Raw genomic sequence first — 46818 nt, forward strand, 5'->3', positions numbered from 1 at the left:
CCAGCGGGCAGTTGGAGCCTGGACACTGCGGTCGAGGCGGGCCGCTGGATCATCTACATGGGCAAGTACCCCGACGCCCGCGCCCTGGAGCGCAAGCGGGCCGAGCTGCGTGGGCGCGGCGTGGTGTTCGAGGCGGTCGCCAACCCTGCGCTCGAGCCTGGGTTGTCGCTGGGCGGCTTTCCTAGCCAGGACGCGGCCAACGCCCAACTCGAGGCCCTGGCAGCCCGCGGCGTGCGCACTGCCCGTGTGGTTCTGGAGCGGCCCGAGCTGCGCGGCCTGGCGCTGCGACTGCCGGCTGTCGACGACGCCCTGCGCCCACGCTTGGCCGAGTTGCAGCCTCTGCTCAGTGGCCAAGCGCTGCGACCCTGCCGCTGAGTTTTCATTCTTGGGTGCGCGCTGCACCTGCCGTCTGTCGAATTCGCAGTTGCTCTGACAGGTGCCGCGTCGGCCCGGCGTATGCCCGAGCTCGGCCGCTTCAGGTCCCCGGCCTGTCCTTCAGCTGGAAGCGCAGGCTGATGCGTGTCCCCTGCAACGGCCCCACTGCATGCGCCGTCTCCACCTGGATTTCTGCATGGTGCTGGCGCGCGATTTCGCGCACGATGGACAAGCCCAGGCCCGAGCCATCGACGTTGGTGCCCAGGGCCCGGTAAAAGGGCTGGAAGACCAATTCCCGTTCGCCAGGCGGGATGCCAGGGCCGGTGTCCTCGACCTGCAGCACCAGCACCTGGCCGAAGGGGTCGGCCAGCACCCGCGCGGTGACGATGCCCGGCTGCTGCGCGCTGGAGGGCGTGTAGTTCAGTGCGTTGTCGACCAGGTTGCTCACCGCCTCCTTGATCAGGGTGCGGTTCCCCTGAAGCACAACACCCGCGGTCTGGGGCGTGGCGCCGTCGTAGCCCAGGTCCAGGCCCTTGTCCATGGCCCGTGGCAGCGCGTCGCGCACCACCTCCATCGTGATCTCGGCCAGATTGCAGTCCTGCAGCAACACCGGCCGGCCGCTACCCTCCGCTCTGGCCAGCGACAACAACTGGTTCACCGTGTGGGTGGCGCGGATACTGGCGCGGCCGATCTGTTTGAGGGACTGCTTGAGTTCTTCGGCGTCATTGCCCTCCCGCTGTGCCAGATCGGCCTGCATGCGCAGGCCAGCCAGCGGGGTCTTGAGCTGGTGGGCCGCATCCGCCAAGAAACGTTTCTGGGCGGCGATGGATTCCTTGAGCCGGGTCAGCAGGTCGTTCACTGAGGACACCAGGGGCGCCACCTCCATCGGCACGGCGCGATCGTCCAGCGGCGAGAGGTCGTCGGGCCGGCGCGCCCGAATGCGCTCTTCAAGCCGCGACAGCGGCTGGATTCCGCGCACCAGCGCCAGCCAGACCAGCAATACCGCCAGCGGCAGGATGACGAATTGCGGCAGCATCACCCCCTTGATGATCTCGGTAGCCAGCACCGAGCGCTTCTCCCGGGTTTCGGCCACCTGCACCCGCACCAGGGCAGGCCGTGGGAGTCCGTTCTCGAGCTGCACCCAGGTGTAGGCCACCCGAACCTCCAAACCGCGCATCTCGTCGTCGCGCAGGAGGACCTCTGCGGTCATGGGTGTCTCGCCCTTGGGCGGTGGCGGCATGTCGCGGTCGCCGCTCAGCAGCTCGCCGCTGGCGGCCATCACCTGGTAATAAACTTGGTCGGCATCGTCCGCGCGCAAGATCTCGCGCGCCGGCCCGGGCAGGTTGAAGCTGGGCCTACCTTGCTGCACCGTCACCAGCTGGGACAGCGCCTGTACGTTGTACTCAAGCGCCCGGTCGAAGGGCTTGCCGGCGATGCTCTGCGCCACCAGCCAGGTCAGGGCCAGGCTCACCGGCCACAGCAGTAGCAGCGGCGTGAGCATCCAGTCCAGAATTTCGCCGAACAGCGAGCGCTGCTCGCCCTGGAAGATACGCATGGGAAAGGTGCTGTCTCAGCGGGGTCTGATGGGCCTCAGCCCGGGATCTTCTCGAGGCAATAGCCCAGACCGCGCACCGTGGCGATGCGGATCGGCCCTTTTTCGATCTTTTTGCGCAGGCGGTGGATGTAGACCTCGATCGCGTTGTTCGAGACCTCCTCGCCCCATTCGCACAGGCGCTCAACGAGCTGGTCTTTGCTCACCAGCCTGCCGGCGCGCTGCAGCAGCACCTCCAGCAGTCCCAGCTCACGGGCCGAGAGTTCGACCATGCGGCCGTCGATGGTGGCCACCCGACCGGCTTGGTCGTAGACCAGCGGGCCGTGCTTGATCGTGCTGGTGGCACCCCCCATGCCGCGTCGGGTCAGTGCGCGCACCCGCGCCTCCAATTCCTGCAGGGAAAAGGGCTTGGCCATGTAGTCGTCGGCGCCCAAGTCCAGGCCTTTCACGCGCTCGTCCACGCTGTCGGCGGCGGTGAGGATGAGGACCGGGAGGGCGGAGCCCCGGGCACGTAGCTGGCGCAGCACCTCGAGGCCGTGCATACGCGGCAGGCCGAGGTCGAGAATGAGAAGGTCGAACTCGTTGTTCGTCATCAGCGCGGCGTCGGCTTCGGTGCCGCTGGCCACATGGTCCACCGCCGCCCCTGAGGCTCGCAGGCTTCGCAGCAGGCCGTCGGCCAAGACCTGGTCATCTTCGGCAATGAGGATGCGCATCTCCGTCTCCTTCCGCTCGAGTCGCCCGCTGCTGATTCGCGGCGCTGTTGTGTGGGTTGATTCTAGAGCGCGACCCTGCCCCGCCCGCCTCCTGTTGTGTCGACGGGTATCGCCCGCGGATCGACGCTGCGCAGCGTTCAGGCGGCCGGTCCTGCGTAGGCCTCCAGCCCCATCGCCACCACGGTCGCGATGTCCTGGCCCACCTCGCTTCGGAACTCGGCCTCGGCCTGGGCCACCGCCTTGCGAAAGGCCGCCAGCCAGGCCAGGCCGGTGGGCGTGAAGCACACCAGGCGCGCGCGGCCATCGCGCGGGTCGGCCACCCGGGTGACCAGGTCCCAGGCTTCGCATTGCGACACCAGGTCGGCCATCGCCTGTTTGCTCATTCCCGCGGCCTGAGCCAGCTCGGTGAGGCGCGAGCCTTTGAGTGAGAGGTGCCGGGTGATGTGAACATGCGCCGCACCCACCTGGGCGCGCGCCGCCAGGTTGGACAAGGCCAGAGGCACGTCGAGGTCGTGTGCCATCAGGTAGAGCACCCGATCGTCAAAGCGGCGCATCGCGTGGCCCAGCAGGCGGCCAAGATGGTCGAGGCGCCAGCCCTCGTCGGCCGGGCCCGACCGCTGGCCCTCAGAGACGGGCGGTTGTGCAGGGCCCGAGTCGGTTCTAGGCCCGGTGCGGCCTGGTGGGGGCGGGGTTTTTGGCATCCCCGGATACTAGCTTTTTAGTCAGGCAAACTGATCAAAAAAAGGCTTCCAATCCAGATACAACTCGCTAAAGTACTGATCACGCATCCAGCCTGTAGTTCGAGACAGCCTCTCCCCGGCGCTCGACACAGATGGCCACCAGACCAGTAACCGATTGATCCACAAGGAGATTCTCATGGACGTTCAAGTCAAGGGCAGCAAGATCGGCAGCGCCGACAGCGAAAAATCCAAGGCCCTGCAGGCGGCTCTGGCCCAGATCGAGAAGCAGTTCGGCAAGGGCACCATCATGCGCCTGGGCGAGGGCGAGAAGATCGAGGACATCCAGGTCGTCTCCACCGGCTCGCTGGGCCTGGACATCGCCTTGGGCGTGGGCGGCCTGCCCCGCGGCCGCGTGATCGAGATCTACGGCCCCGAGTCCTCGGGCAAGACCACCCTGACCCTGCAGGTCATCGCTGAAATGCAAAAACAGGCCGGCACCTGCGCCTTTGTCGATGCCGAGCACGCGCTGGACGTGCAGTACGCGCAAAAGCTAGGCGTGAACCTGCCCGACCTGCTGATCTCCCAACCCGACACCGGCGAGCAAGCGCTCGAAATCGTCGACAGCCTGGTTCGCTCCGGCGCGGTCGACCTGATCGTGGTCGACTCGGTGGCCGCACTCACCCCCAAGGCTGAAATCGAGGGCGAAATGGGCGACTCCCTGCCCGGCCTGCAGGCCCGCCTCATGAGTCAGGCCCTGCGCAAGTTGACCGCCACCATCAAGAAGACCAACTGCATGGTCATCTTCATCAACCAGATCCGCATGAAGATCGGCGTGATGTTCGGCAGCCCTGAAACCACCACCGGCGGCAACGCGCTCAAGTTCTACGCCTCGGTTCGCCTGGACATCCGCCGCACCGGCACCATCAAGAAGGGCGAAGAGGCGATTGGCAACGAGACCAAGGTCAAGGTGGTCAAGAACAAGGTGGCACCTCCGTTCAAGACGGCTGAATTCGACATCCTCTTCGGCGAGGGCATCTCACGCGAGGGCGAGGTGATCGACATGGGCGTCAACGCCCGCATCATCGACAAGTCGGGCGCCTGGTATGCCTACAGCGGCGAAAAGATCGGCCAGGGCCGCGACAACGCCCGCGAATTTTTGCGTGAGAACCCCGAGCTTTCCCGCGAGATCGAAAACAAGATTCGCGAGTCGCTCGACATCGCCCTGCTGCCCGCCGCCCTCGAAGGCGAAGACGCCAAGTAATCTCCTGTGCCCGGCCCGTGCTGATGCCAATCGGCGGGGTCGGGTTTTTTCATCTCTCACGCGCCATGTCCGCAGGCTCTCGCTCCTTCGGCGCCAGGCCGCCCCAAGACGGGCCGCCCGGCGAGGCGGCGCTGCTGCACCCCGGCGATGCACGGCCCGCGCGCAAGCCGGGCTTCACGCTGTCCCTCAAGGGCCGGGCCTTGCGCCTGCTGTCCAACCGCGAGCATTCGCGCAAGGAACTCGAGCGCAAGCTCGCGCCGCATGAAGAGACGCCGGGCGAGCTGCAACAGGCGCTCGACGAGCTGCAGGCCAAGGGCTTCATCAGCGACGAACGCGCCGCCGAGTCGGTCATTCACCGCCGCGCGGCGCGCCTGGGCATGGGCCGGCTCAAGCAGGAGCTGCAGGCCAAGGGCCTAGATGCCAGCTTGGTCTCGCAGGCGATGGAGACGCTCAAGGGGACGGAGGTCGAGCGTGCGCGCGAGGTCTGGTCCCGACGTTTCGGTGGCGAGGTCCCACGCGACGCCGCCGAGCGCGCCCGGCATTCACGCTTCCTCGCGGCCCGAGGCTTTGGCGGCGAAGTGATCCATCAAGTGCTGTCGAAGGTTCGTGAGCGAGACTAGGGCACCTTGCGAACGCAAGGTTATGGACGCTAACTTTCTCCAGTCCCTCCACCCCAGCCAAATGAAACGTATCCGTCGCTCCTCGCTGCACTCCATCGCCTACCTCCATTTCGAGGCGGTCGCACAGCACAAATCCATTCGAAAGGCAGCTACCGAGTTGTGCGTCGTGCCCTCGGCAGTGAGTCACCAGATCACCGCCTTGGAAGAAGAACTCGGACTGCCCTTGTTCCAGCGGCTTCCTCGCGGGCTCGCCCTCACCAGCGCCGGCGAGACGCTGCTGCACCATGTCCGCCGAGCAGCAACCGAGATCGAGCGTGGCCGTAGCTTCGTGCAAAGCCTTCAGGGCCAGCAAAGCGGAAAGGCGTCTCTTGCCACAGTCGAGGGCATCGGGCTTGGTCCCGTGGCAGGCGTGCTGTCTACCCTTTGGTCGCAATGGCCCGGTATCCGGCTCAACATGCACATCAGCAGTTCGGTCGCAGCCTTCGATGCCGTCGATCGCGGAGAGTTCGATCTCGGCTTGGCCTACGCAACGCAGGAGTCACCGCGAGTCAAGGAACTGGCCAGCGCAGACCTTGCCATTGGTGCCATTTTTCGCAGCGATCACCCGCTGGCCAAGCGAAAGAGCCTCCGCCTGCGAGAGCTGGCAGACACTGGGTTGCCTCTGCTGCTGCCTGGGCGCTCTATTGCGATTCGCGCCATGCTGGAGCATGCCCTGGGACGTGATGACTTGCGGCTCATGCCGCGCCTAGAGACAAACTCCGTCACGGTTATCAGCCGGCTGGCCCGCGAAGGTCTTGGGGTGGCCGTCAAGACGCGTATCGGAGTCGAAAGCGAGATCAGCCAGGGCGGGCTTGTTTTCGTACCTGTCCGGGAACTCGGTGGAACCGTGCAGCGGCTCGTGCTTTTTACCCGCCAAGACAGCCTGCTCCCTCCGGCAAGCCTGGCGCTCGCCGGGATACTGAAGACGCTGGTAGAAGGACTGGCGGCCTGAGAAAAGACCCCAGTTGCGATCTAAAAAAGAGAACTGTGCGTGCGATACGTTCCGTTCGACGCGCGGCTGCGCACTGCGTAGACTGAATTGAGTCAGTTTCCGGATCGATCGCTTGGCATGTCGGCCCTAGACCATCAATACATGGGGGTGCATCTGAATGCGCCCCTGGAAGATCACGTTCATATCTGGACGCTCGGCACGGGCAGCCCGTCGTTGTCGGTGCACAGGCACGGAATTTCCACGCTGATCCGGGCAAACGGGCGTTGGCTTCTCTTTGACACGGGTCGCGCGACACTGCAGCGGATGTTCGAATGCGGAATTGCGGTACCCGAGGTCCGCGATGTCTTCTTTACCCACCTGCACTCAGACCATATTTGCGGCCTGTCCGACTTTTGGATGACAGGATGGTTCGTCCTGCACCGTCAACACCCCTTGCGGCTGCGTGGTCCGGTGGGAACGCAACGCACCGTCAACGGCATCAAAGAATTTCACCACTTTGACCTCTCGGCCAGGTCCAAGTACGAAACGGCTTTGCCGGCGGGAAGCTCGATCGAAGTGCAGGAGTTCGAGGAGGGGGTCGTTTTCGACGAGGACGGCGTTCGCGTGGAGGCCTTCCTGGTCGACCATGGCCCCGACGTCAAGCCTGCCTACGGCTTTGTCGTGGAGTGCCGAGGACGCAAGATCGTGCTTTCGGGAGATACCACCTTTTCCGAAAACGTCGTGCGGCACGCCAAGGACTGTGACGTTTTGATTCATGAGATTGCCGGCGCGTCCCAACAGCAGCTGGCGCACAACGAGATCACGCGTCGAATTCAATCAATTCATACGAGCCCTGAGCAGATGAATGAAATCTGCCGCCTCGCCAGCCCGAGGATGACGCTGCTCAATCACATCAGCCTATGGCGGGTGACGCAGTACGACATCCTCAAGCGCGTCAGGGCAGGGTACGGCGGCGACGTCGAGCTTGCGCTGGATCGCATGGAAGTCCTGGTGGGCGATGAAGTCCGGTTATTCCACCCAGGCCCGCCCAAGTCCGCCCAAGAGGCGATCGTCCAAGATACCCATGGAGCCCGCAAATGATTCGTTCACTGCGCATTGCGCTTTTGACCTTTGCAGTCGCTGCCGCCGCTACAGCGGTGCATGCCCAACCCTATCCCGCCAAGCCGATCCGGGTGATTGTTCCTGCTGGCGCAGGCGGTGCGGCCGACGTGCTGGCGCGGCTGGTCTTCGACCACATGGCAACTGCGTTGAACACCACGGCGGTCATAGACAACAAAGGCGGTGCGGGTGGCATCCTCGGCACCGAGGCTGCCGCCCGTGCAGCCCCTGATGGGTACACCGTTTTGTTGTCCTCGAACACGCTGGTGATCACGCCATCCCTGTACAAGACCTCTTACGACGTTTTCAAAGATCTGGCGCCTGTGGGCTTGGTGGCTTCCGCGCCTAACCTGCTTGTCGCAAGCGCCGAGTTGAATGTTCGTTCACTGAGCGACTTGCTGGCTTATGCCAAGCGAACACCGCAAGCGGTGATGTATGGGTCGCCCGCCGTAGGCTCTGCAGCCCATTTGACGGTCGAGCTTCTGGGACGCACAGCGGCCCTGCCCATGGAGCATGTCCCTTTCAAAGGGCCCCAGCAGGCGCTCGCTGAGACCCTCGCGGGGCGCGTGCCACTGACGATCGCTGGCGTTTCGAATGCGTTACCGCACATGAAAAGCGGCAAGCTCGTCGCCCTGGCGGTGACGGGAAGCGTGCGTTCGAATTTGGCCCCCGAAGTTCCCACCTTCAAGGAGGCCGGCGTATCCGGTGTCGACGTCAATCTGTGGTTTGCTCTGTTCGCCCCCGCTGGAACCCCTGCGCCCATCGTCACCCGCCTGAACGAGGCGCTCAATGCTGCCTTGCGGGCGCCTGCAGTGGCCGCGAGGCTGCAGGCGCTGGCCTTTGACCCCGAGGGCGGGACTGCGGCCCAACTGGCCGATGCCATGCGCAAGGAGGCACCGCTCTACGCACGCATTGTCCGTGAGGCGGGTATCAAGGCGGATTGAGCCCGCTGCAGATCGCAGGTCACCCTGCGCGCATTGACCGACTTTGTTGGCCCGGCTGGCCTCTCTGAAGGCGATCCCGGCGCGACCTTGTCGGTTGTTTATTTCTCGCGCAATGAAGTACGAAGCGCTTCGCTTCAAACCCCCAGCATCAATCTCAAGTTCTGCACCGCCGCGCCGCTGGCGCCCTTGCCCAGGTTGTCCAGACGGGCCACGGCCACCGCGTGGCCGTACTCGGCGTTGCCGTAGACGCGCAGTTCCATCTTGTTGGTGTCTTGCAGCGCCAGCGCGTCGAGCTTGCCGCTGTCGGTGGCCGGCTCCACGGTCACCCATTCGCTGCCGGCGTAGTGCCGGGCGAGCGCCGCGTGCAGGTCTTGCACGCTCGGTTTGCCGGGCAGCAGGTCCAGGTGCAGCGGCAACTGCACCAGCATGCCCTGGCGGAAGTTGCCCACCGAGGGCGTGAAGATCGGCCGGCGCGACAGGCCGGTGTACTTCATGATTTCGGGCAGGTGCTTGTGCGACAGGCCCAGCGCGTAGAGCTCGAAGGCCGGGGCGCGGCCCGCCTCGTAGTCCTCGATCATGCTGCGGCCGCCGCCGGAGTAGCCCGAGACCGAGGGCAGGGCCAGCGGAAAGTCGCGCGGTACCAGGCCGGCGTCGACCAGTGGGCGCAAGAGGGCGATGGCACCAGTGGCGTAGCAGCCAGGGTTGCTCACCCGGCGTGCCGTCCGCACGGCTTCTGCTTGGCCGCGGGCCAGCTCTGGAAAACCATACACCCATCCCTCGGCCGTGCGGTGTGCGGTAGAGGCGTCGATGATGCGCGGGCCATGGCCCTGGGCTTTTTCAATCGCGGAGACCATCTCGGCCGTTTCGCGCGCAGCATCGTCATGCAGGCACAGGATCACCAGGTCCACACCGGCGATCAATTCGCGCTTGGCCTCGGGGTCCTTGCGGCGCGCCGGGTCGATGCTCACCACCTGCACGGCGGGCATGTGCGCGAGGCGCTCGCGGATCTGGAGGCCGGTGGTACCGGCCTCGCCGTCGATGAAGACTTTGGACATGGGCAAAGCTCTTGTGAATGAGGGCCGTGTGTAAGCGCCACGGAAGATGAGCCGCGCAGGATTGGTGCTGTGCAGCATGATACAGTCGTCGGCTGCTATCAGGCACCCGACACCCGGCCTGTTTTCCTCTCCGCCGGGCACCCCAGACAAGTTTCTCAAGAGAGACATCCGCATGAAGATTCACGAGTACCAGGGCAAGGAGATCTTGCGCAGCTTTGGCGTGCCCGTTCCGCGTGGCATTCCCGCGTTCACGGTGCAAGAGGCGGTGGAAGCCGCGCAAAAGCTTGGCGGCCCCGTGTGGGTGGTCAAGGCCCAGATCCACGCCGGTGGCCGTGGCAAGGGTGGCGGCGTGAAGGTCGCCAAGTCGATTGATGACGTCAAGCGACTGGCCGGCGAAATCCTGGGCATGCAGCTCAAGACCCACCAGACCGGCCCCGAGGGCCAGAAGGTGCGGCGCCTCTATATCGAAGACGGCGCTGACATTCAAAAAGAGTATTACCTCTCCGTGGTCACCGACCGCGCCACGCAGAAGGTGGCCTTCATTGCCTCCAGCGAAGGCGGCATGGACATCGAGGAAGTGGCCCATTCCACTCCCGAGAAAATCCTCACCGTGTTCGTTGACCCCCTCCAAGGCCTCACGCCCGAGCAGGGCCAGCAGCTCGCCAAGGGCGTGGGCATGCCTGCCGACTCCGTCGCCCAGTTCATCGACGTGTGCCAGAAGCTCTACACCTGTTACATGGACACCGACGCCTCGCTGGTGGAGATCAACCCCCTGAACCGCGACGGCAAGGGCAACATCATCGCCCTGGACGCCAAGTTCAACTTCGATTCCAACGCGCTGTTCCGCCATCCCGACATCGTCGCCCTGCGTGATCTCGACGAGGAAGACCCCGCCGAGATCGAGGCGTCTAAATTCGACCTCGCCTACATCAGCCTCGACGGCAACATCGGCTGCCTCGTGAACGGCGCCGGTCTGGCCATGGCGACCATGGACACCATCAAGTTGTTCGGTGCCGAGCCGGCCAACTTCCTCGACGTGGGCGGCGGCGCCACCCCCGAGAAGGTGACCGAAGCGTTCAAGATCATGCTCAAGAACCCCAAGGTCAAGGCCATTTTGGTCAACATCTTCGGCGGCATCATGAAGTGCGACACCATCGCCACCGGCGTGATCACCGCCTGCAAGGCGGTCAACCTCTCCGTGCCGCTGGTCGTGCGCATGAAGGGCACCAACGAGGAACTGGGCAAGAAGATGCTGGCCGAATCGGGCCTTCCCATCATCAGCGCCGACTCCATGGCCGAAGCCGCGCAAAAAGTCGTGGCTGCGCTCAAGTAAGCCCTGAAGGAATCCACATGTCGATCTACATCAACAAAGACACCAAGGTCATCACCCAGGGCATCACGGGCAAGACCGGCCAATTCCACACCGAGAAGTGCCAGGAATACGCCAACGGCAAGAACTGCTTCGTGGCGGGTGTGAACCCCAAGAAGGCCGGCGAGAAGATCTTCAACATCCCGATCTACGCCTCGGTCAAGGAAGCCGCCTCGCAAACCGGCGCCACCGTCTCGGTGATCTACGTGCCCCCCGCGGGCGCGGCCGCCGCCATCTGGGAAGCGGTCGAGGCCGACCTCGACCTGGCCATCTGCATCACCGAGGGCATTCCGGTCAAGGACATGCTCGAAGTGCGCAACAAGATGAAGGCCAAAGAGGCCGCCGGTGGCAAGCGCACCCTGCTGCTGGGCCCCAACTGCCCGGGTCTCATCACGCCCGACGAGATCAAGATCGGCATCATGCCCGGCCACATTCACAAGAAGGGCCGCATCGGCGTGGTCTCGCGCTCCGGCACGCTGACCTATGAAGCCGTGGCTCAGCTCACCGACCTGGGCATTGGCCAGTCGAGCGCCGTGGGCATTGGTGGCGACCCGATCAACGGCCTCAAGCACATCGACGTGATGAAGGCCTTCAACGACGACCCGGACACCGACGCTGTCATCATGATTGGCGAGATCGGCGGCCCCGACGAGGCCGACGCCGCCCGCTGGTGCAAGGCCAACATGAAAAAGCCGATCGTCGGCTTCATCGCCGGCGTCACCGCCCCTCCCGGCAAGCGCATGGGCCACGCCGGCGCGCTGATCGCTGGCGGCGCCGACACCGCCGACGCCAAGCTCGCGATCATGGAAGAGTGCGGCTTCACGATCACCCGCAACCCCTCTGAAATGGGGCGTCTGCTGAAGTCCCTGCTGTAATACGCAGGTTCTCACGGGATCCCTGGATATAGGGGGCTTCCACAATGCAGGGCCGGTTGTCCTCGGTGACAATCGGCCCTTTCCATTTCTTACAACGCTGAAAGAATTCAGCGCGTCCTCGCATGGAAGCTCTTTCCTCCCCGAATTTCTGGATCGCTGTCGGCCAGATCATCCTGATCGACATCCTGCTCGGTGGCGACAATGCGGTCGTCATTGCGCTCGCCTGCCGGGGCCTGCCGCCGCAGCAGCGCCGCATGGGCATCATTTACGGTACCGCGGGTGCGATCATCCTTCGGGTCGTCCTGATTGCCTTTGCCCTGGCGCTTCTCGCTGTCCCCTACCTCAAGCTGGTCGGTGCTGTGCTGCTGGTATGGATCGGCGCCAAGCTGCTGATTCCCCAAGATGAGGAAGAGCACGGCAACATCCAGTCTTCCGACAAGCTCTGGGGCGCGGTCAAGACGGTGATCGTGGCCGATCTGGTGATGAGCGTCGACAACGTGCTGGCCATCGCTGGCGCAGCCGAGAGCGCCGGCCAGCACCAGCTGGGTCTGGTCATCTTCGGTCTTCTCGTGAGCATTCCGATCATCGTCGCCGGCTCCCAGATCGTCCTCAAACTGATGGACCGTTTCCCGATGATCATCACCCTGGGCGGCATGCTGCTGGGCTGGATCGCTGGCCAAATGGCCGTGACCGACCCGGCCGTCAAGCCCTACTTCCCGGACGAGAAGGTCTGGGAGTACGGTGCAGCCCTGGCGGGTGCGCTCCTTGTGTTGGCGATCGGCAAGTACGCCGGGCGCAAGCCCGACGACCGGGATCAGTCGCCCGCCTGAATTTTCAGGTCCCCCTGGCCGGGCTGCCTTGCCGGCTGTGGAAGCGGTTTCGGGGCGCCTCCCGCGCTGTCCCCAGGCGTGTGAGTTCGGCCACCCCCACCGGCCGGCTTGCTCGCGGCCTCCGGCTCTGTTAACTTTCGTGTGAATATTCGTTCCGCGCCGGCTGTCTGGTGCGGTTCGGTGCCGCGACCGGCATGCCCTCTGGGGGTGCCGGTCGCGGCCCAGCACGAGGGAGTAGGGCTTGGCAAGTGCGGGAATCCGAACAGGGTGGCGTGTCCGGCGGGGTGCGGACGCTGCCCTGGCCTTGGCGGTCGGCGCTCTGGTGGTCGGGCTCCACCTGGCCACCGACGCCATCGCCGCCCTCGAGCGCCGCCTTTTCGATGCGGCCAGTACCTGGGCCGCGCCACCTCCCTCTGACCGTGTGGTGGTCGTTGCTGTTGACGACACCAGCATCGCCCGCCTTGGCCGCTGGCCCTGGCCGCGCGACATCCACGCCCAGCTGATCGACCGTATCGCCGAGGGCCGACCCCGGGCGATTGTTCACACCACCCTGTTCCTTGAGCCCCAAGCCGACCGGGGCCTGGCCTACATCCGCCGCTTTCATGAGTTGGCGACCCAGACTGGCTCCGCTGCGGCCCCCCTTGCGCGCCTGGCTGCCGAGGCCGAAGCGGAGCTTGATGCCGACTCGCGGCTGGCAGCCAGTCTGGTCCGGGCTGGCAATGTCCTGCTGCCGGCGGTGTTCACCCTCGGTGCGCCGGCCGGACCCAGTGACACCCCACTTCCCGACTACCTGGCTCCCACCGCCCGGCCTGCTGCCGCCGGTGGGGGCGAATCGGCGCCCGCCGCCCTGCGCGGCCAGTTCCCGCTGGCCCCCCTGGGCCGGGCCGCTGCCGGCGTCGGTCACCTGAACCTGATGCCGGACGCCGACGGGGTGGCCCGCAGCGACCCCCTGCTTCTGCGTCTGGACGACCGTGTCGTTCCCTCCCTCGCCCTGCTGGCGGCGGGTCGCGCTCTTCGCCTTGGCCCTGATGACTGGGGCACAGCCGGCGACGCTGCACTTCGCCTGGGAAAGATGCAAGTACCCACTGACAACAGATATGCGATCTTGTCTCAGTTCTATCCGCAGGCAGGCGGCCGAGCGCCGTTCCCAGTAGAGGCGGTCCACGAGGTCCTGGCAGGTCAGGTGCCGCCGGCGCGCTTTGCCGATCGCATCGTCGTCATCGGCACCACGGCCGCCGGGGTTGGCGCGTCGATCGCGGCGCCGGGCTACCCGGCCCTGTCGCCACCCGAGCGTCTGGCCCATGTCATCTCCAGCCTGTTGGGCGGCCACGGCTTTGTGCAGCCGCCCTGGGGGCCGCCCCTGACCTGGGGCCTGGCGCTGGCCGTGCTGGCCTACCTCGGCTGGGGCCTGCCGCGTCTCGGGGCTGGCGCGGGCGCGGTCACCACCGCCTTCGGGCTGGCGGCCCTGGTCCTGGGTGAATGGCTGCTGCTGGCCGCCGCCGGGTACTGGTTGCCGCTAGTCTTTCCTGCTGTCTTCTTGTTGCTGGGTCATTTGGCGCTGACCACCCGCCGCTTCCTGCTGACCGAGGCCGGCAAGCGGCAAGCCGATGACGAGTCGGCCGACGCGCACCGGCTGATGGGACTGGCATTGCTGGGCCAGGGCCAGCCGGACATGGCCTTCGACCGCTTCCGGCGGGTCCCGCTCGGCCCGCAGGTGATGGACAACCTGTATCAGCTGGCCCTGGATTTCGAGCGCCGCCGGCAGTTCAACAAAGCGGAATCGGTGTACGCGCACATGTCGGCCTACGACCCGGGCTATGCCGACCTGACCGAGCGGCGCGAGCGGGCACGTCGCGCCGCGGACGTGGTGATGCTGGGCCGCGGCACCGCCCATCCCGGCGGCACCCTGGTTCTGGACGACCCAACCCTGGAGCTGCCGACCCTGGGTCGCTACCGGCTGGACAAAGTCCTTGGCCAGGGCGCCATGGGCATGGTCTACCTGGGTCAAGACCCCAAGATCGGCCGGCCCGTGGCCATCAAGACGCTGGCCCTGGGCGAGGCCTTCGAGGGAGAGGCGCTGACCGAGGCGCGCGCACGTTTCTTCCGCGAGGCCGAGACGGCCGGCCGTCTCGCCCACCCGGGCATCGTCACGATCTATGACGCCGGCGAAGAGCAGGACCTGGCCTACATCGCCATGGAGTACGTCCCTGGGCACGATCTTTCGGCCCACGCCCGACCGGGGCAGCTCCTGCCAGCCCGCGAGGTGGTCGGTTTTGGCCTGCGGGTCGCGCAGGCGCTGGCGCACGCGCATCGGCTCGGAGTGGTCCACCGGGACATCAAGCCGGCGAATCTGCTGTGGGTGCCGGAGCAGGACCTGCTCAAGGTCACCGACTTCGGCATCGCCCGCCTGGCCGACCAGGCCCGCACCCGCGCCGGCACCTTGTTGGGGACGCCCGGCTACATGGCGCCCGAGCAGCTCGCGGGGCAGACGGTCGACGGCCGCAGCGACCTCTACGCGCTGGGCGCGACGCTGTTTCAGCTCCTGATGGGACGGCTCCCCTTTGAGGCAGAGACCCTCCCCGAGCTGATGTACCAGATCACCCACCAAGAAGCGCCCGACCTGCGTCTTCTGCGCCCCGACCTGCCGCCTGCCCTGGCTGAGATCCTGGCCCGGTTGCTGCGCAAGTTGCCGGGCGAGCGCTACCCCGACGGCGCGGCCCTCGCGGCTGCGCTGGAGGCCTGCCTCGACCACTGGCCGGCGCCGGCCAACACCAGCGCCAGCGTCAGCGGTACGGATGCAGCTACCCGTGCGGATGGCGCCGGCACCGCCAACGCCGACCCGTGGCCGCCCGCCAGCGCCACCCCGACCGATCCGGCGCCGGCCACCTGATGGCAAGCGCAGCCACCGTCACGACCAGACCCACACAGCCCCCCGAGACTTCATCCATGCATTACGCCTTCAGCAGCCGCACCGACACCGGGAGGGCGCGAGCGAACAACGAGGATGCGCTGCTGATCGACGAGGCGCATGCGCTGGCGATCCTGGCCGATGGCATGGGGGGCTACAACGCAGGGGAGGTGGCCGCCGGCATGGCGGTCGCCAGCATCGGCACCTCGCTGGGTCACTGGCTGGCCAGCGCAGTCCCCGAGACGCCAGCCTCCGCCATTCGGCAGGCAATGGCCGACAGCGTGTCCGAGGCCAACCGCGCCATCCTCGCCGTTGCCCAGGCCCGCCCTGCGTACCAAGGTATGGGCACGACCCTGGTGCTGGCGGTGTTTCGCGATGACCGCCTCTTCCTCGGCCACATCGGTGACTCCCGCGCCTACCGCTGGCGTGGGCAGCAACTCGAGCAACTCACACGCGACCACTCCCTGCTGCAGGCGCAGCTCGACGCCGGTCTTTTGACGCCGGCCGAAGCGGCGGCATCCACCCAGCGCAACTTCATCACCCGTGCCTTGGGCATCGAGCCCCGTGTGGATCTTGAGCTCCATGAGCACCGCGTTGCCGCCGGCGACTGTCTCCTCCTCTGTTCGGATGGCCTCACCGACATGCTGGCCGACACACAGATCGCCGCCGCCCTCGCGCGCCAGCCCGGGCTGGCGCGGCGCGGGACCGACTTGGTGGCCGCCGCCAACGCAGCGGGCGGGCGGGACAACATCACCGTGCTGCTGGCCGAGGCCCTCGGGGTCGTCCGGTCCGACGCACAGCAGACCCATGCAGCAAAGGGAGAACCTCAACCATGCCCCGACTGATCATCACCCTCGACGGTCTGACGCTCCGCGATGTCCAGCTCAATCGCGAGCGAACCACCATCGGACGCCGCCCGCACAACGACCTGGTCATCGACAACCTGGCGGTCAGCGGCGACCACGCCGCCATCCTGCGCGGGCCTGCGGGCAGCTTCCTCGAGGATCTGGGCAGCACCAACGGCACCTTCCTCAACGGCCGCGCGGTCCAGCGCGCGCCGCTGCAGCACCAGGACAGCATCGACATCGGCAAGTACCGCCTGCGCTACATCGACGAGGTCCCGACCGCCGACTTCGAGCGGACCATGCTGGTGCGGTCCGGGAGCAGCCCTTCGCTATCGCCTTCGCTTGCCCATGGCGCTACGTCAGGCAGTACACCAGGCAGCACCTCAGGCAGCACCCCAGGGCTCACCCTCAGCCCCTCCAACGGCACCGCCCCAACCGCCCCTCGCGATGTGGCGGCTGGCGGCTTCCTCCGAGCGCCACTTGCCATACCTCGGCATGGTGCTTCCCCACCGCCTTTGGCCGCGTCCGCAGCCCCGCCCGCCCCCGCTGCCGAGGCGCCGCCGGCGCGGGTCAAGGTCGTGTCGGGCGGCGCCGTCGGCCGTGAGCTGCAACTGGTCAAAGTGGTCACCACCATCGGCCGGCCTGGCGGTGCGATCGCGGCGATCACCCGGCGCGGCGGCAGCTACACCCTGGCCCATGTCGAGGGCACCCCGGCAACCCGCCTCAACGGCACCGAAATCCAGCGCCAACCCGTCTCGCTCTCCAGCGGCGATCAGCTCGACCTGTCGGGCGTGGTGATGGAATTCCTGATCGATTGAGAAGGCTTCCCTTGAAAGGGCTGCCAAGGCTCCCCACGGGGCGTGACGACAGCAGGCCAGGCCGCTCCACCGCGGTCTGGGCCGCCCGGGCGCGCCGGCTCGCGCTGCTCCTGCCGGTGCTGCTGGCGCTGGCTCACCTCGGCGGCTGGCTGCCGATGCCGGTGCTGCAACGGATCGACGATTTCGTCTACGACCTGCGGCTGCGCATCGCCCGCGCGGACTCGCTCGACCCGCGCATTGTCATCGTCGACATCGACGAAAAAAGCCTGGCCGAGCAGGGGCGCTGGCCCTGGGGTCGCGACCGCCTGGCGCGTCTGGTGGACGAACTCCTCGCACAGCAACAGGTAGCGCTGGTGGGGTTCGACGTGGTGTTCGCCGAGCCGGACACTAGCTCGGGTCTGGCACGTCTTCAGCAACTGGCCGCGGGCGAGCTGGCCGACCAGCCGGCCTTCCTGCGGCGCTTGCAGACCCTGGCGCCCGAGTTGGACTTCGACAGCCGCTTTGCCCGCGCCATCGCCAACCGGCCGGTGGTCCTGGGCTACTACTTCAACCTGGACCCGCAGGGCCAGAGCAGCGGCCAGCTGCCCACGCCTGTGATGGGCGCCGACACCCTGCAAGGCCGGCGCCAGCGCTTCACCGCCTGGCGCGGCTACGGCGCCAGCCTGCCCTTGCTGGCCCAGGCGGCGCCACAGGCGGGCTTTTTCAACCCACTGATCGACGACGACGGCAAGGTGCGCGCGGTGCCGCTGCTGGCCGAGTACCAGGGCCAGGTCTATGAGTCGCTGACTCTGTCGATGTTCCGCGAGCTCCAGGGACGCCCGGCCGTCGAGCCGGTGTTCGCTCAGGGACTGACCGTGTCTGGGGGCAAGGCCCCATTGCAGGCATTGCGGCTACGGCCTGCTTCGGGAGCCCCGTTGGAGCTGCCGGTAGGGGACGGCGCGGTGGCCCTGGTTCCTTACCGCGGTTTGCCCGGCCCCCAGGGCGGGTCCTTCCGCTACCTGTCTGCCACCGATTTGATCGAGGGTCGCCTAGCCCGCGGCCATCTCCAGGGTCGCATCGTTCTGGTGGGCTCCTCCGCGCCCGGGCTTCAAGACCTGCGGCCGACCCCGGTGAGCGAGGCCTTCCCCGGCGTGGAGATCCACGCCCACTTGCTCTCCGCAATGCTGGACGGCCAGTTGCCAGTCCGCCCCGACTACTCGGTCGGCTACGAGGCCGCCCTGGTGCTGCTGATGGGCGGCGGGCTTGCCCTGGCCCTGCCGCTGCTGCCGGCCCTGCCTGGCCTGCTCGCGGTGACCGGTGCGCTTGTGCTGCCGGTGCTGTCCAACCTGGCGCTTTACCAGTGGGCGGGACTGGCCCTGCCGCTGGCCGCCACCCTGGCCACTGTGCTGGCTGTCCTGCTGCTGCATCTGGGCGGGCTCTGGGTTTTCGAGAGCCGTAGCCGGCGTGCGTTGGTCGGGCTGTTCGGCTCCTATGTGCCACCCGAGCTGGTGGAGGAGATGGTGCGCGACCCCGGCCGCTACTCCATGCGGGCGGACAGTCGGGAGCTCACCGTGATGTTTTGCGACATGCACGGCTTCACCCGCTTGGCCGAAAGCCTGCCCCCGGAGCAGTTGCAGGCTTTGCTCCAGAGCGTGTTCGATCGGCTCGGCACGGTGGTGCGGGCGCATCGGGGCACCATCGACAAGTTCATGGGTGACTGCCTGATGGCCTTCTGGGGCGCCCCGCTGCCGGCGGCCGACCATGCCGCGCTCGCGGTTCGCGCGGCGCTGGGCATTGCCGAGGAGGTGGGTCGCATCAACGCTGACCATCAGGCGCGTGGACTGCCGGCCGTGGGCTTCGGGATTGGTCTGAGCACCGGCCGGATGTGTGTGGGCGACATGGGCTCGCGCCTGCGGCGGGCCTACACCGTGATCGGCGACGCGGTGAATCTGGGCGCCCGGCTGCAGTCGCTCACCACGGTTTATGGGGTCGATATCGTCGCCAGTGACGCCACCCGTCAACAGGCCGGCGGTACCGACTGGCAGGCCTTGGACACGGTGCGCCTGAGTGGTCGGCAAGATGCGGTCACCCTGTGGCGCCCGCTGCCACCTGGCGCGGCCGCCGCCAGCACCGCGCTGGCCCAGGAGCTGCGCGGGTGGGAGGCGTTCTTGGTGGCGTGGCGGCGACAGGACTGGGCTACGGCCGCGCCCCTGCTGCAGACCCTGGCGCGCCAGGGCAGCTGCCCGCGCCTGTACGCCCTGTACGAGCGCCGTCTGGCGCTACGCCGGCACCAGCCGCCGGACCCGGCGTGGGATGGCATCGCCGACCTGGGAGTGGGGTAAGGCCAGGCGCCGGCGGTCTTCGCCATGGCCCGCCCCAAACGCCCCCCAACAAAAATTCTCAGGCTCTTGTCAAAAAGACGACAAAAATAGTCAGTCAGGCAATATCAGAATTGACACTTTTAGCCGATTCCGTCAGATTCGGCAGTGTCTAACTGCTGACAAGACGGTCTCAACTGTCTACCTGCTTCTTCTTTCAACCTGGAGGTTTTATGAAACGCCAAATCCAACGTGGTTTTACCCTGATCGAGCTGATGATCGTTGTCGCCATCATCGGCATCTTGGCCGCCGTCGCCCTGCCGGCTTATCAGGACTACACCGCCCGGGCCAAGATGAGCGAGGTGGTGCTGGCCGCCTCCAGCTGCCGCACCACCATCACCGAGGTTTATCAGACCAACACGACTGCCCCAGCTGCTGGCGCTTGGGGTTGCGAGAGCACGGCCCCGACCAGCACCTACGTGAGCTCTATCGCCACCGACGCCAATGGCGTCATCACCGTGACCGTTGCAGCCACCGGCATCAATGCCGAGGTCAACAGCAAGAAGATCCAGATGCGGCCCTACCAGACGGCGGCTGACCTCAAGCTGGCGTCTAACATTGGCTCTGCCGTGTTCCGTTGGGGCTGCGGGCCCGCTGCTACGGATCCGGTGCCGATCAAGTACCTGCCGGCGACCTGCCGCGAAGCCGCTCCCAACTAAGGACGCACTCGCTGGCCGGAAGGGCCAGCCTGCGATGATCGGGGGGTGAGCACCGCTTCCCATGCCCAAGGCGCCCGCGCGCCCTCCGACATCCATTTGTCCCGTGAGCAAGGACTGGCCAGCTTCGTGCTGGCCTTTTTGCTTTTCCTGCCCTGGTTATTCAACCCTTCCTGGGGCCCCAGCCCCATCGTGCTGCAGACGTTGCTCTCCGCGGCGGCGGCGTTGGTCTGGTTTGCCCTGCCGCCTGCACAGCGCGGGCACGCCGCCGCGGTGGTTGCCGGGTCGTGGCTGGCAGGTGGCTGCGTGAACGCGGCCATTGCGCTGGCCCAGTACTTTGGCCTGGTGCAGCAGTCCACCGTGTGGATCAGCGCTTCTGCCTACGGCGAGGCCTACGGCAACCTGCGTCAGCGCAACCAATTGGCCACCCTGCTGGCCCTGGGCCTGGCGTCCGCCTTCTACTTTGCAGTTCGTGCCCGTACCTGGGGCCGGGCGGGCCTGGTTGTGGCGGTGGTGCTGATGTCAGCGGCCTGTGCACTCACCTCCTCGCGCACCGGGCTGCTGCAGTGGCTGCTCCTCGGCGGCCTCCTGCTTGCCGTGCCCTGGCTGGGCGGGCGCAGCGGCTGGCGCTGGTGGGGCCTGCTGGCGCTGGGAGGCTATCTGTTGTCTCTGCTGGCGCTGCCGGCACTGGCCCAATGGTGGACCGGCGAGTCCCCCACCACCCTGATGGGGCGCATGGCCACCGATCTGGGCTGCGTCAGCCGCAAGGTGCTGTGGCGCAACGCACTCACCCTGATCGCCGAGCGGCCCTGGGCCGGCTGGGGCCTGGGCGAGATGGACTACGCCCATCACGTCACCCTCTACCCTGGCGAGCGCTTTTGCCTGATTCTCGACAACGCGCACAACCTCTTTCTGCAGGTCGCCGTCGAGCTGGGTCTGCCCGCCGCGTTGTTACTGGGAGCCGTGATCGCCTGGGGCCTCTGGCGCGGCCGGCCGTGGGCCGAGCGCTCGCCTGGCCGCTTGCTGGCGTGGGCCGCGCTGGCGGTGGTGCTGCTGCACAGTCAGGTCGAGTACCCCTTGTGGTACGGGCCTTTCGAACTGGCGGTTCTCCTGGCGCTTTCGCTGCTCTTGATCGTGCCGGCCGTCACTGGACGCGCTCCGGCCAAAGCCGCAGCCTCAGGCAGCGCCAGCGCCGAGGTGTCGGCGGCGCCTGCGCCAACGGGGCGGCTTGGCGGCCTGCGCCTGGGCTTGTCGGCGCTGGCCCTTGCCGCTCTTGCTTATGTGCTGTGGGACTACCACCGTGTCTCCCAGCTGTTTTTGTCCGAGGACGCGCGCTCGCCGGCCTATCGCGGCGACACGCTGGCCAAGGTCCGCGGCAGTTGGCTGTTCGCATCGCAGGTGGAGTTCGCAGAATTCACCACCTCGCCACTGACCTTCGCCAATGCGGCTGCCATGGCTGACCTGGGCGAGTCGGTGATGCACTATTCGCCCGAGCCGCAGGTGGCGCAGAAGCTGGTGGAGGCGCTAGCGCTGGCCAAACGTCATGAACGTGCTACGTGGCATATCACCCGCTTCCAGGTGGCATTCCCTGAGGAGTACGCGGCCTGGAAGCGCACGCTGGACAGCGCCCCGGGTCCGGATGTGAGCGCAGGCTCGGACGCTGCAGTCGCTTCCTCACCGTCGGCAGGGCCCACGCCAGACCGAGCTTCAGGCCGCACCTCGGGCCCCGCTTCGGGCCCCGCTCAGTAAACGAAGCCGACCGGGGCGCGGGGTGTGACGGGCAGACCTGCGACCGGCCCGGCGGCCCGATCGCTGCGCAGGTCAGTTCGCCTCGCTCGACCGCCAGCGATTGACGATTGCGAAGAGCACCAGGCCCGAGCCTGACGCCGTGAGCAGGCTGGTCGGGACGCTGGTCCAGGTGGCGAGCTGGCCCCAAAAAGCAGCTCCGCAGGCCGACGCGCCGAGCGTTGACATCTGGTAGATCGCCATGCCGCGTGCGCGCACCCAGTCCGGCATATGGATTTGCGCCGACACGGTCAGCGTGTTGCCAGTCGTGAGCCAGGACATGCCAAACAGCATCATGGCAGGCAGCGCCAGCCACAGGTGATGGGTGATTGCCATCGTGGCCATGGCGATCACCTGGAGGAAGACCCCGCCCAGCAGCAATGCAGGTGCCGGCGTTCGCAGGCGTAGCCAGGGCATGAGCGGCGCCGCGACCAGCGCGCCCGTGCCCATGCCCCCCAGCAGCAGGGCGAATGTGCCCGCATCAGCTCCATCCATTGCGCGTGCCAGCAACGCCAGCAGGCCGAGCAAGGCGGCCGAATGGAACATGAACACCCAGATCCGCACCATCACGCCACTCAGCTGGCGAGAGCCGATCACATGCGCGACGCCAACACGGATCGCGCTTACCAGTGCCCTGAGGCCGCCCGCCACCGGTGTCGGTGCCGGCAGCTCATCCCCCTTCCAGCGGAAGAGGATGATGGCGATGCAGACCGCCAGGACGCCATTGAGCAGGAAAACAAAGCCTGCCCCGGCGACCGCGATCAAGAGCCCGGCCAGAAGCGGACCGGCGATGCGCGAGGCGTTCATGGACAGGCCGATCAGCGTGATGGCCGCCGGGAGGTCGGTCCGGCTCACCGTGTGGGGGACGGCTGCCGCAAAAGCCGGCAGCCGCACGGCCACGCCCACCCCGTGGGCAAAGGTAAGCGCGAGCAGCAGCGGCGGCGAAACGGCATCCGCCAGGACGGCGGCGCCAAAGGCCAGCCCCACGAGGGCGAGCCAGCAATGGGTCGCCAGCAGGTGGCGTCGCCGATCTACTTGGTCTGCCATTGCGCCACTGACCAGCGCCAGCATGAAGACCGGCAGGGCCGCCGCCGTCTGCACCAGCGCCACCCACAGGGGCGATCGGGTCAGCGTAGTCATCATCCATGCGGCCGACACGTCGTTCATCCACAGACAGACATTCGCCACGAAGCCTGTCCCAGACAGCAGGCGAAACGCTGGCTGCCGGAACGGGGCCAGCGAGGAAGGGACGCTCTGCGTCTGGTCCGTCACTCCACCATGGCGCCGGGGGCGCCCTGTAGCAGGTCACGGTCGTGGACGGAGGGCAGCTCCATGAAGGGGCGCCGGCTCACGCTCCACAGGCGCATGTCCTCGTCCGTGTGGAAGATCTGCGCCTTGGGGAGGGCGGGCCAGCTGTCGATTCGCAGCCACATCCGCATCAAGTGGCGGCGTTTGGACAGCTCCTTGTGGTCCTCGTAGTCGGTGCGTCCGTGCACCAGCATCCGGTTGTTGATGAACTGGATATCGCCTTCGCGGAAGCCCATGTCGAGATAGTGCTCGGGCATGGCCGCCACCTTGCGCACGTGGAAGAGGGCGTCTGACTCGGCCTGGCTGAACGGCCTCTGCCCGCTCTTTTCGGCCAGACGCGCGTAGCCGGTGGGCAGGTAGCAGCTGATGTAGCCCTGGCCGTCGTCGGCGAAGAAGGGTACCGGCGCCTCGCTGTAGGTGCGTGTGGCGCGGCGCCCGTCCTCGTCGGTACGCTTGAGGTAGAGGCCCCGGCGCAGGATCTCGAGCGACTCGGGGTAGTGCTCGAGCATGTAGTTGTGGACGGTGAAGGCGCTGGAGATGCGGCTCTTGCCCCCCGAGATGGCGGTGCGCAGGCACATCAGGCCGATGATGTCGCAGGAGTCGGTGTGCATCAGCTGGCCACCACCCTTGCGGTAGCCGCGCGACTTCGGCTCGTAGTCGCTCACGTCGACCACATGTCCCAAGCGGTCCCCCAGGTAGGACTGGGTCATGGTCTTGCCAATGTAAGCGCCCAGGCCGAAGTAGATGCGGGTCATGTCGTCGTCGCTGTAGTGGCTGCGTGGCAGGCCGCGCAGCATCAGAAAGCCCGCGCCATCGCGCAAGCGTGTGGGCAGCGACGCCATGAGACGGCCAACCGAGTCGAGCGGGAAGGTCTCGGTCGTGATGTTCGGAAAGTCGACTTCGCCCAGGGACAGCAGGTGCTTGAGGGCGAGGTCGATCTCGCGCAGCTCGGTGTCGCTCAGGACATGCAGGCCTTCCTTCATCCAGTCGATGTCGGGCCCCCTCCAGGCGCCGGGGCCGGTGATCGGTTGTCCCAGACGATTCATGTATATCTCCTTGGTGTCGAAGAGGGGCTCACTGCGGAGCCGGTTCGGTTGCGGCGGGCTCTGCGGGTACCAGCATGGCGCCGCAGGCCTTGAGATGAGCGACGCCGTCTTCGCCAAGCACCTCGCGAGCGATCTCTTCGCCGTGCTCACCGATGGCCGGCGCAGGACGGCGCAGTTGGCCGGGGGTGGCACTCCAGCGCGGGAGAATGTTGTGCATTGGCAGTGGGCCGAGGTCTGCGTCGTCGACCTCGATCAGACTTTCGCGTTCGGCAACGAAGGCGTCTTCGAGCACCTGCTGCGCGTTGTAGACGGGACCGACAGTGACGCCAGCCGATTCGAAGATCGCCAGGTTTTCTTCCAGCGTGTGGGAGCCAATGAATTCGCCCACCACCCGGTCGACCTCCTCGATATGCGCCAAGCGTGCGTCGTTGGTCGCATAACGCGGGTCGCTCAGCATGTCACCGTGGCCGATGGTCTCCATGAGCCGGCGTGCGACGCTATTGGACGCCGATGACAGCGCCATCCACTTGCCTTCCTGCGTACGGTAGACATTTCGCGGCGCGGTAGTGCTCGACCGGCTACCGGTACGCGCCTTGAGCTTGCCGGTGAATTTGAAGTTGGCGGCCTGCGGTCCGAGGATGGACAGCATCGGCTCAAAGAGCGCAAGGTCCAGCACCTGGCCCGTGCCCTGGTGCGCCTTCACATGCCACAACGCCATCATCGTGGCGCTGGCGCCGTAAAGGCCGGTGGTCATATCGCCCAGGAACATCGGCGGCAGCACGGGCTCGCGGTCCTCGAAGCCGTTGATGGCCGCGAAGCCGCTGTAGCCCTCGACCAGGGTGCCGAACCCCGGCTTGTGGCTGTAGGGGCCGGTCTGGCCCCAGCCGGAGATCCGGGTGATGATCAGCCTCGGGTTGATCGCCAGCAGCACGTCGGGGCCCAGGCCCATGACCTCCAGGGTGCCGGGTCGGAAGCTCTCGATCAGCGCATCGGCCGAGGCCACCAACTGCTTGATCAGGTCGATACTGGCCTGATGCCTCAGGTTGAGGGCGATACTGCGCTTATTGCGGCTGTAGGTCTTCCACCAGATGTCCAGGCCATCGGTCTTGAAGTTTCGCAGCGAATCGCCCTCGGGCGGCTCGATCTTGATGACATCCGCGCCGAAATCTCCGAGCTGCAGCGTGAGCATATTGCCCGCCACCAGTCGACTCATGTCGATGATTCGCAGGCCGTGCAGGGGCCCGCGGGCATCGGTATCAAATGTCTTGCGATGCAGTCCCATGCCGCTCACTCGGTGGCCATGGCGATGTTGCGGTCCTTGACCAGTTTGCGCCATTTGTTGATTTCGGACTGCACATAGGCCGCGAATTGCTGGCTGGTCATGGCGCTCGGCTCGGTGGACTCACGCGAGAAAAGCTCGCGCATCTCGGGCGTGTCGGCGATAGCGCGGATTTCCTGGTTCAGGCGGTCGACCATGGCCCGCGATGTCTTGGCCGGCGCGAAGATGCCCCACCAGGATTCGACGTCAAACCCAGGGAGGACGTCGCCCACCGTGGGCAGTTCGGGCGTGAACTTTGAGCGCTGCGCCGAGGTCACCGCGATGGCGCGGATCTGGCCGCCCTTGAGCGGGCCGGCGATCGAGGCGGCGGTGGTCACCATGATCTGCAGGTTGCCGCCGATCATGTCGGTGGCGGCATTGGAAATGCCCTTGTAGGGGACGTGCACCGCGTTGCCGGTGGCCATCGCGTTGAGCAACTCGCCCGCGAGGTGTCCGGTCGATCCCTGGCCGGCGGAGCCGAAGTTCACGTCCTTTTTCGGCCCGCGTATCGCCTTGAGCACGTCGCCTACGTTGGCGTAGGGCGCATTGGCTGGCGTCACCAGCAGCATGGGGCCGCGATTGAGCATGGCCACCGGCTCGAAGGCCTTAATCGGGTCATAGGGCAGTTTGGCCTGCACCGCGGCGTTGGTGCTGAAGCTCACCGAGTTGAGCAACAGCGTGGTGCCGTCGGGCGTCGCCGTCGCCACCGCCTGGGCCCCGATCGCGCCGCCGGCGCCTGGCTTGTTCTCGACGACCACGGTGATGCCGTTGCGGCTGGCCATTCGTTGAGCCAGGGCCCGCGCGAACACGTCGTTGCTGCCGCCTGGCGAGAAAGGCACGACGAGTCGGATGTTCTTCGGCAGATCCTGGGCCTGCGCGGAGGCGTAGGTGGCCGAAAAGGCAGCGAGGGCCGCGAGGCACAGGCCGCCGACGTGCCGCAGGGGGCGGAAAGAGTAGGTCATGGCTTGTCTCCTGGTTGTTGTCTGGGCGAGGGTGAATGCGGTTTCTTGCGTCAAGCGTCGGCGCCGATCAGGCCGTGCCGCCTGGCCTCGGCCAGGATGGTCTCGGCCCGGTCAATGAAGGGACCGTCAATCATGCGACCGCCGATCTGGAACGCGGCGAGGCCTTCGCGGGCGGCGTCGCGCGCTGCGCTCAACACCCGCCGCGCTTGCTCGATGTCGTCGGCACTCGGCCTGAAGACCTGGTTTGCCAGGGCCACCTGCCGCGGATGGATGCAACTCTTGCCGATGTAGCCGAGATCGCGCGCCATCTGGGCCTCGGCGAGGTAGCCATCCGCGTCGCCGATATTCGTGAACGCCGAGTCGAGGACGAACACGCCCGCTTCTGCTGCGGCCAGGCGCACGGCCAGCATGCAGGCGTGCACCGCGCGCGTGTCAGAGCGGCTGATGCCCAGCGGCTCGAAGAGGTCGCCAAACCCGAGCTGCAGGCCTGCCACGGCCGGGTCTGCGCTGGCCAGGGCCAGGACGCAGCGCAGCCCGCGCGGGGATTCGATATTGAGCAACAGCTGCGGGGGTGTCCGAACCTGATTGGCCTGGCAGGCGACGTCGATCAAGGCCCTGGCCTGCCGGACCTGCTCGATGGACTCGACCTTGGGCAGGTTCACCAGGCCCAGGCCTTGTCGCACCACGGCGTGCAGGTCGGCTTCGAAATGCGGGCTATCTGCGGGGTTGACTCGCACGATCAGCGTTTTGCCGCTGCGGTGCGCGGCGGACGAGGCTAGGAAGTCGCCAACCGTGGTCCGCGCTTCGCCTTTGCGTGATTCGGCCACGGCATCTTCGAGGTCGAACGAGAGCGCGTCGGCCTCGCTGGCCAGGGCCTTGGGGAAAAACTCGGGGCGGGACCCCGGGACGAAAAGCTTGCTGCGCATCTACGGGCTCGAACGGTTCACGCGGAACGATGCTGGCCAGTTTGATCAGGTAGAGCAAAAAGAAAAACAGCAATAATGTTTCTTCAATGCAAAGTTTTTCTTTCTTTTGAGGGGGCTCTCGCCTGTGAACACTGCCTTCCTTCAAAACTTCCTCGCAGTCCTGGAACACGGCTCCATCGCCGAGGCTGCGCGGCGCCGGTTGCTGACGCCGGCGGCCATCGCCCAGCAGCTGCGCGCCCTGGAGCGGGAGATCGGGGCCCCCCTCGTCGTCCGCTCAGGCCGGCAAGTCGTGGCCTCCGACGTGGGCCGGCGCGTAGCGGCCAAGGCGCACACCGTCCTGGCGGGCCTGGACGCCTTGCGGGCCGCAGCGCACGATGACGAGCAGCTCACCGGCGAGCTGCGCCTGGGTGCCGGCCCCAATGCCCTCACCGGGCTGGTCCCTGACCTGCTCAGTGGCATGGTGAAGCGTTCCCCGCGCCTTAACGTGTTCGTCCAGCCGGCCTACTCGGTGGACATGTACCCGGCGGTCCTCAAGGGCGAGCTGGACGCAGCCATTGTGATGGAGTCCCCCTCCCCCTTGCCCAAGGCACTCGAGTGGCAACTGTTGCGCGAGGAACCCCTGGGTCTGCTGGCGCCCGCTCGCCTTGCGGGCAGCGACCCGCATGCCCTGCTTCGCACCGAGCCCTACATCCGTTTCGATCGTCACCAGTGGGGCAGCCAGCAGGCCGAGCGTTACCTGCAGCGGCAGGGGATCACGCCGCTTGAACGCTTCGAGATCAATTCGCTGGCTGCGATCGCGGTGATGGTCGACCGCGGACTCGGCGTGTCCCTGGTGCCCGAGTGGATGCGGCCCTGGCCCGAGGGCGTGCGCCTGGTACACCTGCCGCTGCCCTACCCGAGCGAGCCGCGGCGCATCGGCATGATCTGGTCGCGGTCGTCCAGCCGCCCTCGCCTGCTTCAGGCGCTGCGCGAGGAGGCGGTCCGTCGCTCCCGGGGCTTGTCGACCTAGGTCTGGCCAGTTGTCTTTTGCGGCTCAGGCCTGTGCGAGGTAAGTCCCGCTCTTGCCCCCGCGCTTTTCGATCAGCTGCACATCGCCGATCGCCATGCCCTTGTCCATCGCCTTGAGCATGTCGTAAATGGTGAGCAGGGCCACCTGCACTGCGGTCAGCGCCTCCATCTCGACCCCGGTCACGCCCACGGTTTCGGCACTGCAGCGGCACCGCACTGCTGGGCCTTGCGGCTCGAGCTCGAACTCCACCGCCACCCGTGTGAGCGGAACCGGGTGGCACAGGGGGATGAGTTCGCTGGTCTTCTTGGCCGCTTGAATGCCGGCGATACGGGCCACGCCGAGCACATCGCCCTTCTTGGCGTTGCCAGCAGCCACCTGCTCAAAGGTGGCCAAAGCCATGCGGATGCGGCCTTCTGCCACCGCCACCCGATGGGTCGGCGACTTTTTTGATACGTCGACCATATGGGCCTGGCCCTGGGCGTCAAAATGCGTCAATGGATTCATGTTGGGAGTTCGGGGGGCGGCTCATCCGCCTCATGATACGGGCCAAGCGCGGTCAGGCTCCAACGCGCCGAACCGCCGGTGTCCTGGCGATCTTCACCGTCGCTGGGGCCCTGGCTTTTTGGGCGCCTGGCGTGGCTGCCCAGGGCCAGCCCCGCGCCACCAGCGCCACCTTGCCGACCCTGGGTGACACCGGCGAAATGAGCGTCGGCGCCGAGCGCCGCCTGGGCGAGCGCATCGCCCGCGAGCTGCTGCGGGACCCTGACTACCTCGATGACCCGGTGCTCGGCGACTACGTCGAGCAGTTGTGGTTGCCGCTGCTGGCTGCCGCCCGCCAGCGCGGTGAGCTGGTCGGCGACATGGACGAGCGCTTCGCCTGGCGCATCCTGCTCGGGCGGGACCGAACGATCAACGCCTTCGCCTTGCCAGGCGGCTGGCTGGGCATGCACCTGGGCCTGATCTCGGCCACCGCCACCCGTGACGAGGTGGCCGCGGTGTTGGCGCACGAGCTCAGCCACGTGACCCAGCGCCACATCGCCCGGATGATGAGCCAGGACAGCCGTGTCTCGCCGATGCTCATGGGCGCCATGATCCTGGGGGCCGCAGTGGCTGCACGCAACCCAGCCATGGGCCAGGCGGTGGTGAGCGGCAGCCAGGCGGTGGCGGCGCGCAGCCAGCTCAATTTCTCGCGCGACATGGAGCGAGAGGCCGACCGGGTTGGCTTTGGCGTGCTGACCCAGGCTGGCTTTGAGCCGGAGGGAGTGGTCGCCATGTTCGAGCGGCTGGCGCAGGCCTCGCGCCTGAACGACGACGGCTCCTTTCCCTACCTGCGCACCCACCCGCTGACCACCGAGCGCATCGCCGACATGCGGGCCCGGATACCGGTGCAGGCTGCGGGCTCGACCCCGGCCCGCATTGACTTGACCCACGGTCTGGCCGCAGCTCGTGCCAAGGCGCTTTCCTCAGTCGGCGTCGACGGCCTGAGGGTGCTCGTGCGCGAAGCTCAGTCCTTGCCGGCAGACGCCCCCCTGGTGCGGCAGGCGGCAGCGCTTTATGGCGGTGCCCTGGCCAGCCTCAAGTTGAAAGACTTGGCCCAGGCGGCGCGGCTGCAAGAACGTCTGGCACGGCTGAACCTGACCGACTCCCCGGCGGTCCGGATGGTGCGCTTGCTCGGGGGCGAGATCGCCCTGGCCAAGGGTGACATCGCCAGCGCGCTGGCTGCAGCAGGCATGCGCCCCATCGCCCGCCCCGAGTTGCTGATGGCCGCCCAGGCCCTGCTGCTGCCGGCGGCACCGGGACAGGCGGCGAGCGCCGAGGGCGCCGCCCGAGCGGCCGACTGGCTTCAGACCTGGGTGACGGACCGCCCTGGCGACGCCGCCGCCTGGGAGCTGTTGGCGCAGGCGCAGTCGGCGCGCGGCCTGCCGCTGCGCGCGCTGCGGGCCGAGTCGGAGGCGCGGGTGGCCGTACTCGATTACTCGGCCGCGATGGACAGGCTGCGCGCAGCCCAGAACCTGGCGCGGCGTGGCACCAATGACCACATCGAGGCGTCGATCATTGACGCCCGTGCCCGCCAGGTGGAGTCACTTCTTCGAGAACAGGCCGCCCAGCGCTGACTCGATCACCAAGCCGATCACCGAGTACGCCAGCGAGCCCACCAGGGCAGCGCCGAAGCCACGCACGTCGAAGCCCTCGAGCATCCCTGCGGCAGCCCAAAAGAGCAGCGCGTTGATGACGAACATGAAAAGGCCCAGGGTGAGCACGGTGACCGGCAGTGTCAGGATTACCAGTACCGGGCGTACCACCAGATTGAGCAAGCCGATCACCCCAGCCGCGATCAGGGCCGAAATGAAGCTGGTGACGACCACGCCGCTGTAGACGTGGGCGACCAGCAGGAGCGCAGAGGCAGACAGGAGCCAGCGGAGCACAAGCTTCATGCGGCCAAGAATAGCACCCGCCCCTGCGCCGGCGTGGCGGCCCTGCCGGGCGGTATCATCCGCCTCCCCGCAGCAGGGACTCAAGAGCCATGGGCAGTATCCACATCACCGACATCGAAGCCGCCATCAATTATTGGCGGGAGCGCAAGCCCTCGCCCGATGGCATCACGCTCGCCGCCGAGCTGCGGGCGCTGGCCGAGGTGTACGCGCTGATGGTCTTCCATCACGAAGATGAAGTGGCCGACAAGGGCTTTCCAAAAAAGGCCTATGAGGCCTGGCAGGCCTGGTACGACACCACGCCCGACACGCCCTGCATTGCCATCTGCTCCACCAGCCAGGGCGACGCCGAATGCAAAGGCTGCGGCCGCAGCTTCGATGAGGTGCAGCATTGGCCCGCGATGAGCCCGGCCGAAAAGCGCGCCACCTGGCGGCGCATCACCTTGCAGGGCGATGCCTGGCGGTTCAACCGCTACAGCGAAAGAGCCGCCGAAAGGGCTGCTGAGAGAGCCACGGGGAGGGCCGCCGAACGGCCTACCGAGCAGACCGCCGAAAAATCGCGATAGCGGTCGGTTGAGTCTCGGGCCAGCGTTCAAGCCAAAGCGGCGGCCAGCGCAGTCGCGGGCGCTGCTCCAGCGTGAGCGGCGGCGACTTCAGCCTACACCCCTGGCACCCACGCTTGCGCCTCGGGGCGTGCTACTTCCAGCGAATCGGCTCGATGTCCACGCTGCGCTGGGTGTCGCCGAGGGTCAGAACGCCCTCTTGCACCGTCGCCTGCAGCTGCATGCTGCGCTGGGCCAGCCGTCCGAGCTCGACCACCGACTCGGTGGGCAGGCGGAACACTTCCAGGTTTTGCAGCCGTGCGAGCTTGCCCTCCATGCCGCGCCACCAGATGTCGGCGGCGTGGGAGAAGCAGTAGAGGCGCACCCGGTCGGCCTTGCCGCAGGCTTTGGCAACCGGTTTGTCCTCGGGTTGGCCGACCTCGACCCACAGCCGCGTTCGGCCGGTGAAATCGCGCAGCCAGAGGTCGGGCTCGTCGGGGTCAGACAGGCCGGCGCCGAAGGCCAGCTGACCGTCGCCGCCGCAATCGTCTTGCAGGGCGTGGGCATTGAGGGCCAGGGCCACCAGCCGGACCATCATTCGCTCGTCGGTCTCGCTCGGGTGGCGGGCCAGCGTCAGCGCATGGTCGGTGTAGCAGGCATGGTCGATGTCGGCCAGCTGCAGGCTGGCTTTGAACACGGTGGACTTGAGTGCCACGGGGTGCTCAGACCCGACGGGCCAGCGTGGCGGCCAGACCGGTGTAGCTCGCGGGTGTCATCGCCAGCAGGCGCTCTTTCTCGGCCTGCGGAATCTCGAGTGAGCGCACCAGGGCCTGCAGGTCCTCGGGGCGCACGGTCTTGCCGCGCGTGACCTCTTTGAGCTTCTCGTAGGCGCCCTCGACACCGTAGCGGCGCATCACCGTCTGGATCGGCTCGGCGAGCACCTCCCAGGCGGCGTCCAGGTCGGCGGCCAGCGCCTCGGCATTGAGTTCGAGCTTGCCCAGGCCCACCGCCAGCGAGTGGTAGGCCAGGGCGGTGTAGCCCAGGGCCACGCCCATATTGCGCAAGACGGTGGAGTCGGTGAGGTCACGCTGCCAGCGCGAGATCGGCAGCTTCTCCGACAGGTGGCGCAAGAGCGCGTTGGCGAGGCCGAGGTTGCCCTCGGCGTTTTCGAAATCGATCGGGTTCACCTTGTGCGGCATGGTCGACGAGCCGATCTCGCCGGCCTTGAGCTGCTGCTTGAAGTAACCCAGGCTGATGTAGCCCCAGATATCGCGGGCGAAGTCGATCAGGATGGTGTTGGTCCGCGCCACCGCGTCGAACAGCTCGGCCATGTAGTCGTGCGGCTCGATCTGGATGCTGTAAGGCTGGAAGGTGAGGCCCAGGCCCAGCGGCTCGGGCGACTCCACCACGTTGCGGCTGAAGGCCTCCCAGTCGTGATCGGGCGCCGCAGCCAGGTGGGCGTTGTAGTTGCCCACCGCGCCGTTCATCTTGGCCAGCAGCTTGACCCCAGCGATGCGCTCGCGCGCCGCGGTCAGGCGGGCCACCACATTGGCGATCTCCTTGCCCACGGTGGTGGGCGAGGCGGTTTGGCCATGGGTGCGCGAGAGCATGGGCACCTCGGCGAATTGGTGTGCCATGGCGCGCAGCGTGGTGATCAAGCCATCGAGCCCCGGCAACAGCACCTGCTCGCGTGCGAGCTTGAGCTGCAATGCATGGCTGGTGTTGTTGATGTCTTCGCTGGTGCACGCGAAGTGCACGAACTCGGCGGCGCTGCGCAATTCAGGGCGGGCCTCGAACTTCGACTTGATCCAGTACTCCACCGCTTTCACGTCGTGGTTGGTGGTCTTTTCGATCTCTTTGATGGCCTGCGCGTCGGTCTCGGAGAAATTCTTCACCAGGCCCAGCAGGTAGCTGCGGGCGCCGGTGGACAAGGGCTTGAATTCGCCAAATCCGGCGTCGGACAGCGCAATGAACCAGCTCACTTCCACCTGCACCCGGCGGTGCATGAAGCCCATTTCACTCATCAGGGGGCGGAGCGCGGCCAAGCGTGCGGCGTAGCGACCGTCCAGGGGCGAGAGTGCGGCGATCGTTGAAAGCGTCATGAGGTCAATTGTAGGTGGCCCCCACGCTGTGGCCCTGGCCCAGGTCGGGAGTCCGCAGGGCCCATGGCCTGGATCCGCAAGCGCCTAGAATCAGGCTCCTTCCTGCGAACGTTTGGAGTTCTGCTTGTCCATGAAATTGATTGGCGCCCTGACCAGCCCCTATGTGCGCAAGGTGCGCGTCGTGATGGCCGAGAAGAAGCTGGAGTACCAGCTCGTACTCGAAGATGTCTGGTCGGCAGACTCCACCATCAGCCAGTCCAATCCGCTGGGTAAGGTGCCCTGCCTGGTGATGGAGGGCGGCGAGGCCCTTTTCGACTCGCGCGTGATCGTCGAGTACCTGGACACGCTCTCGCCGGTGGGCAAGCTCATTCCGGTGGTGGGCCGTGAGCGGGCGGAGGTCAAGACCTGGGAAGCGCTCGCCGACGGCGTGCTGGACGCCCTGATACTGGCCCGCCTCGAGGCGACCTGGCCGCACCGTCGCGAGGGTGAGCGAAGCCAGGCGTGGATCGATCGCCAGCTCGGCAAAACCCACGACAGCCTCAAGGCCATGAGCCAAGGCCTCGGCGACAAGCCGTTTTGCACCGGCAACTACATGACCCTGGCCGATATCGCTGTGGGCTGCACCCTCGGCTACATCGATTTCCGCTTTCCGCAGATCGACTGGCGCAGCCCCCATCCCACTCTGGCGCGTCTGTACGAGAAGCTGATCCAGCGCCCCAGCTTCACCGACACGCAGCCGCCGGGCTGAGCCGGCGCCTGTTGCCAACGGCTCTGGCCATGGCCCTCGCCACACCCCCTTCGCCGCCCCCCGCGCCTCCCGCGCTTCCCTTGGGGCCGCCGGCCTTTCTGGACAAGATCGTCCCGCGCGCCGAGGCGGCTGCCTATGTGGCGCGCCTGCCAGGCCCGGTGATCTTCACCAACGGCGTTTTCGATGTGCTGCACCGCGGCCATGTCACCTACCTGGCACAGGCCCGGGCGCTGGGCGGCTCTTTGGTCGTGGGGCTCAACACCGACGCGTCGGCCCGCCGCCTGGGCAAGGGCCCCGAGCGCCCGCTCAACCACGAAGGGGACCGCGCCCTCATGCTGGCGGCACTGGGCAGTGTCGACCTGGTGACCTGGTTCGACGAAGACACGCCGGTGCAGTTGCTGGGCGAACTGCGGCCTGACCTCTACGTCAAGGGCGGCGACTACGACATGGCCGCCCTGGCCGAAACCCGGCTGATGCAAAGCTGGGGCGGACAGGCGCTGGCCATCCCCTTTGTCGACGGCTACTCGACGACCGCCCTGGTGCGGCGCATCCGCGGCGGCTAAGTTGCCCCCCGGAGGCGCTTGAACAGGCGCTGTAAAAACAGCAGCACATCGTCCACATAGGTGAACACCACCGGAATCACCAGCAGGCTCAGCACGGTCGAGGTGATCAGGCCGCCGATCACCGCGATTGCCATCGGCGAGCGAAAACTCGGGTCTGCTGTGCCCCAGCCGATGGCAATCGGCAGCATGCCCGCGCCCATGGCGATGGTGGTCATGATGATGGGCCGCGCCCGCTTGTGACAAGCGTCCATCAGCGCGTCAAAGCGCGAGAGGCCCTGATCGCGGCGCGCAACGATGGCGTACTCCACCAGCAAGATGGAGTTCTTGGTCGCAATGCCCATGAGCATGATCAGCCCGATGAGGGAGGGCATCGAGAACGACTTTTGCGCCAACAGCAGGCCGACAAACGCGCCGCCCAGCGCCAGCGGCAGCGCCGCCAGGATGGTGACCGGGTGGAGGAAATCCTTGAACAGCAGCACCAGCACGATGTAGATGCACAGCACGCCGGTGAGCATGGCCAGACCGAAGCTGGCGAACAGCTCGCCCATCACCTCGGCGTCGCCCACCTCGACCACCTTCACGCCGGCGGGTAGCTGGCGGATGGCAGGAAGCTCCTGCACCCGCTCGGTGACCTCGCCCAAGGGCAGTCCGGAAAGCTCGACCTCGAAGGTGATGTTGCGCGAGCGGTCGTAGCGGTCGATGAGGGCCGGGCCGCCGGAGAGCTCGAGCGTCGTGACCTGCCCCAGCATCACCGGCCCTCGGCTGCCCGGCACCGTGAGGCGCTCGAGCACCGACAGGTCGCGTCGGGCTTCATCTTCCAGTTTGACCACGATGGGCACCTGGCGCTGCGCGAGGTTCAGCTTGGGCAGCTGCGCGTCGTAGTCGCCCATGGTGGCGATGCGTAGCGTCTCGCTAATGGCGGCGCTGGTCACGCCCAGATCGGCGGCGCGGGTGAAGTCGGGCCGGGCCACGATCTCGGGCCGGATCAGGCTGGCGCTCGAAGCCACGCTGCCCAGGCCCGGGATGGTGCGCAGGTCGCGCTCTACGGCGCGAGCGGCGGTGGCCAGGGCCTGCGGGTCCTCGCCGGTGAGCACCAGAACGTACTTTTCGCCTGAGCCGCCCAGGCCGACTTTGCTGCGAATGCCTGGCACGCCCTCGAGCGCCTGTCGGATGTTGTTCTCGATCGGCTGCTTGCGCGGACGGCTGCCACGCTCGGCCAGTTGGATGGTGAGTGTGGCTTTGCGTACCTCGGCGGCGCCCGCCGAGGTGAAGGGGTCGCCACCGGCGCTACCGCCGCCGATGGTGGTGTAGACGCTCTTCACATGCGCCACGCCCATGAGGCGTTGGCGCGCAACCTCGGCCACCTCTTTGGTTTGCGTGAGGGTGGAGCCCGGCGGAAGCTCGAGGTAGACCTGGGTCTGGGAGTTGTCGTCCGGCGGGATGAAGCCAGTGGGCAAGAGCGGAATGAGCGCGATCGAGCCGATGAAGAAGAGGAACGAGAGCGCCATGGTGACGACCCGGTGCTTCATGCACCAGCGCGCCGCCACCAAGTAGGCACGCATCCAGCCGGGGTCGCTGCCACCGTGCACCACTGGCCGCAGCAGGTAGGCGGCCATCATCGGGGTGAGCACACGGGCCACCACCAGGGAGGCGAAGACCGCCAAGGCCGCGGTCCATCCGAACTGCTTGAAGAACTTGCCGGCGATGCCGCTCATGAAGGCGGTGGGCAGAAAGACCGCGACCAGGGTGAAGGTGGTGGCGATGACCGCCAGGCCGATTTCGTCGGCCGCCTCCATCGCCGCCTGGTAAGGGCTCTTGCCCATACGCAGGTGACGCACGATGTTCTCGACCTCGACGATCGCGTCGTCGACCAGGATGCCCACCACCAACGAGAGCGCCAGCAGCGTGACGACGTTGATCGAAAAACCCAGCAAGTACATGCCGATGAAGGCGGGGATGGCCGACATCGGCAGTGCCACCGCCGAAACAAAGGTGGCGCGGGCGTCGCGCAGGAACAGCCAGACCACCAGCACCGCCAAGATCGCGCCCTCGTACAGCAGCTTGAGCGAACCGTCGTACTCCTCCTCCACCGGGGTGACGAAGTCGAAGGCCTGGGTCAGGGTCAGGTCCGGGTGGGCGACCTGAAGGGCCGCCAGTGCCCGGCGTACGCCCTGGCCCACCTCCACCTCGCTCTCGCCCCGGCTGCGGGCCACTTCGAAGCCGACCACCGGTTTGCCGTCCAACATGGCGGCGGCGCGCGGCTCGGCGACCGTATCCCGGACGGTGGCCACGTCCTGCAACTCGACCCGGCGGTTGCCCGAGAGCGCAATCTCGATCCGGCCGACCTCCTGCGCGGAGCGCACGGTGGCCAGGGTGCGCACGGGTTGCTCGCCGCCGCCGAGATCGGTGCGGCCGCCGGTGCTTTCGAGCTGCATCTGGCGCAGCGCGCGGGAGACCTCGGCCGCGGTCACGCCCAGGGCCTGCAGTCGCTGCGGATCGAGCGCGACCTGCACGATGCGGTTGACGCCGCCGACCCGGGTGACCGCGCCCACGCCCTTGACCGCCAGCAGCTTGCGCGAGATCTCGTTGTCGACGAACCAGGACAGGGCCTCGTCGTCCATGCTGGGGGAGGCGATGGCGTAGGCCAGCACCGGCTGGCCGGCGAGGTTGAGCTTGCTGATGACCGGGTCGCGCAGGTCGGCGGGCAGGTCGGCGCGGATGCCGGCCACCGCGGAGCGCACATCGTCGACCGCTTCCTGTACGGGCTTCTCGAGCCGGAACTCGGCGATCAGGGTGGCGGTGCCGTCCTGGGCCTTGGTGGTGATGTGCTTGAGGCCCTGGATAGTGGCCAGGGCGTTCTCGATCTTGCGGGCGACGTCGGTTTCCATCTGTCCGGGCGAGGCGCCCGGCAGCACGGCGGTCACGCTGACCGTGGGCAGGTCGATGTCGGGGAAGTTCTGCACCTTCATCGCCTTGAAGCCGAGAAGCCCGGCGAAAGTCAGGAGCACGAACAGCATCACGGCCGCAATCGGGTTGCGGATGGACCAGGCGGAGACGTTCATCGTAAGAGGCTCCGGCGGGTCACTTGGACGCGGCCGACGGAGCGGCGCGCGGCGGGCTTGGCGGCGCGCTGGCGCGTGCGGCGGAGGCCGGAGCGGCGCTGGTGGCGCTCGCGGGCACGGGCGCAGATGCCGAGGCCGCAGCGGGTGCCACCCGAACCAGATCACCGTCGGAGAGGAAGCTGCCGCCCGAGGCGACGATGCGGGCGCTGGCGTCGAGTCCGCTGGTGACCTCGACCCGGTCGCCGACCACGCGGCCTACCTGCACCTTGACGGCGGCGACCCGGTCGCCCTCGCCCAGGCGCATCACGTAGCTGAAGCCATCGCGCACCACCAGCGCGGTCTGTGGCACGGTGAGCGCGTTGCTGGCGCCCAGCTGGAACTCGCCGCGGGCGAACATGCCGGCCATGGCGCGCGCCGGCTGGCCCGGCGATGCCACCGGCGTGACGTCGACATAGACCACGCCGTTGCGGGTCTGCGGGTCGACGGTGGGGCCGATGGTGCGCACCCGGCCGCGCAGCTGCGTGCCAGATGCGGCGATGACAGTGGCCAACGTGCCCGGGCCGATCCGCCCCAGCTCGGCGCTGGTGACCTCGGCCCGCCACTCCAGACGCCCCTGGCGGATCAGGCGGAATAGCTCGGTGCCATTTCCGACCACCGCGCCGACGGTGGCGTTGCGTGCGGAGATGATGCCGTCGTCGGGCGCGAGCACCCGGGACTGCGACAGGCGCACCGCCTGGGACTCGTAGTTGGCCCGTGCCGCCTGCACCCGGGCTTGGGCCGTTTTTTCCGCGGTGAGGTACTGGTTGATTTGCGACGCTGACATCGCGCCCGAGGGCTGCAGCACCCGGGCCCGCTCGGCGTTGGCGGCGGCTTCTGCGGCAGCGGCCTCGGCCTCGGCCACCGAAGCGCGGGCTTGGGCTGCGGCCGCGTCCAGGCTCTCGGTGGCGAACACCGCCAGGACCTGGCCTTTCTTGACCACATCGCCGACGCTGGCGCGTACTTCGACCAGGCGCTGCCCGCCGGCCTCGGAGCCAATGCTGGCCTCCTGCCAGGCCGCCAGGCTGCCGTTGGCCGCCAGTGCAATCGGTACGCTGCCTCGCTGGGGCGTGACCGCGCTCACGGTGAGCGCAGGCCGGGGGGCGGACGCGCCCGCTTTCTTGTCCTGGGCGGTGGCAAGGAAAGCGGCGGCCGTCGCAGCCAAGCCGGCGGCGCCGAGCACCAGCAGGCGACGGGCGCGGGTGCGTGAGAAGGCGTTGGAGGTGGCGTTGAAGAAGGGCTCGGGTTTCATGGGCGGGTGCTGGAGATTCGGCATTCGGGGGTCCGGGCAGGCGACGCTCAAGCCTTGGATCAAGGCTTGGAAGGCGCCAAAGCAGAAGCAGGCGAGGGCGATGCAGCGGATGCCGGCTCCCAGCCGCCACCAGCGGCGCGGTACAGGGCGATCCAGCCGTCTTGCATCTCACGTTGCAACTGCACCAGGGCGGTTTCGGCGGCCAGCAGGTTGCGGCGAGCGTCCTCCAGCTCGACCAAGCTGGCCAGGCCGTTGCGGTGACGGGTCTCGGTGGCCTCGAAGGAGGCGCGGTAGCCCTCGGCGGCGGCGCGGGCATCCGCGCTGCGGCCGCGCGCGGCTTCCAGTGCCAGCAGGGCCTGCTCCACCTCCTGGACTGCGCGGCGGGTCTGTGCCTGGTAGTGCGATACCGCCTCTTCGTAGCGGGCCTGGGCCGCTTCGACGTTGGCCACTCGCCGTCCGGCGTCGAAGATGGGCAGGGTGAGACTGAGTGGGCCCAGCGACCAGGTTTGGGCGTTGGTTTCGCTGCCGGACATGCGCACGCCGCCAGCGGCGACGCTGCCGCCCAGCGTCAGTCGGGGGTAGCGGTCGGCCTGGGCCGCGCCGATGTCGGCGGCGGCGGCGGCCACTGAGCGGTCGGCCTGGACCAGGTCCGGCCGCTGCGCCAGCACCTGGGCCGGGACGGCTGACACCGCGAACAGAGGCGCGCTGGCCAGCGCGGTCATGGCGGCGACCGGCTCCGCCGGCACCGGCCCGGCCTGGCGTACCAGGCGCGCGCGGAAGGCCTCGGGCGACTGCGCCGTCATGGCCGCCAGGGCCTGCTGCTGGCTGTCGCACTGCGCCTGCTGTTGGCGCAGGCGGGCGGCGGCCTCGGCGGCGCTGGCGCGGGCCAGGGCGGCAGTGGCCGGCGCGGTAAAGCCGGCTGCTGCCGAGGCCTGCACCAGCCGCGCCGTCTCGGTGCGGGAGGCCGCGTCTCGCACGGCCAGCGCGCGCTGGCTTTCGCAGTTGCGCCAGCCCAGGTAGGCCGATGCCGTCTCGGCGGCCACGCTGACCCGGGCCTCGTGCCAACTGGCATCGGCCGCGGCCAGCCGGGCGTCGGCTGCTTCGCGACCGGCGCGGCTAGCGCCGAACAGGTCGATCTCCCAACTGGCTTGCAGGCCCGCTTGGGCCACTGTGCTGGCCGGCAGCAGGAGGTTGGTGTTGCTTCGGGTGGCCGAGACGCTGCCGTCTACTCGCGGCTGATTGGCGGCGCCCGCTGCCACCCGCGTGGCGCGGGCCTGGACCAGACGGCTGCGGGCAGAGGCCAGGCTGGGCGAGGCCTGCTGCGCAGCGTCGACCAGTTCAGACAGCAGCGGGTCGTTCCACTGTTTCCACCAGGCAGACAACTGGCCGACCTGGCCGCCGTGGGGCATGGGCGGCAGCTCGGTTTGCCACCGTGTGGGCGGACTGACTGCTGCAGGCGGGGCGGGCGGAGTGAGCGAGGCGCAGCCCGAAAGAGCCGCGCATAGTGTGGCGGACAGCGCTGCGGAGTGCGCGAGGGCGGCGTCGCCGCGGCGTCGAAGGGTCATGGGGTGCGGATTATTCGGGGGAATCAAGCAATTGTGTGTGTGGCACTTCCGGCCGGCACATCGAAGACCGCTTGCCAGAGGGCCAGCACCGCCGCTTGGTCGGTGGCCAGCTGGACCTGGGGCACTTGGGTGGGGCGTTCGTTGAGGCGCGCCTCGTGCTGGGCGCGGCGCAGGTTGCGATAGGCGTCGGCGGCGTCCCGGCCCACGCCCTCTGGCAGAAGCCCTGCGGCCTCGGCGCGCTGCAGGAGGGCAATGTTGCCGACGTTGGGCACCAGTTCCGGGTAACGCCTGGCCTGGGCCAGCACCAGGAATTGCACCGCGAACTCGGCGTCGACCATCCCGCCTGCGCTGTGCTTGACGTCGAACAGTCCCTCCGGCACCGGCCGCGCCTGGGCCACCCGCTTGCGCATGCCGACGATCTCGGCCCGCAGCGCGGCCTCGTCGCGGTCGGCGGTGATCACCGCCTCGCGCACCGCGTCAAAGCGCGCCGCCAGCGCGGCCTCGCCCATGACGAAGCGGGCCCGTGTCATGGCCTGGTGCTCCCAGGTCCAGGCGGTGTTGCTGCCTCGGTTTTGCTGGTAGTCGGCATAGGCGCCAATGCGGGTCACCAGCAGGCCGGAGTTGCCATTGGGGCGCAGCGCGGTGTCAATCTCATAGAGCTCGCCCTCGCCGGTCTTGGTGGTGAGCCAGTTGATCAATTTGCGGGCGAAACCGGCATAGACCTCGGGCGCGTTTTCGTCTTCGTCGTCGTAGACAAAGACGATGTCCAGGTCGCTGCCGTAGCCCAGCTCCTTGCCGCCGAGCTTGCCGTAGGCGATGACCGCGAAGCGGGGCACCTCGCGGTGCCGATGGCGCAGGCGGGCCCAGCACCAGCGGGCGGTGACGCGCAGCACCGCGTCGGCCAAGGCACTGAGGTCGTCGGCCACCTGTTCCACCGTGAGGCAGCCCTCGGTGTCCCGGGCCAGAGTGCGGAACACCTCGCCGTGGTGGGCGCGCCGCAGCAGGTCCAGCAGGGCCTCCTCATCGTCCTGGCCAGTGCGGGCCAGCGCAACCCGGCGCTGCTCGAGCTCCTGCTCGAAGACCTCGGGTTCGAAGCGTTCCTCCAGCAGGCGGTCGCCGGCAAGCTCGTCGATGACGCCGGGGTGCTTGAGCAGGTAGCGTGCTGGCCACTTGGCGGCACCCAGCACCCGCAGCAGGCGCTCGTGCACCGCGGGCCGCTCGACCAGCAACGCCAGGTAGCTCTCGCGGCGCAGCAGCGGCTCGATCCAGTCGGCCATTCGCAGGGCCGCCTCCTCGGTCACCCGGCCTTCCATCAGCCATTGGGCGGTACGCGCCACCAGGCGGGCGAGCCGGGACCGCGCGTCGTCCCGCAGGGCCAGCACCCGCGGGTGCTCGCGCCAGGCGGCGACCCGCAGGGCCAGCTGGGGGGGCAGCTGCAGGGCGATGGCATCGAGGTCGATGTCGGCGCCAGCGCCAAAGCTGCCCTCGCTGCCGGTGGCCACCCGGCAGCCCTTGCAGTCGTCCGAGGGCCCCAATAGGGTGTCGAACTCCTGGGCCACCAGCTCACGGTGGGCGTCCAGGGCGCTGAGGAAGTCGCGGCATTGGTCAAAGCCCATGGTGCGGGCGATCCAGGCCAAGTCACAGCCGGCGCCGCCGCCCTCCGGCATGTCGGCGGCATCCGCGCACGGATCGTCGCTGCAGTCCGTCGGCAGCACATGGGTCTGCTGGTCGTCCAGGTACTGGATGCGGTGCTCGACCCGGCGCAGAAAGACATAGGCCTGTGCCAGCGCCTGGGCCGTCTCCGCGGGCATCAGTCCGGCGGCGGCCAGGCGGGGCAGGGCGTCGAGGGTGGGGCGAGTCCGCAGCTCCGGGAACTGCCCGCCGCGCACCACCTGCAGCAGTTGCACGATGAACTCGATTTCGCGAATGCCCCCACGCGAGAGCTTGACGTCATTGGCCCGCTCGGGCCGGCCGGCGCTGCGCCGGCTGGCATGCTCGCGGATCTGCCGGTGCAGGCTGCGCAAGGACTCGAACACGCCGTAGTCCAGGTAGCGACGGAAGACGAAGGGCAGCACCACCCCGCGCAGGGCCCGCGCGCTGCCATCTGCCACCGCCGCGCGCGGTGCGACCACGCGGCTCTTGAGCCAGGCAAAGCGCTCCCACTCGCGCCCCTGCACCTGCAGGTAGTCCTCCAGCGCCCCCAGGGGCACCGCCGGCGGTCCGGAGTTGCCGTGGGGCCGCAGCGCCAGATCGATGCGAAACACAAAGCCGTGTTCCGTGACATCGGCCACCAGGGCGTGGATTCGCTTGACGCAACGCGCGAAGTATTCATGGTTGGAGATGCTTGCGCGGCCTGCGGCGTCTCCTGCGGTCTCGCCGTCTTCCTCGTAAAGGTAGATCAGGTCGATGTCGCTCGAGACATTGAGCTCGCGCGCCCCCAGCTTGCCCATGCCCACCACCCAGAGTCGGGCGCGGCCACCGCCGGCAGCCACCGGCATGCCGTGTACGGCATTGAGTTGCCCGAAGGCCTCCTCGCAGGCGCGGTCCAGTGCGATCTCGGCCAGCGCGGTGACGGTTTGGGTGACATCGGCCAGCGGCGCGCCCTGCTCGCAGTCGAGGGTCACCAGGCGTTCCAGCACCAGTTGGCGCAGCACGCGCAGCGCAGCGCCGGTGTCGTGGCCGCGACCGCGCAGCCCTTCGTAGGTGGCCTCCATGCCGGCGCGCGTGGGCACACCCGCCGGCAGCAGACCCAGCTCCTGCGCGTAGCGCCGCCGCAGGCGCTGAACAAAGCGCGAGCGGCCAGCCAGCCCGGGGGTGATAATTCCTGCCACTTGCTGTGTTTCCATGAACGAATCGCCGACGCCCCCCCGCTGGATCCGGGCGCTTTCCATCGCCGCCTCAGCCCTTTGGTGGCTGCTCGTGGCCCTGTGGTTGGCGCTGGCATTGGCCTGGGGCGCGTTGCACGGCTGGATTGTGCCGCGTATCGACGATTGGCGTCCTGCGCTGGAGCGGGAGGCCTCGCGGGTTCTGGGGGTGCCCGTGCGCATCGGTGCGATCACCGCCCACAGCAACGCGCTCATGCCCTCCTTCGAGCTGTCCGAGGTGGTCTTGCAGGACGCTCAGGCGCGCGATGCCCTGCGGCTGCAACGGGTCGTAGTGGCGCTCTCGCCCCGCTCCCTGCTGAACCTGGGCATGGAGCAGCTTTATATCGAGGGGCCGCAGCTGGAGGTGCGTCGCGACGCGACCGGCCGGCTCTGGGTGGCCGGGCTGGAGGTCTCCCCCGCCACGGGTGAGGCCAGCCCGGCGGCCAACTGGTTCTTCCGGCAAAAAGAGGTCGTGGTCCTCGGGGGCGCCCTGCGCTGGGTCGACGAGCAGCGCAGCGCCCCGCCCCTGGTCCTGACCGACGTGCGATTTGTCGCCCGCAACGGCCCGCGCCGCCATGACCTGCGGCTCGACGCCAGCCCGCCCGCCGACTGGGGCGGTGCCTTCACCCTGATGGGGGAGTTGCGCTCTCCCTTGCTGTCCCAGCACCCAGGCCGCTGGCAGGACTGGCAGGGCGAGCTCCACGCCGATTTCAGTGCGGTCGATTTGTCCCGTTTGCGCCCCTACGCCAATCTGGGGGTAGACCTGCGCAGCGGCCAGGGCCGGCTGCGCGCCTGGGCCGACCTCGACCGCGGCCGCCTCTTGGGTGGCCAGGCCGAGATCGACCTTCGGCAGGTGGATGCGGTGCTGGTCGCCGGCCGCCCCCCTCTGGCCCTGGAATCGGTCGCCGGTCGCCTGATTGGTAAGCGGCTTGGCCAGGGCTTTCAACTCGAAACCCAGGCCCTGCAATTCCAGACCCCTGACGGTCAGCGCTGGCCCGGCGGCAACCTGTCGCTCGCCTGGGAGCCGGCGGCCGCCAAGGAGCCTGGCCGGGGCCGCCTGCGGGCCGACCGGCTTGACCTGCAGGCCCTGACCCGGCTGGCCGACCGTCTACCTCTCACCGACGAACAGCGTGGCCTGCTGGCGCAGATTCCCCGGGGCCCCGACGGCCTGGCCGGCCTGATCGAGCGCCTGGATGCCAGCTGGGAGCTGCCCGCCACCGCCCCGGCCAAGTACAAGGTCAGTGCCCGCGCCAGCGGTCTGGTCCTTCCGGCGGATCCGGCCAGCCGCCGCCCCGGGCTGCGTGGGGTGACGCTCCAGGGCGAATTCGACCAGGCGGGCGGGAAGGCCCATCTCGAGGCTCCGGGCAGCGTGCTTTCCTTGCCAGGCGTGTTGGCCGAGCCCCAAGTGGGCCTCGACCGGCTGGTGGCCGACCTCCAGTGGAAGCGGTCCGATGGCCGCCTCAGCGTCAGCGCCACCGGTATCCGTCTGGCCAACGCCGACCTGCAGGCCGAGGGTCAGGCCACCTGGCGCAGCGCAGACCCGGCGCGCGGCGGGCCGGGCAACCTCGACCTGCAGATGACGATCGCGCGGGCCGAGGCCAACCGGGTCTGGCGCTACCTGCCGCTGTCGCTGCCGCAGACGCGCGACTATGTGCGCGAAGCCATCTCCGCTGGCCAGGCCTACGACGCTCGGGTCACTCTGCGCGGCGATCTTCGGGACTTCCCCTTCCGAGACCCCAAGAGCGGCGAGTTCCGCATTGCCACCAAGGTGCGTGACCTGCAATACGCCTACGCGCCGCGCAGCAGTGCGCGCCCGCCGGGTGGGCCGGTTTGGCCGGCGCTGACGGGTCTGTCGGGCGAGCTGGTGTTCGAGCGCGCCGGCATGCAGGTGAACAAGGCCCAGGGCCGGTTTGCCGGTGTTCCGGGGCTGCAGGTGCAGGCCGATGCTGCCATCCCTAACTTTGCCGAGGGGGTGGTCGGGGTCACCGGCACGGTGCGCGGCCCGTTGGCCGAGTCACTGGCGGTCTTTAACGCCTCGCCTGTCGCCCTCACACTGGGCCAACCACTGGCCCAGGCCACGGTCAATGGCCCCGCCGAGGTAAAGCTGCAGTTGTCACTACCCCTGGCCGGTCTGGACCGCAGCAAGGTGCAGGGCAGTGTCATCCTGCCCGGTAACGACTTCGCCATGCCCGGGGTGCCAGCCCTGGCCCGCGCCCGGGGAACGGTGGCCTTCACCGAGCGCGGCTTCAGCCTGGCCGGGGTGCAGGCGCGCGCCCTGGGCGGTGACCTGCGCATGGATGGCGGCTCCCGGCCTGCGCCGGTACCCGCCGGTGAGGCGCCCATCCAGCTGCGTATCCAAGGCACCGCCTCGGCTGAGGGCCTGCGCCAGGCGCGCGAGCTCGGTCCGGTACCCCGGCTGGCGCGCCAGGCCATCGGCAGCGCGCCCTACACCGCCCTCATCGGCCTGCGCCCAGGCTCCGCCGATGTGACCGTCACCAGCACGCTGCAGGGGCTGTCGCTGTCCCTGCCAGCTCCCCTGAACAAGGCAGCAGACACCGTCCTTCCGCTCCGCTTTGAGCGCAGCTTCGGCGGCACCGCAGCCCGGCCGCAGGACCAGTTGCGCGTGGAGCTGGGCCGCCTGGGCAGCGTTCACTATGTCCGTGATCTTTCGGCAGCCGAGCCCCAGGTGCTGCGCGGCGCCATCGGTCTGGGTCTGGCCCCTGGCGAGTCGGTATCCCTGCCGGAGCAGGGCGTCGCGGCCACCCTGCGCCTGGTTGGCGTCAACCTGGACGACTGGGAGCAGGCTCTGACCTTGCCCACCACCCCGGCGGCAAACCGGGGCCTGGCCGACCCTGTCCTGCAGTCCTACCTGCCGACCACCTTCAGCCTGCGCGCGCGCGAGCTCACCCTTTCCGGCCGCACAGTCAACAACCTGGCGGCCACCGGCACCCGCGACGGTCTGACGTGGCGGGCGGTGGTCGAGGCCAGCCAGGTTCTGGGCAATTTCGAGTACCGCCAGCCCGCCAACCCCGCGGCCGGCGCCGGACGCCTGGTGGCGCGCTTGAACCGGCTGGCCATCCCAGCCAGCGCCGCCGGCGATGTTGAGGCGCTGCTGGACACGCAGACCACAAGCATGCCGGCGATCGACGCGGTGGTGGAGGATTTCGAGCTGCGTGGCAAGAAGCTGGGCCGGCTGGAGATGGAGGCCGTCAACCGCGCCGCATCGAGTGGCAGCGGGTCCGAGTGGCGTCTGAACCGACTGGTGCTGGCCATGCCCGAGGCCACGCTCACCGCCAGCGGGACCTGGGCTGCGCCGCCCTCGGCGTCGGCCGCCCCCTCCGCCCCGCGGGC

General features: G+C 67.8%; 38 protein-coding genes. 21 read left to right on the forward strand and 17 right to left on the reverse strand.

Annotated features, from left to right (window positions below; all coding sequences use genetic code 11):
- On the forward strand, positions 1-375 hold a 375-nt coding region (locus QE494_RS04215; RefSeq protein WP_336619423.1), incomplete at its 5' end, for an SPOR domain-containing protein.
- A gap of 100 nt (positions 376-475) precedes the next feature.
- On the opposite strand, the gene QE494_RS04220 is transcribed toward QE494_RS04215, so the two are convergent.
- The 3 genes from QE494_RS04220 to QE494_RS04230 all read right to left on the reverse strand — a co-directional run bounded on the left by QE494_RS04220 (position 476) and on the right by QE494_RS04230 (position 3341).
- On the reverse strand, positions 476-1930 hold the full coding sequence (locus tag QE494_RS04220) for a sensor histidine kinase (RefSeq protein WP_300041656.1): 1455 nt from the start codon (positions 1928-1930) through the stop codon (positions 476-478).
- Positions 1931-1965: 35 nt separating this feature from the next.
- Positions 1966-2640, reverse strand: a complete 675-nt coding sequence (locus tag QE494_RS04225) for a response regulator transcription factor (protein WP_300041657.1) — start codon at positions 2638-2640, stop codon at positions 1966-1968.
- Positions 2641-2777: 137 nt separating this feature from the next.
- Positions 2778-3341 carry a MarR family winged helix-turn-helix transcriptional regulator gene (locus QE494_RS04230; protein WP_300041658.1) on the reverse strand — a complete coding sequence of 188 codons (564 nt, stop codon included), beginning with the start codon at positions 3339-3341 and terminating at the stop codon, positions 2778-2780.
- A 175-nt stretch (positions 3342-3516) separates the two neighbouring features.
- Here QE494_RS04230 and recA point away from each other — a divergent pair, with 175 nt between their 5' ends.
- The 5 genes from recA to QE494_RS04255 all read left to right on the forward strand — a co-directional run bounded on the left by recA (position 3517) and on the right by QE494_RS04255 (position 8234).
- On the forward strand, positions 3517-4581 hold the full coding sequence (recA, locus tag QE494_RS04235) for a recombinase RecA (RefSeq protein WP_300041659.1): 1065 nt from the start codon (positions 3517-3519) through the stop codon (positions 4579-4581).
- Positions 4582-4646: 65 nt separating this feature from the next.
- Positions 4647-5201, forward strand: coding sequence for a recombination regulator RecX (recX, locus tag QE494_RS04240; protein ID WP_300041660.1), 555 nt, complete (start codon positions 4647-4649; stop codon positions 5199-5201).
- Positions 5202-5262: 61 nt separating this feature from the next.
- Positions 5263-6192 carry a LysR family transcriptional regulator gene (locus QE494_RS04245; RefSeq protein WP_300041661.1) on the forward strand — a complete coding sequence of 310 codons (930 nt, stop codon included), beginning with the start codon at positions 5263-5265 and terminating at the stop codon, positions 6190-6192.
- A gap of 117 nt (positions 6193-6309) precedes the next feature.
- The gene (locus tag QE494_RS04250) at positions 6310-7272 is read left to right on the forward strand and encodes an MBL fold metallo-hydrolase (protein WP_300041662.1); all 963 of its coding nucleotides are present in this window, start codon (positions 6310-6312) and stop codon (positions 7270-7272) included.
- A complete protein-coding gene (locus QE494_RS04255) occupies positions 7269-8234 on the forward strand; it encodes a tripartite tricarboxylate transporter substrate binding protein (protein WP_300041663.1) in 966 nt (321 codons plus the stop codon). Before QE494_RS04250 ends, QE494_RS04255 begins: the two co-directional genes overlap by 4 nt.
- Before the next feature lie 134 nt (positions 8235-8368).
- Here the strand turns inward: QE494_RS04255 and argC are convergent, their stop codons facing one another.
- On the reverse strand, positions 8369-9289 hold the full coding sequence (gene argC, locus QE494_RS04260; protein ID WP_300041664.1) for an N-acetyl-gamma-glutamyl-phosphate reductase: 921 nt from the start codon (positions 9287-9289) through the stop codon (positions 8369-8371).
- A gap of 172 nt (positions 9290-9461) precedes the next feature.
- On the opposite strand from argC, the gene sucC reads away from it, so the two are divergent.
- From sucC to QE494_RS04305, 9 genes are all read left to right on the forward strand, one after another.
- A complete protein-coding gene (gene sucC / locus QE494_RS04265) occupies positions 9462-10622 on the forward strand; it encodes an ADP-forming succinate--CoA ligase subunit beta (RefSeq protein ID WP_300041665.1) in 1161 nt (386 codons plus the stop codon).
- Between the two features lie 17 nt (positions 10623-10639).
- A complete protein-coding gene (sucD, locus tag QE494_RS04270; protein WP_300041666.1) occupies positions 10640-11533 on the forward strand; it encodes a succinate--CoA ligase subunit alpha in 894 nt (297 codons plus the stop codon).
- 122 nt (positions 11534-11655) lie between these two features.
- Positions 11656-12363: a TerC family protein gene (locus tag QE494_RS04275; RefSeq protein ID WP_300041667.1), complete on the forward strand. Its 708-nt coding sequence runs from the start codon at positions 11656-11658 to the stop codon at positions 12361-12363.
- A 304-nt stretch (positions 12364-12667) separates the two neighbouring features.
- Entirely contained in the window at positions 12668-15253 is a 2586-nt protein-coding gene (locus QE494_RS04280; protein ID WP_300041668.1) for a CHASE2 domain-containing serine/threonine-protein kinase, read from the forward strand.
- A gap of 56 nt (positions 15254-15309) precedes the next feature.
- On the forward strand, positions 15310-16116 hold the full coding sequence (locus QE494_RS04285; protein ID WP_300041669.1) for a Stp1/IreP family PP2C-type Ser/Thr phosphatase: 807 nt from the start codon (positions 15310-15312) through the stop codon (positions 16114-16116).
- A complete protein-coding gene (locus QE494_RS04290; protein ID WP_300041670.1) occupies positions 16104-16934 on the forward strand; it encodes an FHA domain-containing protein in 831 nt (276 codons plus the stop codon). The genes QE494_RS04285 and QE494_RS04290 overlap by 13 nt, the downstream gene beginning before the upstream one ends.
- 11 nt (positions 16935-16945) lie before the next feature.
- Entirely contained in the window at positions 16946-19255 is a 2310-nt protein-coding gene (locus QE494_RS04295) for a CHASE2 domain-containing protein (protein ID WP_300041671.1), read from the forward strand.
- Between the two features lie 209 nt (positions 19256-19464).
- Entirely contained in the window at positions 19465-19950 is a 486-nt protein-coding gene (locus tag QE494_RS04300) for a pilin (protein ID WP_300041672.1), read from the forward strand.
- Between the two features lie 45 nt (positions 19951-19995).
- On the forward strand, positions 19996-21696 hold the full coding sequence (locus QE494_RS04305; RefSeq protein ID WP_300041673.1) for a PglL family O-oligosaccharyltransferase: 1701 nt from the start codon (positions 19996-19998) through the stop codon (positions 21694-21696).
- A gap of 72 nt (positions 21697-21768) precedes the next feature.
- Here QE494_RS04305 and QE494_RS04310 read toward each other — a convergent pair whose 3' ends face one another.
- From QE494_RS04310 to QE494_RS04330, 5 genes are read right to left on the reverse strand one after another with little or no spacing between them, the layout of a single operon-like run.
- Positions 21769-23004, reverse strand: a complete 1236-nt coding sequence (locus tag QE494_RS04310; RefSeq protein ID WP_300041674.1) for an MFS transporter — start codon at positions 23002-23004, stop codon at positions 21769-21771.
- Positions 23001-24086 carry a TauD/TfdA family dioxygenase gene (locus QE494_RS04315; RefSeq protein ID WP_300041675.1) on the reverse strand — a complete coding sequence of 362 codons (1086 nt, stop codon included), beginning with the start codon at positions 24084-24086 and terminating at the stop codon, positions 23001-23003. The genes QE494_RS04310 and QE494_RS04315 overlap by 4 nt, the downstream gene beginning before the upstream one ends.
- Positions 24087-24114: 28 nt before the next feature.
- A complete protein-coding gene (locus QE494_RS04320; RefSeq protein ID WP_300041676.1) occupies positions 24115-25368 on the reverse strand; it encodes a CaiB/BaiF CoA-transferase family protein in 1254 nt (417 codons plus the stop codon).
- 5 nt (positions 25369-25373) lie between these two features.
- Positions 25374-26366, reverse strand: coding sequence for a tripartite tricarboxylate transporter substrate-binding protein (locus tag QE494_RS04325; protein ID WP_300041677.1), 993 nt, complete (start codon positions 26364-26366; stop codon positions 25374-25376).
- A 50-nt stretch (positions 26367-26416) separates the two neighbouring features.
- Positions 26417-27292 (reverse strand): CoA ester lyase, encoded by an 876-nt coding sequence (locus QE494_RS04330; RefSeq protein ID WP_300041678.1) that lies wholly within the window; start codon positions 27290-27292, stop codon positions 26417-26419.
- 124 nt (positions 27293-27416) lie between these two features.
- Between QE494_RS04330 and QE494_RS04335 the strand changes: the two genes are divergently transcribed.
- Positions 27417-28301: a LysR family transcriptional regulator gene (locus tag QE494_RS04335; RefSeq protein WP_300041679.1), complete on the forward strand. Its 885-nt coding sequence runs from the start codon at positions 27417-27419 to the stop codon at positions 28299-28301.
- Positions 28302-28325: 24 nt separating this feature from the next.
- Here QE494_RS04335 and moaC read toward each other — a convergent pair whose 3' ends face one another.
- Positions 28326-28805, reverse strand: a complete 480-nt coding sequence (gene moaC / locus QE494_RS04340) for a cyclic pyranopterin monophosphate synthase MoaC (RefSeq protein WP_300041680.1) — start codon at positions 28803-28805, stop codon at positions 28326-28328.
- Between moaC and QE494_RS04345 the strand changes: the two genes are divergently transcribed.
- The gene (locus tag QE494_RS04345) at positions 28796-30415 is read left to right on the forward strand and encodes a M48 family metalloprotease (RefSeq protein ID WP_300041681.1); all 1620 of its coding nucleotides are present in this window, start codon (positions 28796-28798) and stop codon (positions 30413-30415) included. The genes moaC and QE494_RS04345 overlap by 10 nt on opposite strands.
- Here the strand turns inward: QE494_RS04345 and QE494_RS04350 are convergent.
- The gene (locus QE494_RS04350; RefSeq protein ID WP_300041682.1) at positions 30383-30736 is read right to left on the reverse strand and encodes a phage holin family protein; all 354 of its coding nucleotides are present in this window, start codon (positions 30734-30736) and stop codon (positions 30383-30385) included. The genes QE494_RS04345 and QE494_RS04350 overlap by 33 nt on opposite strands.
- Positions 30737-30825: 89 nt before the next feature.
- Between QE494_RS04350 and QE494_RS04355 the strand changes: the two genes are divergently transcribed.
- Positions 30826-31299: a DUF3717 domain-containing protein gene (locus QE494_RS04355; RefSeq protein WP_300041684.1), complete on the forward strand. Its 474-nt coding sequence runs from the start codon at positions 30826-30828 to the stop codon at positions 31297-31299.
- Between the two features lie 130 nt (positions 31300-31429).
- Here the strand turns inward: QE494_RS04355 and QE494_RS04360 are convergent, their stop codons facing one another.
- Entirely contained in the window at positions 31430-31990 is a 561-nt protein-coding gene (locus tag QE494_RS04360; RefSeq protein WP_300041685.1) for a YaeQ family protein, read from the reverse strand.
- Between the two features lie 7 nt (positions 31991-31997).
- A complete protein-coding gene (purB, locus tag QE494_RS04365) occupies positions 31998-33377 on the reverse strand; it encodes an adenylosuccinate lyase (protein ID WP_300041686.1) in 1380 nt (459 codons plus the stop codon).
- Between the two features lie 130 nt (positions 33378-33507).
- On the opposite strand from purB, the gene QE494_RS04370 reads away from it, so the two are divergent.
- Together QE494_RS04370 and rfaE2 are read left to right on the forward strand one after the other, a co-directional pair.
- Entirely contained in the window at positions 33508-34125 is a 618-nt protein-coding gene (locus QE494_RS04370) for a glutathione S-transferase N-terminal domain-containing protein (protein WP_300041687.1), read from the forward strand.
- Between the two features lie 29 nt (positions 34126-34154).
- Positions 34155-34688: a D-glycero-beta-D-manno-heptose 1-phosphate adenylyltransferase gene (rfaE2, locus tag QE494_RS04375; RefSeq protein WP_300041688.1), complete on the forward strand. Its 534-nt coding sequence runs from the start codon at positions 34155-34157 to the stop codon at positions 34686-34688.
- Here the strand turns inward: rfaE2 and QE494_RS04380 are convergent.
- The 4 genes from QE494_RS04380 to glnE are packed head-to-tail and all read right to left on the reverse strand — an operon-like array spanning position 34685 to position 43449.
- Complete coding sequence (locus QE494_RS04380) at positions 34685-37750, reverse strand: efflux RND transporter permease subunit (protein WP_300041689.1); 3066 nt, start codon at positions 37748-37750, stop codon at positions 34685-34687. The genes rfaE2 and QE494_RS04380 overlap by 4 nt on opposite strands.
- Positions 37751-37769: 19 nt before the next feature.
- Positions 37770-39038 (reverse strand): efflux RND transporter periplasmic adaptor subunit, encoded by a 1269-nt coding sequence (locus tag QE494_RS04385; protein ID WP_300041690.1) that lies wholly within the window; start codon positions 39036-39038, stop codon positions 37770-37772.
- A 59-nt stretch (positions 39039-39097) separates the two neighbouring features.
- Positions 39098-40603, reverse strand: coding sequence for an efflux transporter outer membrane subunit (locus QE494_RS04390; protein WP_300041691.1), 1506 nt, complete (start codon positions 40601-40603; stop codon positions 39098-39100).
- Positions 40604-40626: 23 nt separating this feature from the next.
- Complete coding sequence (glnE, locus tag QE494_RS04395) at positions 40627-43449, reverse strand: bifunctional [glutamate--ammonia ligase]-adenylyl-L-tyrosine phosphorylase/[glutamate--ammonia-ligase] adenylyltransferase (protein ID WP_300041692.1); 2823 nt, start codon at positions 43447-43449, stop codon at positions 40627-40629.
- On the opposite strand from glnE, the gene QE494_RS04400 reads away from it, so the two are divergent.
- The coding region (locus QE494_RS04400; RefSeq protein ID WP_300041693.1) for a YhdP family protein at positions 43448-46818 on the forward strand (3371 nt) is incomplete at its 3' end. The genes glnE and QE494_RS04400 overlap by 2 nt on opposite strands.

The organism is Ramlibacter sp. (assembly GCF_029866045.1).
Classification (GTDB): Bacteria; Pseudomonadota; Gammaproteobacteria; order Burkholderiales; family Burkholderiaceae_C; genus Ramlibacter.

What these genes read in the sequence shown, in the direction of transcription:
- sucC (WP_300041665.1), top strand. Translation starts at nt 9,462, where the DNA reads ATGAAGATTCACGAGTACCAGGGCAAGGAGATCTTGCGCAGCTTTGGC.
- QE494_RS04315 (WP_300041675.1), bottom strand. Translation starts at nt 24,086, where the DNA reads ATGAATCGTCTGGGACAACCGATCACCGGCCCCGGCGCCTGGAGGGGG.
- QE494_RS04380 (WP_300041689.1), bottom strand. Translation starts at nt 37,750, where the DNA reads ATGAACGTCTCCGCCTGGTCCATCCGCAACCCGATTGCGGCCGTGATG.
- moaC (WP_300041680.1), bottom strand. Translation starts at nt 28,805, where the DNA reads ATGAATCCATTGACGCATTTTGACGCCCAGGGCCAGGCCCATATGGTC.
- QE494_RS04325 (WP_300041677.1), bottom strand. Translation starts at nt 26,366, where the DNA reads ATGACCTACTCTTTCCGCCCCCTGCGGCACGTCGGCGGCCTGTGCCTC.
- recA (WP_300041659.1), top strand. Translation starts at nt 3,517, where the DNA reads ATGGACGTTCAAGTCAAGGGCAGCAAGATCGGCAGCGCCGACAGCGAA.
- QE494_RS04290 (WP_300041670.1), top strand. Translation starts at nt 16,104, where the DNA reads ATGCCCCGACTGATCATCACCCTCGACGGTCTGACGCTCCGCGATGTC.
- QE494_RS04370 (WP_300041687.1), top strand. Translation starts at nt 33,508, where the DNA reads ATGAAATTGATTGGCGCCCTGACCAGCCCCTATGTGCGCAAGGTGCGC.
- QE494_RS04390 (WP_300041691.1), bottom strand. Translation starts at nt 40,603, where the DNA reads ATGACCCTTCGACGCCGCGGCGACGCCGCCCTCGCGCACTCCGCAGCG.
- QE494_RS04320 (WP_300041676.1), bottom strand. Translation starts at nt 25,368, where the DNA reads ATGGGACTGCATCGCAAGACATTTGATACCGATGCCCGCGGGCCCCTG.
- QE494_RS04285 (WP_300041669.1), top strand. Translation starts at nt 15,310, where the DNA reads ATGCATTACGCCTTCAGCAGCCGCACCGACACCGGGAGGGCGCGAGCG.
- QE494_RS04385 (WP_300041690.1), bottom strand. Translation starts at nt 39,038, where the DNA reads ATGAAACCCGAGCCCTTCTTCAACGCCACCTCCAACGCCTTCTCACGC.
- QE494_RS04330 (WP_300041678.1), bottom strand. Translation starts at nt 27,292, where the DNA reads ATGCGCAGCAAGCTTTTCGTCCCGGGGTCCCGCCCCGAGTTTTTCCCC.
- QE494_RS04300 (WP_300041672.1), top strand. Translation starts at nt 19,465, where the DNA reads ATGAAACGCCAAATCCAACGTGGTTTTACCCTGATCGAGCTGATGATC.
- QE494_RS04230 (WP_300041658.1), bottom strand. Translation starts at nt 3,341, where the DNA reads ATGCCAAAAACCCCGCCCCCACCAGGCCGCACCGGGCCTAGAACCGAC.
- QE494_RS04245 (WP_300041661.1), top strand. Translation starts at nt 5,263, where the DNA reads ATGAAACGTATCCGTCGCTCCTCGCTGCACTCCATCGCCTACCTCCAT.
- recX (WP_300041660.1), top strand. Translation starts at nt 4,647, where the DNA reads ATGTCCGCAGGCTCTCGCTCCTTCGGCGCCAGGCCGCCCCAAGACGGG.
- argC (WP_300041664.1), bottom strand. Translation starts at nt 9,289, where the DNA reads ATGTCCAAAGTCTTCATCGACGGCGAGGCCGGTACCACCGGCCTCCAG.
- QE494_RS04350 (WP_300041682.1), bottom strand. Translation starts at nt 30,736, where the DNA reads ATGAAGCTTGTGCTCCGCTGGCTCCTGTCTGCCTCTGCGCTCCTGCTG.
- QE494_RS04250 (WP_300041662.1), top strand. Translation starts at nt 6,310, where the DNA reads ATGTCGGCCCTAGACCATCAATACATGGGGGTGCATCTGAATGCGCCC.
- QE494_RS04220 (WP_300041656.1), bottom strand. Translation starts at nt 1,930, where the DNA reads ATGCGTATCTTCCAGGGCGAGCAGCGCTCGCTGTTCGGCGAAATTCTG.
- QE494_RS04255 (WP_300041663.1), top strand. Translation starts at nt 7,269, where the DNA reads ATGATTCGTTCACTGCGCATTGCGCTTTTGACCTTTGCAGTCGCTGCC.
- purB (WP_300041686.1), bottom strand. Translation starts at nt 33,377, where the DNA reads ATGACGCTTTCAACGATCGCCGCACTCTCGCCCCTGGACGGTCGCTAC.
- rfaE2 (WP_300041688.1), top strand. Translation starts at nt 34,155, where the DNA reads ATGGCCCTCGCCACACCCCCTTCGCCGCCCCCCGCGCCTCCCGCGCTT.
- glnE (WP_300041692.1), bottom strand. Translation starts at nt 43,449, where the DNA reads ATGGAAACACAGCAAGTGGCAGGAATTATCACCCCCGGGCTGGCTGGC.
- QE494_RS04355 (WP_300041684.1), top strand. Translation starts at nt 30,826, where the DNA reads ATGGGCAGTATCCACATCACCGACATCGAAGCCGCCATCAATTATTGG.
- QE494_RS04345 (WP_300041681.1), top strand. Translation starts at nt 28,796, where the DNA reads ATGGATTCATGTTGGGAGTTCGGGGGGCGGCTCATCCGCCTCATGATA.
- QE494_RS04275 (WP_300041667.1), top strand. Translation starts at nt 11,656, where the DNA reads ATGGAAGCTCTTTCCTCCCCGAATTTCTGGATCGCTGTCGGCCAGATC.
- sucD (WP_300041666.1), top strand. Translation starts at nt 10,640, where the DNA reads ATGTCGATCTACATCAACAAAGACACCAAGGTCATCACCCAGGGCATC.
- QE494_RS04225 (WP_300041657.1), bottom strand. Translation starts at nt 2,640, where the DNA reads ATGCGCATCCTCATTGCCGAAGATGACCAGGTCTTGGCCGACGGCCTG.